The 57,671-nt window shown below is 52.5% G+C and carries 52 protein-coding genes and 1 pseudogene (1 of these 53 running past the window's edge); 19 read left to right on the top strand and 34 right to left on the bottom strand.

The features are described from left to right. The 3 genes from aegA to K7X24_RS12440 all read left to right on the top strand — a co-directional run. Window positions 1-1,413: the 3' portion of a formate-dependent uric acid utilization protein AegA gene (aegA, locus tag K7X24_RS12450; RefSeq protein WP_224555154.1), read on the top strand. Its footprint begins 612 nt before the window's first position; only the last 1,413 of its 2,025 coding nucleotides appear in the window; the start codon falls outside the window, past its left edge; its stop codon occupies window positions 1,411-1,413. Next, window positions 1,410-1,931: a 4Fe-4S dicluster domain-containing protein gene (locus K7X24_RS12445; RefSeq protein WP_224555153.1), complete on the top strand. Its 522-nt coding sequence runs from the start codon at window positions 1,410-1,412 to the stop codon at window positions 1,929-1,931. Before aegA ends, K7X24_RS12445 begins: the two co-directional genes overlap by 4 nt. A 189-nt stretch (window positions 1,932-2,120) precedes the next feature. After that, complete coding sequence (locus K7X24_RS12440; protein WP_095701054.1) at window positions 2,121-2,864, top strand: 4'-phosphopantetheinyl transferase family protein; 744 nt, start codon at window positions 2,121-2,123, stop codon at window positions 2,862-2,864. A gap of 55 nt (window positions 2,865-2,919) precedes the next feature. On the opposite strand, the gene K7X24_RS12435 is transcribed toward K7X24_RS12440, so the two are convergent. Beyond that, a complete protein-coding gene (locus K7X24_RS12435) occupies window positions 2,920-4,257 on the bottom strand; it encodes an NCS2 family permease (RefSeq protein ID WP_039487851.1) in 1,338 nt (445 codons plus the stop codon). Between the two features lie 256 nt (window positions 4,258-4,513). On the opposite strand from K7X24_RS12435, the gene yieH reads away from it, so the two are divergent. Further along, the gene (gene yieH, locus K7X24_RS12430) at window positions 4,514-5,179 is read left to right on the top strand and encodes a 6-phosphogluconate phosphatase (protein ID WP_125233294.1); all 666 of its coding nucleotides are present in this window, start codon (window positions 4,514-4,516) and stop codon (window positions 5,177-5,179) included. A gap of 184 nt (window positions 5,180-5,363) precedes the next feature. On the opposite strand, the gene K7X24_RS12425 is transcribed toward yieH, so the two are convergent. The 4 genes from K7X24_RS12425 to K7X24_RS12410 form a co-directional block, all read right to left on the bottom strand. Then, window positions 5,364-6,092, bottom strand: coding sequence for an amino acid ABC transporter permease (locus tag K7X24_RS12425; RefSeq protein WP_039475211.1), 729 nt, complete (start codon window positions 6,090-6,092; stop codon window positions 5,364-5,366). 1 nt (window position 6,093) lies between these two features. Then, window positions 6,094-6,837 carry an amino acid ABC transporter permease gene (locus K7X24_RS12420; RefSeq protein ID WP_180790245.1) on the bottom strand — a complete coding sequence of 248 codons (744 nt, stop codon included), beginning with the start codon at window positions 6,835-6,837 and terminating at the stop codon, window positions 6,094-6,096. A gap of 94 nt (window positions 6,838-6,931) precedes the next feature. Further along, window positions 6,932-7,768 carry an ABC transporter substrate-binding protein gene (locus tag K7X24_RS12415; protein WP_010681432.1) on the bottom strand — a complete coding sequence of 279 codons (837 nt, stop codon included), beginning with the start codon at window positions 7,766-7,768 and terminating at the stop codon, window positions 6,932-6,934. 127 nt (window positions 7,769-7,895) lie between these two features. Beyond that, window positions 7,896-9,080, bottom strand: a complete 1,185-nt coding sequence (locus K7X24_RS12410) for a benzoate/H(+) symporter BenE family transporter (RefSeq protein ID WP_224555152.1) — start codon at window positions 9,078-9,080, stop codon at window positions 7,896-7,898. A gap of 91 nt (window positions 9,081-9,171) precedes the next feature. Here K7X24_RS12410 and K7X24_RS12405 point away from each other — a divergent pair, with 91 nt between their 5' ends. Further along, window positions 9,172-9,738, top strand: a complete 567-nt coding sequence (locus K7X24_RS12405; protein ID WP_224555151.1) for a helix-turn-helix domain-containing protein — start codon at window positions 9,172-9,174, stop codon at window positions 9,736-9,738. Between the two features lie 44 nt (window positions 9,739-9,782). On the opposite strand, the gene phoU is transcribed toward K7X24_RS12405, so the two are convergent. From phoU to K7X24_RS12360, 9 genes and pseudogenes are all read right to left on the bottom strand, one after another. After that, on the bottom strand, window positions 9,783-10,511 hold the full coding sequence (gene phoU / locus K7X24_RS12400) for a phosphate signaling complex protein PhoU (protein ID WP_010308605.1): 729 nt from the start codon (window positions 10,509-10,511) through the stop codon (window positions 9,783-9,785). A 13-nt stretch (window positions 10,512-10,524) separates the two neighbouring features. Then, a complete protein-coding gene (gene pstB, locus K7X24_RS12395) occupies window positions 10,525-11,298 on the bottom strand; it encodes a phosphate ABC transporter ATP-binding protein PstB (RefSeq protein ID WP_010681437.1) in 774 nt (257 codons plus the stop codon). 86 nt (window positions 11,299-11,384) lie between these two features. Next, complete coding sequence (gene pstA, locus K7X24_RS12390; protein WP_039275952.1) at window positions 11,385-12,272, bottom strand: phosphate ABC transporter permease PstA; 888 nt, start codon at window positions 12,270-12,272, stop codon at window positions 11,385-11,387. Then, window positions 12,272-13,231, bottom strand: coding sequence for a phosphate ABC transporter permease PstC (gene pstC, locus K7X24_RS12385; protein WP_039487834.1), 960 nt, complete (start codon window positions 13,229-13,231; stop codon window positions 12,272-12,274). Before pstC ends, pstA begins: the two co-directional genes overlap by 1 nt. Window positions 13,232-13,393: 162 nt before the next feature. Then, window positions 13,394-14,434 carry a phosphate ABC transporter substrate-binding protein PstS gene (gene pstS, locus K7X24_RS12380; protein ID WP_224555150.1) on the bottom strand — a complete coding sequence of 347 codons (1,041 nt, stop codon included), beginning with the start codon at window positions 14,432-14,434 and terminating at the stop codon, window positions 13,394-13,396. Window positions 14,435-14,656: 222 nt separating this feature from the next. Beyond that, window positions 14,657-15,856, bottom strand: coding sequence for an NleE/OspZ family T3SS effector cysteine methyltransferase (locus K7X24_RS22090; protein ID WP_318013140.1), 1,200 nt, complete (start codon window positions 15,854-15,856; stop codon window positions 14,657-14,659). Window positions 15,857-16,043: 187 nt separating this feature from the next. Then, window positions 16,044-16,325, bottom strand: coding sequence for a DUF2314 domain-containing protein (locus K7X24_RS12370; protein ID WP_224555225.1), 282 nt, complete (start codon window positions 16,323-16,325; stop codon window positions 16,044-16,046). Window positions 16,326-16,335: 10 nt separating this feature from the next. After that, window positions 16,336-16,470, bottom strand: a pseudogene (locus tag K7X24_RS12365) (transposase); the annotation flags it as partial. Between the two features lie 74 nt (window positions 16,471-16,544). After that, a complete protein-coding gene (locus K7X24_RS12360) occupies window positions 16,545-17,888 on the bottom strand; it encodes a 2-hydroxycarboxylate transporter family protein (RefSeq protein WP_224555149.1) in 1,344 nt (447 codons plus the stop codon). 1,452 nt (window positions 17,889-19,340) lie between these two features. On the opposite strand from K7X24_RS12360, the gene dppA reads away from it, so the two are divergent. The 5 genes from dppA to dppF all read left to right on the top strand — a co-directional run bounded on the left by dppA (window position 19,341) and on the right by dppF (window position 25,095). Then, window positions 19,341-20,948: a dipeptide ABC transporter periplasmic-binding protein DppA gene (gene dppA / locus K7X24_RS12355; RefSeq protein ID WP_224555148.1), complete on the top strand. Its 1,608-nt coding sequence runs from the start codon at window positions 19,341-19,343 to the stop codon at window positions 20,946-20,948. Between the two features lie 210 nt (window positions 20,949-21,158). Next, a complete protein-coding gene (gene dppB / locus K7X24_RS12350; protein ID WP_010296852.1) occupies window positions 21,159-22,178 on the top strand; it encodes a dipeptide ABC transporter permease DppB in 1,020 nt (339 codons plus the stop codon). A 13-nt stretch (window positions 22,179-22,191) separates the two neighbouring features. Next, window positions 22,192-23,094, top strand: a complete 903-nt coding sequence (gene dppC, locus K7X24_RS12345; protein ID WP_103943207.1) for a dipeptide ABC transporter permease DppC — start codon at window positions 22,192-22,194, stop codon at window positions 23,092-23,094. 13 nt (window positions 23,095-23,107) lie between these two features. After that, a complete protein-coding gene (dppD, locus tag K7X24_RS12340; protein WP_095700998.1) occupies window positions 23,108-24,088 on the top strand; it encodes a dipeptide ABC transporter ATP-binding protein in 981 nt (326 codons plus the stop codon). After that, entirely contained in the window at window positions 24,085-25,095 is a 1,011-nt protein-coding gene (gene dppF / locus K7X24_RS12335; protein WP_224555147.1) for a dipeptide ABC transporter ATP-binding subunit DppF, read from the top strand. The genes dppD and dppF overlap by 4 nt, the downstream gene beginning before the upstream one ends. Before the next feature lie 59 nt (window positions 25,096-25,154). Here dppF and K7X24_RS12330 read toward each other — a convergent pair whose 3' ends face one another. The 8 genes from K7X24_RS12330 to ltnD all read right to left on the bottom strand — a co-directional run bounded on the left by K7X24_RS12330 (window position 25,155) and on the right by ltnD (window position 36,597). After that, window positions 25,155-26,960: an NEL-type E3 ubiquitin ligase domain-containing protein gene (locus K7X24_RS12330; RefSeq protein ID WP_224555146.1), complete on the bottom strand. Its 1,806-nt coding sequence runs from the start codon at window positions 26,958-26,960 to the stop codon at window positions 25,155-25,157. Between the two features lie 316 nt (window positions 26,961-27,276). Beyond that, window positions 27,277-28,947, bottom strand: coding sequence for a methyl-accepting chemotaxis protein (locus K7X24_RS12325; protein WP_224555145.1), 1,671 nt, complete (start codon window positions 28,945-28,947; stop codon window positions 27,277-27,279). Between the two features lie 477 nt (window positions 28,948-29,424). Continuing rightward, complete coding sequence (locus K7X24_RS12320) at window positions 29,425-31,104, bottom strand: methyl-accepting chemotaxis protein (protein WP_224555143.1); 1,680 nt, start codon at window positions 31,102-31,104, stop codon at window positions 29,425-29,427. Between the two features lie 301 nt (window positions 31,105-31,405). Beyond that, window positions 31,406-32,764, bottom strand: coding sequence for a GntP family transporter (locus tag K7X24_RS12315; protein WP_224555142.1), 1,359 nt, complete (start codon window positions 32,762-32,764; stop codon window positions 31,406-31,408). Between the two features lie 193 nt (window positions 32,765-32,957). Further along, entirely contained in the window at window positions 32,958-33,740 is a 783-nt protein-coding gene (gene otnI / locus K7X24_RS12310) for a 2-oxo-tetronate isomerase (protein ID WP_224555141.1), read from the bottom strand. An 18-nt stretch (window positions 33,741-33,758) separates the two neighbouring features. After that, window positions 33,759-34,415 carry a 3-oxo-tetronate 4-phosphate decarboxylase gene (gene otnC / locus K7X24_RS12305; protein WP_224555140.1) on the bottom strand — a complete coding sequence of 219 codons (657 nt, stop codon included), beginning with the start codon at window positions 34,413-34,415 and terminating at the stop codon, window positions 33,759-33,761. Next, the gene (gene otnK / locus K7X24_RS12300) at window positions 34,412-35,686 is read right to left on the bottom strand and encodes a 3-oxo-tetronate kinase (protein WP_224555139.1); all 1,275 of its coding nucleotides are present in this window, start codon (window positions 35,684-35,686) and stop codon (window positions 34,412-34,414) included. The genes otnC and otnK overlap by 4 nt, the downstream gene beginning before the upstream one ends. Beyond that, window positions 35,683-36,597 carry an L-threonate dehydrogenase gene (gene ltnD / locus K7X24_RS12295; RefSeq protein ID WP_224555138.1) on the bottom strand — a complete coding sequence of 305 codons (915 nt, stop codon included), beginning with the start codon at window positions 36,595-36,597 and terminating at the stop codon, window positions 35,683-35,685. Before ltnD ends, otnK begins: the two co-directional genes overlap by 4 nt. Window positions 36,598-36,934: 337 nt before the next feature. Here ltnD and ygbI point away from each other — a divergent pair, with 337 nt between their 5' ends. Both ygbI and K7X24_RS12285 read left to right on the top strand, forming a co-directional pair. Then, window positions 36,935-37,696, top strand: coding sequence for a DNA-binding transcriptional repressor YgbI (ygbI, locus tag K7X24_RS12290; protein ID WP_109225580.1), 762 nt, complete (start codon window positions 36,935-36,937; stop codon window positions 37,694-37,696). An 11-nt stretch (window positions 37,697-37,707) separates the two neighbouring features. Then, window positions 37,708-38,142 carry a hypothetical protein gene (locus K7X24_RS12285; protein ID WP_224555137.1) on the top strand — a complete coding sequence of 145 codons (435 nt, stop codon included), beginning with the start codon at window positions 37,708-37,710 and terminating at the stop codon, window positions 38,140-38,142. Between the two features lie 301 nt (window positions 38,143-38,443). Here the strand turns inward: K7X24_RS12285 and K7X24_RS12280 are convergent, their stop codons facing one another. The 6 genes from K7X24_RS12280 to K7X24_RS12255 form a co-directional block, all read right to left on the bottom strand. Next, the gene (locus tag K7X24_RS12280) at window positions 38,444-39,634 is read right to left on the bottom strand and encodes a PLP-dependent aminotransferase family protein (RefSeq protein ID WP_224555136.1); all 1,191 of its coding nucleotides are present in this window, start codon (window positions 39,632-39,634) and stop codon (window positions 38,444-38,446) included. 128 nt (window positions 39,635-39,762) lie between these two features. Further along, complete coding sequence (gene livF / locus K7X24_RS12275; RefSeq protein WP_039363470.1) at window positions 39,763-40,464, bottom strand: high-affinity branched-chain amino acid ABC transporter ATP-binding protein LivF; 702 nt, start codon at window positions 40,462-40,464, stop codon at window positions 39,763-39,765. Window positions 40,465-40,469: 5 nt separating this feature from the next. Further along, on the bottom strand, window positions 40,470-41,240 hold the full coding sequence (livG, locus tag K7X24_RS12270) for a high-affinity branched-chain amino acid ABC transporter ATP-binding protein LivG (protein WP_103862332.1): 771 nt from the start codon (window positions 41,238-41,240) through the stop codon (window positions 40,470-40,472). After that, complete coding sequence (locus K7X24_RS12265) at window positions 41,237-42,511, bottom strand: high-affinity branched-chain amino acid ABC transporter permease LivM (protein ID WP_224555134.1); 1,275 nt, start codon at window positions 42,509-42,511, stop codon at window positions 41,237-41,239. The genes livG and K7X24_RS12265 overlap by 4 nt, the downstream gene beginning before the upstream one ends. Beyond that, window positions 42,508-43,434: a high-affinity branched-chain amino acid ABC transporter permease LivH gene (gene livH / locus K7X24_RS12260; RefSeq protein ID WP_039275912.1), complete on the bottom strand. Its 927-nt coding sequence runs from the start codon at window positions 43,432-43,434 to the stop codon at window positions 42,508-42,510. The genes K7X24_RS12265 and livH overlap by 4 nt, the downstream gene beginning before the upstream one ends. Before the next feature lie 157 nt (window positions 43,435-43,591). Further along, on the bottom strand, window positions 43,592-44,704 hold the full coding sequence (locus K7X24_RS12255) for a branched-chain amino acid ABC transporter substrate-binding protein (RefSeq protein ID WP_039491946.1): 1,113 nt from the start codon (window positions 44,702-44,704) through the stop codon (window positions 43,592-43,594). 404 nt (window positions 44,705-45,108) lie between these two features. On the opposite strand from K7X24_RS12255, the gene panM reads away from it, so the two are divergent. Next, entirely contained in the window at window positions 45,109-45,555 is a 447-nt protein-coding gene (panM, locus tag K7X24_RS12250) for an aspartate 1-decarboxylase autocleavage activator PanM (RefSeq protein WP_224555132.1), read from the top strand. Window positions 45,556-45,638: 83 nt separating this feature from the next. On the opposite strand, the gene rpoH is transcribed toward panM, so the two are convergent. The 4 genes from rpoH to ftsY all read right to left on the bottom strand — a co-directional run bounded on the left by rpoH (window position 45,639) and on the right by ftsY (window position 49,963). After that, the gene (gene rpoH / locus K7X24_RS12245) at window positions 45,639-46,496 is read right to left on the bottom strand and encodes an RNA polymerase sigma factor RpoH (protein ID WP_010681389.1); all 858 of its coding nucleotides are present in this window, start codon (window positions 46,494-46,496) and stop codon (window positions 45,639-45,641) included. Between the two features lie 344 nt (window positions 46,497-46,840). Further along, complete coding sequence (gene ftsX, locus K7X24_RS12240) at window positions 46,841-47,809, bottom strand: permease-like cell division protein FtsX (protein WP_224555130.1); 969 nt, start codon at window positions 47,807-47,809, stop codon at window positions 46,841-46,843. Next, window positions 47,799-48,470 (bottom strand): cell division ATP-binding protein FtsE, encoded by a 672-nt coding sequence (ftsE, locus tag K7X24_RS12235; protein ID WP_010306560.1) that lies wholly within the window; start codon window positions 48,468-48,470, stop codon window positions 47,799-47,801. Before ftsE ends, ftsX begins: the two co-directional genes overlap by 11 nt. Before the next feature lie 5 nt (window positions 48,471-48,475). Continuing rightward, window positions 48,476-49,963 carry a signal recognition particle-docking protein FtsY gene (gene ftsY, locus K7X24_RS12230; RefSeq protein ID WP_224555129.1) on the bottom strand — a complete coding sequence of 496 codons (1,488 nt, stop codon included), beginning with the start codon at window positions 49,961-49,963 and terminating at the stop codon, window positions 48,476-48,478. 349 nt (window positions 49,964-50,312) lie between these two features. On the opposite strand from ftsY, the gene rsmD reads away from it, so the two are divergent. Next, window positions 50,313-50,888, top strand: coding sequence for a 16S rRNA (guanine(966)-N(2))-methyltransferase (gene rsmD, locus K7X24_RS12225; protein ID WP_010306568.1), 576 nt, complete (start codon window positions 50,313-50,315; stop codon window positions 50,886-50,888). A 29-nt stretch (window positions 50,889-50,917) separates the two neighbouring features. Beyond that, a complete protein-coding gene (locus K7X24_RS12220) occupies window positions 50,918-51,193 on the top strand; it encodes a DUF1145 family protein (RefSeq protein ID WP_161503027.1) in 276 nt (91 codons plus the stop codon). Between the two features lie 72 nt (window positions 51,194-51,265). Here the strand turns inward: K7X24_RS12220 and K7X24_RS12215 are convergent, their stop codons facing one another. Next, window positions 51,266-51,586, bottom strand: a complete 321-nt coding sequence (locus tag K7X24_RS12215) for a DUF1820 family protein (RefSeq protein WP_010306578.1) — start codon at window positions 51,584-51,586, stop codon at window positions 51,266-51,268. A gap of 191 nt (window positions 51,587-51,777) precedes the next feature. On the opposite strand from K7X24_RS12215, the gene K7X24_RS12210 reads away from it, so the two are divergent. Further along, window positions 51,778-52,407, top strand: coding sequence for a lysoplasmalogenase (locus tag K7X24_RS12210; protein WP_103943650.1), 630 nt, complete (start codon window positions 51,778-51,780; stop codon window positions 52,405-52,407). Between the two features lie 91 nt (window positions 52,408-52,498). Then, entirely contained in the window at window positions 52,499-54,853 is a 2,355-nt protein-coding gene (locus K7X24_RS12205) for a zinc/cadmium/mercury/lead-transporting ATPase (protein ID WP_224555127.1), read from the top strand. Window positions 54,854-54,983: 130 nt separating this feature from the next. Here K7X24_RS12205 and tusA read toward each other — a convergent pair whose 3' ends face one another. Then, window positions 54,984-55,229 carry a sulfurtransferase TusA gene (gene tusA, locus K7X24_RS12200; RefSeq protein ID WP_011095816.1) on the bottom strand — a complete coding sequence of 82 codons (246 nt, stop codon included), beginning with the start codon at window positions 55,227-55,229 and terminating at the stop codon, window positions 54,984-54,986. Between the two features lie 233 nt (window positions 55,230-55,462). Here tusA and K7X24_RS12195 point away from each other — a divergent pair, with 233 nt between their 5' ends. Together K7X24_RS12195 and K7X24_RS12190 are read left to right on the top strand one after the other, a co-directional pair. After that, window positions 55,463-56,140 carry a 7-cyano-7-deazaguanine/7-aminomethyl-7-deazaguanine transporter gene (locus K7X24_RS12195; protein WP_224555125.1) on the top strand — a complete coding sequence of 226 codons (678 nt, stop codon included), beginning with the start codon at window positions 55,463-55,465 and terminating at the stop codon, window positions 56,138-56,140. A gap of 436 nt (window positions 56,141-56,576) precedes the next feature. Further along, the gene (locus K7X24_RS12190; protein WP_039474775.1) at window positions 56,577-57,143 is read left to right on the top strand and encodes a DcrB family lipoprotein; all 567 of its coding nucleotides are present in this window, start codon (window positions 56,577-56,579) and stop codon (window positions 57,141-57,143) included. Window positions 57,144-57,671: the final 528 nt, after the last annotated feature.

The raw sequence follows: 57,671 nt of genomic DNA, 5'->3' as shown, positions 1-57,671 counted from the left end.
GATGAAATCTATCATGGTTTCTCCATGCAGCAGACGGAAGATCAGGCTGGCCGCTGCCTTTCTTGCGGCAAACGCGCGATCTGCGAGTGGACCTGCCCGCTGCATAACAATATTCCCGAATTGCTGAGTCTGGCCAAACAGGGGCGCATTCTTGAAGCCGTAGAACTGTCGCACCAAACCAGCAGCCTGCCGGAAATCTGTGGCCGAGTGTGCCCGCAGGATCGGTTATGTGAAGGAGCCTGTACGCTGGGCAAGGAGTATGGTGCGATTACCATCGGTAACGTTGAGCGTTACATTACCGATACCGCGATAAAAATGGGCTGGTCGCCCGATATGACGCATGTTGTTCCCAGTGGCAAACGCGCGGCAATCGTCGGTGCTGGTCCTGCTGGGCTAGCCTGTGCCGATGTGCTAGCCCGCAACGGTGTGCAGGCCGTGGTGTTCGATCGTCACCCGGAAATTGGTGGCTTGCTCACGTTCGGGATTCCGTCATTCAAGCTGGATAAAGACGTCCTGGTTCATCGGCGTGAAGTGTTCAGCGCCATGGGCATCGAATTCCAACTGAATACCGAAGTGGGGAAAGATATTTCTCTGGCTCAGTTGCTGGACGACTATGACACCGTTTTCCTCGGCGTAGGCACCTACCGCTCCATGAAAGCCAACATTGATAATGAAGAGGCTCCCGGCGTCTTCGATGCGCTTCCGTTCCTGATCGCCAATACCAAACACGTCATGGGGCTACCTGAATTAGACGATGAACCTTATATCTCGATGGCGGGCAAACGCGTCGTGGTGCTCGGCGGGGGGGATACCGCGATGGACTGCCTGCGCACGTCTGTTCGGCAGGGTGCAGTATCCGTCACCTGCGCGTATCGTCGTGATGAAGCCAATATGCCCGGCTCGAAAAAAGAGGTGAAAAACTCCCGCGAAGAAGGCGTGGAATTCCTGTTTAACGTTCAGCCACAAAAAATCTGCCTCAATGAGCAGGGCGAAGTATGCGGCATTAGTCTGGTTCGCACCGAACTGGGCGAGCCTGACGCCAGCGGCCGTCGTCGCCCACGCCCTATTCCTGATTCAGAATTCGTGCAGCCCGCGGACGCAGTAATAACCGCATTTGGCTTTCAGTCACACAACATGCCGTGGCTGGAAGACGCCGACGTCGGTCTGGATAACTGGGGATACATCACAGCCCCGCTTGATAGTCAGATACCTTGCCAGACCAACCATCCGCGTATTTTTGCCGGTGGTGATGCCGTTCGCGGTGCCGATCTGGTCGTGACCGCCATTGCTGACGGGCGCAAAGCCGCATTGGGAATGATTGCGACAATGGGGCTGACTGCCGCCACGGGAGCCATTCCCGCACACCCGCAGCGCCCCGAAATGAACGCAACCCGCGAGGAGCTCCGCTCATGAATCAATTTGTTATCGCCGAAGCAGAAAAATGTATCGGCTGCCGGACCTGTGAGATCGCCTGCGCGGTAGCCCATAGCGGTGGTCAAAGCGCACAACTGCGGCCTTCTCACTTCTTTCCCCGCCTGAAGGTCGTTAAAAGCGCCAGCGTCAGCGTCCCCGTTCTTTGCCGCCAGTGTGAGAACGCGCCCTGTGCCAGCGTATGTCCGAATGACGCGCTGGTGCGCGATCGGGATAGCATTCAGGTTATTCAGTCCCGCTGTATCGGCTGCAAAAGCTGCGTCGTCGCCTGTCCTTTCGGGGCTATCAATGTGGTGACAAAAGCATCGAATGACGAAGGGAAAACACACCTCACGCAAAGCGAGGTTCACAAATGTGATTTATGCGTGGATGTCGCCCAGAGCCCTTCCTGCGTCAGTGTGTGTCCAACATCGGCGCTGCGATTAGTAACAGCAGATGAGTTGCGCAAACAGACGCTGGAAAAACAGCGGCGTTCCGCACTGGGGTGGTCGAGCCATTAAAACAGACTGGAAGGTGGCGGACAGGGAAGGATCGCCACAAAACACGCAGTACAGGAAATTCGGTGTGCCTAATTAATAATTATCGCCGATTTATCCATCGATTTTTCTTTAGATCACATATTAGTCTGATAATATGCATCGGTAATGCCTGATAGGTTCCCATCTTTTATCACGATCACGGAGTGAACAATGACCTGCCATTTTGTCAGGTGGACAAGCACGGAAGCGCTTCCTGACTTACAAAGACTGCCCGATAGGCTTATCTCATCAACACAGGGTTTTTCAGCCAAACGCCGCGAGCGTTATCTGAAAAGTCGAGTGCTGCTGGCTGAGATGATGTTCTATTTTTTCGGCTATCCGCTGTTGCCTACGCTACTCGTGTCCCCTGAAGGACGCCCTTATTTTGCCGATCCCAATATGCCCAATTTCAGCATCGGCTATGCAGGCAATACTATCGCCATCCTCCTGAGCGAAGAAGGCAGCGTCGGTATGGATATCGAAATCGTTCATGTCAGGCCAACGAATCAGGTCGTCCCACAGATGCAGGCGCAGACACAGGCCGAACAGGCGTGGATCGACGCACAGCGCGATCCGCTGGAAGCAGCAACGCAGCTATGCACCATCCGCCAGTCATTGATGAAGATCCCTGGCGTGAACAGCCATCCTCCCAATAACCTGAAACTCCACCCCGCCTCTGGCAGGCTGCGTTCAACCTGCACCCCCGCCGTAGAAGTGATGAGTGATGTTGATGATTACCTTGCCTGGGCATGTGCCCATATCCCCACACTTAACCGCTTGATCATGTGGAAATACACGTCGGCAACGGGCATGAGAAAGTCGGGAGAAATACTACAGCAGCAGCGCCAGTCTTTACGCTATATGAAATTAACCAGCCATACGATAGAAAAAGCCACCTCTACCGCCTCACAGTAGCCAGCCGCCTTGTCGCAGGCTGAGGCTCCGGGAAAGCCCCGGAGCCACGAACACATTAATGCCCGTCGATAAACACAATTTTCAGCAGGAACAGCAGCGCAACCACGACCACGCACGGGCTGATTTCACGCCAGCGACCCGTCGCCAACTTCATCACACAGTAAGAAATGAAGCCCAGCGCGATCCCTTCAGTAATAGAGAAGCTGAACGGCATCATCACCGCGGTAATAAAGGCAGGTACGGCCTCCGTCAAGTCATCCCACTTCACGCGCGCCAGGCTGGACGTCATCAATACGCCCACGTAAATCAGTGCGCCAGCGGCCGCATAGGCAGGCACCATCCCCGCCAACGGCGACAGGAAGATCACCAGCAGGAACAGCAGACCCACAACTACGGCGGTCAGGCCGGTACGTCCGCCCACGGACACGCCAGAAGAGCTTTCAATATATGCAGTAACGGATGACGTTCCGATAAACGAACCAGCTACAGAGCTGATGCTATCGACATACAGCGCCTGCTTCATGCGCGGGAACTTACCGCGAGCATCAACCAGACCGGCTTTATCCGTCACGCCAATCAGCGTACCGGAGGAGTCAAACAGGTTAACCAGCATGAAGGAGAAAATAATGCCGGACATCCCGAGGTTCAGCGCCCCAGCCAGATCAACCTGACCCACCACCGACATGACGCTCGGCGGCATGGAGAACACGCCAGAATACGTCACATCGCCCAGCAGCAGGCCAATTGAGGTGGTCACCACGATGGAGATCAGTACCGCGGCGTGAATATTACGTGAGGCCAGCGCCACAATAATGAAAAAGCCCAGAGCACCCAGCAGCACGCTGTGTGACGTCAGGTTACCAATCGTCACCAGCGTTTCAGGGTTAGGAACGATAATGCCGGCGTTTTTCAGGCCCATCATGGCAATGAACAGGCCGATACCGCTGGCGATACCCAAACGCAGGCTGAGCGGAATATTGGCGATCATCCAATAGCGAATCTGGAAGATAGTCAGCAACAGGAAACCGATTGCGCCCCAGAAAATAGCACCCATCGCAACCTGCCATGGGAGACCCATCGCGCCAACGACGACAAAAGCGAAAAATGCATTCAGACCCATTGCCGGAGCCAGCGCCACAGGCAGGTTAGCCAGCAGCCCCATCAAAATGCTGCCGAATGCCGCAATCAGACAGGTGGTCACAAAGACCGCTTTGGTATCCATCCCCGCCACGCCCAGAATCTGCGGGTTAACAAAAACGATGTAGACCATCGTCAAAAACGTCGTGAAACCGGCAATCGTTTCCGTACGTGCTGTCGTGCCGTGTTGTTTAAGTTTAAACACGCGCTCCAGCAGGCCTTGCTCGGTAGCAAGACCGGGTTGTGATTTATTCATTAGTAACAATCCAAAGAAGGGAATAACTGTCGTCGGGTATCCTATAACAAAACGCTGCGTTTTTACGTTGATCCCACGTTTTTTTTCATCGAATAAGAAGAACCTATTAACGTCATGGCTATTACGCCGCACGCCCTCAGTTGAAACCCCTTAATTTTATGCAAGATCGCTCTGAAAATGGCTTTGTAGGTCGCAATATCGGGTCAATTGGTTAAAGTAGGAGCTTCATCTTTTATTTCATCGATAAGGATTGGTCATGCCCCGTATTGAATGCGTCTTCTTCGACTGTGATGGCACGCTGGTTGATAGCGAAGTTCTGTGTTGTCAGGCTTATGTGAATATCTTCATCCCGTATGGGGTGAACTTATCGCTGGAGGAGGTGATAAAAACCTACAAGGGCGTGAAGCTGTACGAGATTATTGCCCGCATCAGCCAGCAGCATGGCTTAACCGTGTCGGTAGAAGATGCAGAGCGTCATTTCCGGCAAGAGGTGAAACGTCTGTTCGATGAGTTCCTGCAACCTATCGAGGGCGCACGTGAGTTAGTGCAGTCTATTACTGTCCCAATGGCCGTGGTGTCCAACGGTCCGGTCAGCAAGATGCACCATTCGCTCGGCCTGACGCACATGCTCGATCTGTTTGGCGACCATCTCTACAGCGGCTACGATCTGAAAAAATGGAAGCCCGATCCGGCCGTGCTGTATCACGCTGCCGAGCAGTTACAGCTTCCCATCGAACACTGCATTCTGGTTGAAGATTCCGCCGCTGGTGTACAGGCAGGCATCGCCGCGGGCATTCCTGTATTCTATTACTGCGCCGATCCCCATAACCAGCCGATCCATCACCCACTGGTCACGATGTTCGATGACATGCGCGAACTGCCGCAAATCTGGCGCGAAAAAGGCTGGAACATCACTGCGTAGTAGCAGCCATTAAGACTTATGTCAGACCGTCGGCAAATCTATTTATGGAACGAAAACGGTGGTAATGGAATAGAAGAGTAAAGCGTTTGCGCCATGGATGGCGCAAGCCGAGCGTACACGGACGTATTCACAGCGTCTTTACGATCTATCCATTACCACCGCACGACACACGTAATCTTCATCCTCAGGCTGGCTTATTCCGCCACCACAGCAAACGGCGTTTCGGCTGCTTTTCCTGCTGGTTAAAACGGGCGTTAACCCCGTTCGCCAGCAGCTCCAGCGACAGACAAAACACAAAGTAGACCAGCGCGACAAACAGGAACACCTCCATCGGGTAGACCATGCTGCGGTTATTGACCTGCGTAGCAAGAAACGTCAGCTCGCCGACCCCGACAATGTAGGCCAGTGAGGTATCTTTAATCAGAGAAATCCATTGGTTGATGAAGGAAGGCACCATCATCCGCAGCGCTTGAGGAAGCACTATCTGCCATAACACCTGCCAGCGGCTTAGCCCCAGTGAGAGTCCAGCCTGCCACTGGCCGCGCCCGATGGCGACAATGCCGGCCTTCACGCCATGCGCCAGATACGCCGAGGCGATCAGTGCCAGCGCACAAACCACGGTAGTAATTTCAGGGATATCGACGCCAAAAACGATCGGCAACAGAAAATACGTCCAGAAAATTAGCATGATGACGGGAATAGCACGGAAGAACCCCAGCACCATCGCCAACAGTGCACTCCACCAGCCTCGGGACATCGCCAGCGCCACGCCTAAAATCGTACCCAATATGGCAGACGCTATCCCCGCCAGCAGGCTCATCACCAGCGTCAGCGCTGCGCCACCCAGCGGGCCATCCGGGAACGTTCCCCACATCAAATAGTCGATGTTATCGGTGATAACGGTAAAATCCATCTTAGTGTCTCTCCGCCAGACTGCGCTGCTGACGCCACATGCCCCAGCCTTCCATCACCGCAATAATCACGATGTACAACACCGTCGCCACGCCAAACGCCTGAAACGTACGCAGAGTTTCCGTCTCCACCTGACGCGACGCGTAGGACAATTCAGCGACACCAATCGCCATCGTCAACGACGAGTTCTTAACAATATTCATGTACTGCCCAAGCAGCGGCGGCAGAGCGATTTTTAGCGCCTGTGGCAATACCACATAACGCATGGATTGGAAGCCAGTTAACCCCAAAGCATGCGCGGCGTACTTCTGCCCGCGCGCGACGCCGCGAATACCGGCGCGGATCTCCTCCGCAATAAACGCGCTGGAGTAGAGCGTCAACCCAGCCAAGCCCGCCAGAAACTCAAAAGAAGGCCAGGCTAACGTCGTCCCCAGCAGCGAAATAACATGCGGGGTATTCAGCCATTGCATCATCTCTGAGGGAAAAAGCTGTCCGGCACCGAAATACCAGAAAAACAGCTGCACCAGCAGCGGTGTATTACGGAATAGCGAGCTATACGCCACAACAACGCCACGCAGCACATGAATCTGGCTGTCTCTGGCCGCCGCCAACAGAAAACCCAGCACCGTAGACAGAACGATCGTACTCAGGGAAAGACCCAGCGTGATCAGGAAACCGTGCCACAGCCAGATGAGGTATTGAGGAGCCAACAGCCACGACTCAAGCGATTGCAGCGCCGTATCCATGCGTTTTATCTCTCTTTGTCATTATTACGAGGTACAAATAGAAATGCCCTCTGCATGCAGAGGGCTGAGATCATAGCACTGAAGGCGTCAGCTATCAGGATTTAGGTTGTTGATCCAGCGGGGCAAAGGTGAAGTCGCCGCGCGGTTGGGATGATTTTGTGCTCGGCCCGAACCAGCGATCGTAAATCGTCTTCGCTTCACCCTGTTTTTCCAGATTAATCAGCGTGTCGTTAATTTTCGCCGTCAGACGCTCTTCGCCCTTCGGAATCCCGACGCCCTGATACTCTTTGGTAATACTGAACGGTGAGATTTCAAACTCAGCCTTCTGTGCATCAGGCACGTTAGCCAGCAGGCCGACCAGTTTGGCATCATCCTGCGTGATGGCCTGAACGTTGCCGTTACGCAGCGCGGCGAAGGCCAGCGGCGTATCATCGTAGGAAATCACTTTGGCTGTCGGGTAATGCTCACGCAGGGTAATCTCCTGCACGGTGCCTTTATCCGCGCCGATGCGCAGCGTTTTGATGTCTTCCGGCGTTTTCAGCACGCCTTTACGGGCGATGAATTTTTGTCCGGTAGCGAAATAAGGAATACTAAAGTTAACCTGCTTGGCACGCTCATCGGTAATGGTGAAGTTCGCGGCGATCAGATCGACTTTCTGCGAACTTAACAAAGGAATACGGTTAGCGGGATTAGTCGCACGCAGCTCAACCTTTACGCCCAACGCTTTACCAATCGCCTCGGCGATATCCACGTCATAACCCACCAGCTTTTTGCTTTGCGGATCGACATAGCCAAACGGCGGATTACTGTCGAAGACGGCAATTTTCACCACACCCGCCTTCTGAATGTCATCTAATTTATCTGCCTGTGCAGCACCAGAAACGGAAGCCAACCCGGCCAATAAAGTCACTGTCAAAATCTGCTTTTTCATTCCCTGCCCCTTAATTATTGGTGTATTAACAGCAGGCTATCAGCAGGGTGAAAACGCGGGAAATAACATAAATAGCTATAATATAACCTTATGTTACTTCGGAATTCTGGCAGATTATCCTGACGATTCAACGCACCTTGTCAGCGTATGCTGACAGAATAAACCAGGTCATCATCCCCCCAATCAATCCCCAAAACGCCGCACCGATTCCCCACAACGTCAGCCCTGAGGCGGTAATTAGGAAGGTGACTACCGCAGCATCGCGCTGTTTTTCATCCAGTAAAGCGCGATACAGGCTGCCAGAAATGGTGCTGAGCAGCGCCAAACCGGCGATAGAGTGAATCAGCGGCTGCGGTAGCGCCGTGAAAAGCTGCCCGATTGATCCGCCAAAAGCGCCCGCCAGCAGATAAAAGCCACCGGCAGCGACGGCAGCAAGATAGCGTTTCTTCGGATCGGGATGTACATCCGGCCCCATACAGATCGCGGCGGTAATCGCGGCGATACAGACGGAAAAACCACCGAACGGCGTCAAAACCAGCGCGATTAATGCGGTAATACTAATCAGCGGTGATATAGGAACCTGATAGCCAGCGGCTTTCAGCGTGGCAACGCCCGGCGCGTTCTGCGACGCCATCGTGACAATGAAAAATGGAATACCGACACCCAGCAGAGACGCCCATGAAAAATGCGGCGTAATAAACTCCGGTACGGCGAACACCAGCGGCGAATCAGAAACCACAATTTGTCCGCGAAATAAGGCTAGCAGCAGGCCAGCAAGCAGCGTCAGTACAATCGCAAAGCGCGGCAACAGCCGACGGCTGAGCAAATAGGTTATGCACATCGCAAAAGCCAGCCAGAAATCGTGTTGCAGGGAAAGAAAGGCATCCGCACCAAAGCGCAGCAAAATCCCCGCCAGCATCGCAGCAGAAATAGCCTGCGGAATAACATTCATCAGGCGGGCAAAGAGGCCAGTGATCCCACAGATAAAAATAAGCGCGGAGGCAAACAGGAACACGCCGATCGCCTCATTGATCGAGGTGCCCGGCAGGCTGGTGACCAGCAGCGCCGCCCCTGGCGTTGACCAGGCCGCCAGTATCGGCGCGCGGTAATACAGCGACAGGCTAATAGAGGCCAGCCCTTGGGCAATCCCCAGCATGCTTAACCAGCCGCCGATCTGCACCGCACTGGCACCCGCCGCTTCTGCTGCCTGAAAAATGATGGCGGCGGAGCTGGTGTAGCCCACCAGCACCGCAACGAAGCCAGCGATAAGGGTCGAAAAGGTGACATCTTTTAGCGCAAATGATGCAGGCATGGTATACCTTCATTCTTATCGTGCGTTATAACGCACAGAAAGCGTTAACATAGCAGTGTGCGCTATAACGCACAAGCAGGAGCCAGTACAGATGTCTGATGAGCTAACCCGCCGTATTGGCAATACGTTGAAAAAGTTAAGACAAGAGAAAAGCTGGAGCCTCACGCGTGCGGCAGAAGAAACGGGTGTGAGCAAAGCGATGCTGGGCCAGATCGAGCGGGGTGAATCCAGCCCGACGGTTGCCACGCTGTGGAAAATTGCGACCGGTATGAATGTCGCGTTCTCTAGCTTTATTGAACCGACGCTCGCGGATGAAGACGTGACCTATCGCTCAGGGGCGGGATCGTCATTCAGGGAAAACGAAGCAGGAATGCACGTTGCACCGCTCTTCCCTTTCGACGAAAAACTACGTTTTGATATGTTGGTTATTGAGCTGGCGGCGGGTGCCAGCAGCACCTCATCGGCGCATGAAAGCGGGGTGATCGAGCATATTATTGTGCTGGAGGGACAACTGGAAATGACTGTTGATGGACAGACGCATGTGTTGTCCGCTGGTGACGCCTTGCGCTTTGCCGCCGACAGGGAACACCGCTACCATAACCCTGCCGATACCACAGCGCGCTTCCACGATCTGATTCACTATCCTGATAAAAAATAACGCCCTGCAAGCAGGGCGTTGTCACGATAAGCGCAAGGACTGGATCACTCTTCCGCTTTATCTTTCTGCGCCAGCAGCTTTTCCAGCGCATCGCCACCCAGGTGACGGAAATCCTGACCTTTGACGAAATAGAAGATAAATTCGCAGATGTTCTGGCAACGGTCACCGATACGCTCGATGGAACGGGCGCAGAACAACGCCGTCAGTACGCTTGGGATGGTGCGAGGATCTTCCATCATGTGGGTCATCAGTTGACGCACAATCCCTTCGTACTCTTTATCCACTTTTTTGTCTTCGCGATAAATACGAATCGCTTCATCCAGATCCATACGGGCAAACGCATCCAGCACGTCATGCAGCATCTGCACGGTGTGGCGCCCTAATGACTCCAGACTCACCAGCAGCGGCTGATGCTGATGGGAGAACTTCTCCAGCGCAGTGCGACAGATTTTATCCGCTACGTCACCGATGCGTTCCAGTTCGGAGATGGTTTTGATGATCGCCATCACCAGACGCAGATCGCTGGCGGTAGGCTGCCTTTTCGCAATAATGCGCACGCAGGCTTCATCAATCGCCACTTCCATCATGTTAACTTTGGCGTCACCTTCAATCACCTGCTGAGCCAGCTCCGCATCCTGATTATGCATCGCGGTAATCGCGTCACTCAGCTGTTGCTCCACCAGCCCGCCCATGGTCAGGACCTGCGTGCGGATGTGTTCCAGTTCGGCGTTAAACTGACCGGAAATGTGTTTGTTCAGATTCAGATTATCCATGATGCTTTCCTAATCAACCGTAACGGCCGGTGATGTAATCTTCAGTCTGTTTCTGCCGTGGAGCAGTAAACAGGGTATCAGTATCGCTGAACTCAATCAGCTCACCCAAATACATAAACGCCGTATGATCTGAACAACGCGCTGCCTGCTGCATATTGTGCGTCACGATGACCACGGTGTAGTCTTTTTTCAGCTCGGAGATCAGTTCTTCAATGCGGCCAGTAGAAATCGGGTCAAGCGCAGAACAGGGTTCATCCAGCAGCAAGACATCTGGGCGAATCGCGATACCACGCGCAATACATAAACGCTGCTGTTGACCACCAGACAGGCTATAGCCGCTCTGGTGCAGCTTATCTTTCGTCTCTTGCCACAGCGCGGCTTTGGTCAGCGCCCACTGGACACGCTCATCCATATCGGCACGAGACAGCTTTTCAAACAGACGCACACCAAACGCGATGTTGTCGTAAATCGACATCGGGAACGGCGTCGGCTTCTGGAACACCATGCCGACCTTGGCGCGCAGCAGCGCGATATCTTGCTTATCCGTCAGGATGTTATTACCATCCAGCAGGATGTCGCCTTCGGCGCGCTGCTCAGGGTAGAGCTGATACATTTTATTCAGCGTACGCAGCAGCGTGGATTTACCACAGCCGGACGGGCCGATAAACGCGGTAACCTGATTCGCGGCAATATCCAGCGTAATGTTTTTCAACGCATGGAATTTTCCGTAATAGAAATTCAGATCGCGTACCTGGATTTTGTTGGATGTCTCAGTAGCCATACTCATCAAGACTTCTCTCTTTTTCCTGGCGCTGCCTGGCAGCACCTTGAATTTATTTAATGTTTCTCAGAAAACGACTATTTCTTAGCGAATTAGTGCTTCTTGGCAGAGAAAATAACGCGCGCCAGAATATTCAGCAGCAGCACACACATCGTAATCAGCAGTACGCCCGCCCAAGCCAGCTGTTGCCACTCCACAAACGGGCTCATGGCAAACTTAAATATGGTGACCGGCAGGTTAGCAATCGGATGCATCATATCCGTGCTCCAGAACTGATTCGACAGCGACGTAAACAGCAGCGGCGCGGTTTCCCCAGCAATACGCGCAATGGCCAACAATACCCCAGTGATGATGCCCGATACCGATGCCTTCAGCGTAATCGCAGAAATCATTTTCCATTTCGGCGTACCCAGTGCATAAGCCGCTTCACGCAGGCTATCTGGCACCAGTTTAAGCATGTTCTCGGTGGTACGAATCACAATCGGCACCTGCAACAGCGCCAGCGCAATCACCCCCGCCCAGCCGGAGAAGTGCTGCATTTTTGCCACCACCAGCGTGTAGACAAACAGACCCACCACAATCGACGGTGCTGACAGCAGAATGTCGTTGATGAAACGAATCACTTCGGCGATCCAGGATTTACGACCGTATTCCGCCAGATAGATACCCGCCATAATCCCCAGCGGCGTCCCCAGCAGCGTCGCCCACAGGATCAGCAATCCGCTCCCGACGATGGCATTCGCCAATCCACCACCCGCCGTATTAGGCGGCGGCGTCATTTCGGTAAACAACGCCAGAGACATGCCATCCACGCCTCGGGTCACGGTCGAAAACAGGATCCAGACCAGCCAGAACAGGCCGAATACCATCGTGGACATGGATAAGAACAGCGCAATACGGTTTTTCTGGCGGCGCCAGGCCTGCATTTTACGCCGCGAACGCTCCAGAGCAGCGTCTTGCTCTATGCCTAATGTAGCCATTAGCGCGCCCCCTCATTTTTAGCCAGACGCATCACCATCAGCTTTGAACATGCCAGAACAATAAAGGTAATCACAAACAGAATCAGCCCCAGTTCCATCAGTGCCGCCGTGTGCAAGCCGGATTCAGCTTCGGCGAACTCATTCGCCAGCGCAGAGGTAATACTGTTGCCTGGCATATACAGCGACGCGCTGTCGAGTTGGTAGGTGTTACCGATGATAAAGGTCACCGCCATGGTTTCCCCCAACGCGCGCCCTAATCCCAACATCACCCCACCGATCACGCCGTTTTTGGTGTAAGGCAGCACAATGCGCCAGATGACTTCCCACGTCGTACAGCCAATGCCGTAAGCGGACTCTTTCATCATCACCGGCGTTTGCTCAAACACGTCACGCATCACCGCCGCAATGTACGGGATAATCATGATGGCCAGAATGACGCCAGCCGCCAGAATACCGATCCCGAATGCCGGGCCGGAGAACAGCGAGCCAACAATAGGAATACCGGACAGGACGTTGCCTACCGGTTGTTGGAAGTATTTAGCAAACAGAGGAGCGAAAATGAACAGCCCCCACATGCCGTAAACAATACTCGGTATGGCTGCCAGCAATTCAATCGCCACGCCAAGCGGACGCTTCAACCAAGCGGGTGCCAGTTCTGTCAGAAATAGCGCAATCCCGAAGCTAATCGGAATCGCAATAATCAGTGCAATCAGTGAGGTAACGATGGTGCCGTAAATCGGAACCAGTGCACCAAACTGCTCTGCGGGCGCATCCCACTCTTTCGTCCACAAGAAGGCAAAACCGAACTTCTCGATGCTAGGCCAGGACGCCACAATCAGGGAAACAATGATGCCACCCAATAGCAGTAGCGTGACCAGCGCCGCCAGTTTTACCAGCGCGCTGAAGAGGATATCGCCATACTTTCCCGGGGCTTTGATAGTTGGCTTGTACTCCGCCATACGTCTCTCTTCTCGTTTTAACTACATTTGATAAGCTATTGAAGGCAGAGAGGTTACTATCACCTCTCCGCCCCGATACGACGTGTTATTCCACTACGTATTTTCCAGAACCTGACAACTTCATCACGCTCTGATTATCAACACGACGTGTCGATACAATAATTAGTACAGTGCTTTACCGCTGCTGTCTTTTACCTGGGTTTTCCAGGCAGCACGGATTTGCTCAACCACTTCTTTTGGCAGTGTGGCGTAATCCAGCGCTTCAGCTTGCTCGCCGCCTTTCTTGAACGCCCAGTCGAAGAATTTCAACACTTCAGCGCCCTGCTCAGGTTTTTCCTGTTTGGTGTGAACCAGGATGAACGTGGTTGAGGTGATCGGCCATGCATCAGCGCCTTTCTGGTTAGTCAGATCCTGAGCGAAAGACTTGCTCCAGTCGATCTCTTTAGCCGCGTTGCTGAAGCTAGCGCCAGTCGGGCTAACCGCTTTGCCATCGGCAGAAATCAGTTTGGTGTAAGCTAGGTTGTTCTGCTTGGCATACGCGTATTCTACGTAACCGATAGAACCAGGCAGACGTTGTACGAACGCCGCGATACCATCGTTACCTTTACCGCCCAGACCGGTTGGCCAGTTCACGGTAGAACCTGCGCCAATCTTCTCTTTCCACTCTGGGTTCACTTTTGCCAGATAGCTGGTGAACACGAAAGACGTACCAGAGCCGTCAGCACGACGAACCACAGCGATGTCCTGATTCGGCAGCTTGGCATTCGGGTTCAGTTTGGTGATCGCCGGGTCGTTCCATTTTTTGATGTTACCCAGGTAGATATCACCCAGCGTTTTACCATCCAGCGTTAAATCGCCAGATTTGATACCAGGAACGTTCACTGCCAGCACCACGCCACCGATAACGGTTGGGAACTGGAATAAACCATCCTGTGCTAATTTGTCGTCAGCCAGAGGGGCGTCAGAAGCACCGAAATCGACCGTTTTAGCGATAATCTGTTTTACACCGCCAGAAGAACCGATGCCTTGATAGTTAACTTTATTACCGGTTTCTTTTTGATAGGAGTCAGCCCATTTGGCATAAACAGGCGCAGGGAATGTCGCACCGGCACCGGTGAGGTTAGCAGCAGCTAAAGCAGAAAATGCCGTCAGAGAAAGGGTTGCCGCAACAACACTGGCAAGAGTGGTACGCATCGGTTTCATAATCCCTCCTGTGGGATACTCAAACGTGTCGACGTAACGTCGTTATCTATCAGAGTTATCAAATCAGAGTGTAGTTCGCAGGAGGAAAAATAGGACAATTTGGTGACAGTAAAATGTACTAAATATGACAGTTTTGTGACAGTCGAGAGATAGGCAAGTGCCATGGGTGAATAAGCTGAAACCTCAGAAATTTTCGTCATAAACTAATTTGAATTTTCCAATTTATTTTTTGGCGATAATTGGCCGATGCTTCCTAAGTTTTTCTGAGTATTCTAATTTCATATTCCAGAACAGTTCCTCATCTAAAAGCAGTGACTGTGGGAGGTCTAATATACTTTCAGTTTCTGAGAAATTCAGTCTATGATATTTCAATTTCTCGGTTAATATTTCTTTAGTGTTTTTTGTTAAACCGCTAAAAACAAATGATGCTTCACTTTTTGTCATTAACTTCAAATTATTATAAAAAACATCAGAACCATATATTTCAGGTGGCAATGCTTCACACATAACGGCGCTGTAATTATTATGAATTTTTCGGTGTAAAGGTAGTGTTATATCAGCTAAAATATTGCTTCCCATATTGAGATCTATATCCAGCGTGTCACATTGTAAATGTTCTCCAATATGGGTGCCTTCATCCAAAAATATCCTTTTGTGTAACTCTCCACACCCTATTACTATCCTTTTATGGCGAGGGTTGCATTGTGATTCATTTACAACACGCTCAGTATGCATCATTAATGAAGCAGTTGATTCCTGAGAAAAGGATGTATTTAGTTTGTGCATGTAATTATCTATTTCCTCTGGGAAATAACTTAATAGCGCACCCATTTCTCTAGCAACAACCAGTTCTGATTTTATAACTTTCATCTCATGCTGTTCACCTACCAAAGAATCCATTATTTCTCTCTTTTTATCATACAATTCAATAAACCGACTGGCATATCTTTCCCCCTGTTCACAATCCTTTCTGTATATGATAATAATATATATAAATTCATTTTTTTCTTTAGGGAAAATTTTACAGCCAATATTCGGGAATTCAATAACAGTATGTAATTCTGGCGAATACAAACTATCAACAGAAAACACCCCCATTGGACGTTTCCCTGAAATAACCGTCCCCCAACTCTTTTCTCGGGTATTAGCCTCATCAGGAGAAATCCCTGTAGAATTAATTTGGTACTCTGCGTAAATTTTTGTTACATCAGAAGCCATCGCTGCTTTTTTATTTATATACTCATCAATTTTAAAAATTGCGAATTCTCTAGTTTTTCCTGTTATATAATTCTGATCATACACATTTGGTTTTTCTGAAAAAAATGAATATTTTATGTCAGGATAAATACTCTTTATTATCTCTACTGTATTAGTATATGCTGGGAAAAAATTGTTTTTAACATTAATATTGGAAATTTTCATTTATCCTCCCCAGATTAATTTTGTATATTATCACAGCATACCTGTTCTTTTTTGAAAGAACAGACTATACACGATATACTTAACGGGTAAAAATTACACACTTCATGGCTACTAACCGTGGTCTTATTATCTTTTGTTACAGTACCGTTTATGATCTCTGCAATCTGAAAATAGAACAAAACCGCCTTTACGCACCATGCCCAAGGAAATAAAAAATAGTATCAGGCTTATAGCTATCGCCCTGATAATAAATTACCCAGTCGGTTACCCACGATATATCAATAGGATACACCCCGCCTTCCTGCATATCCTCAACGTAGAACGGATGATTGATTAATGTCCCCGTGACGACCGCGTCGTCGATTTTTTCGGGCACAAACCACATGTTTTCACGCTCTTCTCCATGAGGAAAACCAAACTTCACCATAAAGCGCCATGCACTTTCGACGGGCTTAGGTGATTTTTTTATTATCTACACCAGACCGTTTGCTGATGCTGGTGTAATCTGGGCAACGCAACGGCACATCCATCATCTGGAAAACCAAGTCGATAAACCCCTGCAACGCCCGCAAGGTAAGGTGAAAGACACTTTTGAGCATCAGCGCGGTAGCGATCGGACTGAACGGGGTCGTGCATACAGTAAGGTTTCCCCCGTGATTGGGGGAAACCGAGGTACTCAGGTGTAAAATCAGATAACCCAGCCCAGCAGCAATGTTGCCGCGATGACGGTAGACGCGCCGCCGATACGGGTGGCGATCTGTGCGAACGGCATCAGAGACATGCGGTTAGAGGCAGACAGTATCGCTACGTCACCCGTACCACCCAGCCCGCTGTGGCAGGTGGTTACGATGGAAGCCTCAATCGGGTACATATTCAGGTAAGGTGCAATCAGGAAGCTAACCAGCGCCATGGACAGCACCACAGAACCACAGACGATGACATAACCCACAGAGAATACCGCGACGACGCTCTCCAGCGGGATATACAGCATGCCCAGCCCGATCATCAGCGGCCACACCAGAGAACTGGATACGAACTTGTAAACGCTGTGCGCGCCAGTTTCCATAATCGCAGGAATCACGCGTCCGTATTTGCAGAAGACGGCGATCAGAATCATCAGAACTGGGCCTGGGATGTGTACCAGTTTCTCAAACAGGCCACCGACGATGAAGAAGGCGCAAATCATCAACAGTCCGCCGCCCATTAGGTGAAAATCGACCGGTTTTGGCGCTTCGTTGACGGCAAACATTGCATTGTCTTCATCGCTGCGAACCAGACGGCCTTCGCCGTTCAGATCCTTGCGACGCATACCCAGACGGGATAGCACGCCAGCACACAGAATCGCGAAGATGTTACCGACGACGGCTGCGGGTGCTAGTTGAGCGACATAGACATCTGGGCTTTGTCCCAGAATCGCAGAATAGGCTAAGGATAACGGCAGGATGCCTTCACCAATGCCGCCACCGATAATTGGCACGATGATGAAGAAGAAAGTGTGATAAACGCTGTAGCCGCACAGTTTACCAACCAGCAAACCGGTTGCCAGCGCGGTTGCGGTGCCGACAACCAGCGGGACGAACATGCGCACCATCCCCTGAATCAGGATTTTGCGGTTCATACCTAGAATACTGCCGACCACCAGACAGGCGATGACGAAATACAGGAAGTTCGCCTCTTTCATCAGCAGGTGGACGGTTTTCATGGTGTTGTCGTTGAACAGCTCAAAATACACCATAACGGAAGGCACCATCAGGCACAGAATGGCTGGGCCGCCGATATCTTTGAACACGGGAATGTTACTGCCAATGTGTGCCAGTAAAAAACCCATCGTCATGATGACGGCGAAACCGCCAATCATATTTTTAGGCAAATATCCTTCGTAGGCAGCGATAGCGACAATGGCGGCAATCGCCATAAAAAGCGCAACGGGAATGGAGCCGATTTTCTTTTTAAAAAAGCCCCCGATAAACGATTCTTGTGTTTCCAGAGCGAGATCGTTCTCACATAAAATATCAGTTTCAATTTTTTTCATTATATTCACCCTGCTAGGACAGTTGGTACAGAAAGAAATGACATACCTGCCATTACGATATTGATGATGCATCGCTATCGACGTGGCTTATTGACGTTTTTCTTATCGATATCTGTGTGCTTATCGAGCGTCTCTAATGCCAGTGGCGGTGGGATGTTTATTATCAAAAAGCAGAAAAATACGTTTTTTTGTTTTTTATCAATTGGTAGAAAAACTATAAAGAATGATGGATGTTATTTAACAATGAATCATGTTGGAGGGTAATCTAGCATGAGGGAATGTTAAAAATAATACGTTAATTACGTATTTGTGAACTTATCTACAACTCTATTTTAAATAACTTATATTATTTTTTTGTAATTAAAATAATTTATTGAGAGGGTGTGGGGAATTAAAACAGAAGGAGAGGTAAATCACAGAGTGAAAATACCACTTTATGAGAATAAGTAAATAGCGTGTTTTCATTTTATTAAAAATATTTATTTAACTAAAATAGCCAGGTAATTATTGAGCGATATCATTGTTTCGCTGGTTGACGACGCTGCCGTATCGCAGGACAAAATGCGTTCTCGACCCTATGTCAGTCGCCTTTGTATCTATGCTTTATCTAACGGATGTATCCAGCAACGGAGCTCTGGTAACGGCTATCCCACAGATAAACAACGATGTAGAGCGTGCTTGCTGCCCGTTAAAGGAGGGGGAAACAACGCTTTTTATGTCGCATAGAGTTTTTTTATGTAGCGTAGATAGTCATTTGTCTACTTATGGTGCCGTGGTAAATATCAGAATTTCTTATTATCTGTCAGAGTTTTCACCTGTTGTTAACGTTTTTAACAAAAAATAGTGCTCAAATCTTGGACATGTAAGACCAGATGACTATAGTTTTTTTAATGGTGATAATTTCTTTATGTCCGCAATGTATCAGTTTCTATCGCTGTTTTTTCATCAAAAGACAGAGAATATGCCTTCCTTGAGGTGATGAACTTGTATTTTCTCTTTTAAGAAAATGTAAGGAAATTTTGTAAATCCTTACAGCTTATATTGACGTCACCGCCATCTGTTGAGAAATTGAGGGCGTCATAGGGATATAAGGAGGAAAGCAGCGGCTTGTCTGAATGATTCTACGTCTTCATCCAGCATCCGTGAGCGGGTTGTGGCGCGTCAAGGTATACGTTGTAGTTATTATGACTCTATCCAACAGCGTGACGGCCATCGGTTTTGGTAACCACCTTTCCTCTCCCTCATTATTTGAATTTTGCCTTCGGGCGACAGGGTACAAGACCACAGTTCGTAAAAATACAGGTCTGGCCAACCATACCCAATTGATTTCGAGATGCAGGACGGAATATCAGCGCTGTTAACCACTGCGTTTTTAACGACAGTATTAACGTCTATGCAGCTTGGAGTATGGCGGGTATAGCACACAACATCATCCACAATGGAGCACAAGTAATGGAAAAATCCCTCGTTAGATCAAGGGTATTGAAGTTCGGCCTTGGCTTACTCGCCATGTCCGTCGCGGTAGGTGTTCAGGCAAAAACGCTGGTGTACTGCTCAGAAGGCTCCCCAGAAGGTTTTAACCCGCAGCTGTTCACCTCCGGTACAACGTTTGATGCCAGCTCTATTCCTATTTATAACCGCCTGGTGGAATTTAAAGACGGCACTACGGACACCGGTCCGGGTCTGGCTGAAAAATGGGATATTAGCGAAGACGGCAAAACCTATACTTTCCATTTGCGCAAAGGCGTGAAATGGCAAGACAGCAAGGACTTCAAACCTTCTCGTGAATTCAATGCCGATGACGTGATTTTCTCCTTCATGCGTCAGCAGGATGCCAACCATCCGTACCACAAAGTATCTGGAGGCAGCTATGAATACTATCAAGGTATGGGTATGCCGGAACTGGTCAGCAAAATCGAAAAAGTCGACGACTACACCGTCCGCTTTGTGCTGAACCGCCCTGAAGCGCCGTTCCTGGCAAACCTGGCGATGGACTTCGCTTCCATCCTGTCGGGGGAATATGCGGATCAGATGTTGAAAGCCGGTACGCCAGAGAAGGTTGACCTGAACCCAATTGGTACAGGTCCGTTCCAACTGCAACAGTACCAGAAAGATTCCCGTATTCTGTACAAAGCCTTTGAAGGCTTCTGGGGCACCAAGCCGGGTATTGACCGTCTGGTCTTCTCTATCACGCCAGATGCGTCTGTACGTTACGCCAAGCTGCAAAAAGACGAATGCCAGATCATGCCGTATCCAAACCCGGCCGATCTTGCCCGCATGAAAGAAGACAAAAACATCACGTTGCTGGAAAAGCCGGGCTTGAACGTCGGCTACCTGTCTTACAACGTTGAGAAAAAACCGCTGGATAACGTCAAGATTCGCCAGGCGCTGAACTATGCAGTGAACAAGTCTGCCATCATTGAGGCGGTCTATCAGGGTGCTGGTCAGGCCGCGACTAACCTGATCCCGCCGACTATGTGGGGCTACAACAACGACGTTAAAGACTACAGCTACGATCCTGAAAAAGCGAAAGCACTGCTGAAAGAAGCAGGTATGGCTGACGGTTTCGCTATCGACCTGTGGGCAATGCCAGTACAGCGTCCGTACAACCCGAATGCTCGTCGTATGGCGGAAATGATTCAGTCCGACTGGGCGAAAGTGGGCGTGAAAGCCAAGATCGTCACCTACGAGTGGGGCGAGTATCTGAAGCGCGCGAAAGACGGCGAGCACCAGACCGTGCTGATGGGCTGGACTGGCGACAATGGGGATCCAGATAACTTCTTTGCGACCCTGTTCAGCTGCGACGCGGCCAAAAATGGCTCCAACTACTCCAAGTGGTGTTACAAGCCGTTTGAAGATTTGATCCAACCGGCGCGCGCTGTTTCCGATCACGAAAAACGTATTGAACTGTACAAGCAGGCGCAGGTTGTGATGCACGATCAGGCTCCGGCGCTGATTGTTGCGCACTCCACCGTGTACGAGCCAGTGCGTAAAAACGTGAAAGGTTATGTGATTCAGTCGCGTGGCGTGCATAGCTTCAACAACGTGACGTTGGATTAAGTCAGCCACTCGTTTTTCACGGACATTAAAAACCCCGACCTTGCGGTTTCTCGTTAGAGGAGCCGTGGAGGCGGGGTTTCTTGCCCGTTAAATTTTATGGTGGGCCGTCGTACACGACGTTTAAAATCGTTCCTGACGATTTTTTATGCTGTGAGCAATGATAAGCCTGATGGCCAATGAGCCAACGGGCATGAATAGAGAGTTCGGGATATGTTGCAGTTCATACTCCGGCGTTTGGGGCTCGTTATCCCAACGTTTATTGGTATCACCCTATTGACCTTCGCATTCGTGCACATGATTCCGGGCGACCCGGTGATGATCATGGCGGGGGAACGAGGTATCTCCGCCGAGCGCCATGCGCAATTGCTGGCTGAAATGGGGCTGGACAAGCCGCTTTGGCAGCAATACCTCCACTATATTGGCGGTGTGATGCAGGGCGATCTCGGGATCTCCCTCAAGAGTCGTATCCCCGTGTGGGAAGAATTTGTGCCTCGCTTCAAAGCGACGCTGGAACTGGGTATCTGCGCGATGATGTTTGCTATCGCAGTGGGGATTCCGGTTGGCGTGTTGGCTGCGGTCAAACGTGGTTCCATTTTCGATCATACCTCTGTTGGCCTGGCGCTGACGGGCTACTCCATGCCTATCTTCTGGTGGGGCATGATGCTGATTATGCTGGTCTCCGTTCAGCTCAACCTGACGCCCGTTTCGGGGCGTATCAGCGACACGATTTTCCTCGATGACAGCATGCCGCTGACCGGTTTTATGCTGATCGATACCCTGTTCTGGGGTGAGGAAGGCGACTTTATCGATGCCGTTCAACACATGATCCTGCCTGCCATCGTGCTGGGCACCATTCCACTGGCGGTGATTGTGCGTATGACGCGCTCTGCCATGCTGGAAGTGCTGGGTGAGGATTACATTCGTACCGCTCGCGCTAAAGGGCTGAGCCGTCTGCGTGTGATTGTCGTGCACGCGTTGCGTAATGCGATGCTGCCGGTGGTAACGGTGATTGGTTTACAGGTCGGCACCATGCTGGCTGGGGCGATCCTGACGGAAACCATTTTCTCCTGGCCGGGGCTGGGACGGTGGTTGATCGATGCATTACAGCGTCGTGACTATCCGGTGGTTCAGGGCGGCGTACTGTTGGTGGCAACCATGATCATTCTGGTGAACCTGCTGGTCGATGTGCTCTACGGTGTGGTTAACCCACGCATCCGTCACAAGAAATAAGGGGAAGGCTAAGATGACACACGTCACTGAACCTGTTGTAAATAGCGCACCGAAGCCGATGACCCCGCTACAGGAATTCTGGCACTATTTTAAACGTAACAAAGGGGCGGTTGTTGGCATGGTGTATGTCGTGCTGATGCTGATTATCGCCATTGGTGCCAACGTACTGGCGCCGCATGCGCCCGCTGAGCAGTTCCGCGATGCGCTGCTTCGTCCGCCGGTCTGGCAAGAGGGCGGAAGCTGGCAGTTTATTCTGGGAACGGACGACGTCGGGCGTGATGTTCTGTCCCGTCTGATGTACGGTGCACGCCTGTCGCTGCTGGTCGGCTGTTTGGTCGTCGCGTTGTCGCTGGTGCTGGGGGTGATCTTCGGTCTGCTGGCCGGGTATTTCGGCGGTGTGGTCGATGCGCTCATCATGCGTGTTGTCGATATCATGCTGGCACTGCCGAGCCTGCTGCTGGCGCTGGTGCTGGTCGCCGTCTTCGGGCCTTCGATTGTGAATGCTTCGCTGGCGCTGACTTTCGTGGCGTTGCCGCACTATGTCCGTTTGACCCGTGCGGCGGTGCTGGTGGAAGTCAATCGCGACTACGTCACGGCTTCACGCGTGGCGGGAGCGAGTTCGGCACGCCAGATGTTCGTCAACATTCTTCCTAACTGCCTGGCACCGCTGATTGTGCAGGCTTCTCTCGGCTTTTCTAACGCCATTCTTGATATGGCTGCTTTGGGTTTCCTCGGTATGGGCGCACAGCCGCCAACGCCAGAGTGGGGCACCATGCTGTCGGACGTTTTGCAGTTTGCGCAAAGCGCCTGGTGGGTGGTGACGTTCCCCGGTCTGGCAATCTTACTGACGGTATTGGCGTTTAACCTGATGGGGGACGGCTTGCGTGATGCTCTCGACCCCAAACTCAAGCAGTAGTAGAGGTAGAGAGATGGCGTTGCTCAATGTAGATAAACTGTCGGTTCACTTTGGCGATGAGGATCTGCCGTTTCGTGCGGTCGATCGCATCAGCTATCAGGTGGAAGAAGGGCAGGTGGTCGGTATCGTCGGGGAATCTGGCTCCGGTAAATCCGTCAGCTCGCTGGCGATTATGGGGCTGATCGATTACCCCGGCAAAGTGATGGCCGACAAGCTGGAATTTAACCAGCGTGATTTAACGAAAATTTCTGAGAAAGAACGGCGTAATCTGGTGGGTTCTGAAGTCGCGATGATTTTCCAGGACCCGATGACCAGCCTGAACCCGTGTTACACCGTGGGCTACCAGATCATGGAAGCCATCAAGGTGCATCAGGGCGGTAATCGCAAAACCCGTCGTCAGCGAGCGATTGACCTGCTGACGTTGGTCGGGATTCCCGATCCGGGTTCGCGTCTTGACGTGTATCCGCACCAGCTTTCCGGCGGGATGAGCCAGCGCGTGATGATCGCGATGGCGATTGCCTGCCGGCCGAAACTGCTGATTGCCGATGAACCAACCACGGCGCTGGACGTGACCATTCAGGCGCAGATCATCGAACTGCTGCTCGAATTGCAGCAGCGTGAAAACATGGCGCTGATCCTGATTACGCACGATTTGGCGCTGGTGGCCGAAGCGGCACATCACATCATTGTGATGTATGCCGGGCAAGTGGTGGAATCAGGCAAAGCGGCGGATATTTTCCGCGCACCTCGTCATCCGTATACCCAGGCGCTGCTGCGTGCGCTACCGGAGTTTGCGGCGGATAAATCCCGACTGGCATCGCTGCCGGGTGTGGTACCGGGTAAATATGACCGCCCGAACGGCTGTCTGTTAAACCCGCGCTGCCCCTATGCGCAGGACCGCTGCCGTCAGGAAGAACCTGCACTGCGCGATATTCCTGGTCGTCAGGTGAAATGTCATACACCGCTCGATGATGCGGGGAGGCCAACCCTATGAGTGAACTGAACGCACCATCGCAGCCGTATTTGCTGCATGCGATTGATTTGAAAAAACACTATCCAGTGAAAAAGGGCTTTTTCGCGCCAGAGCGGATGGTGAAAGCGCTGGACGGTGTTTCCTTTACGCTGGAGCGCGGTAAAACGCTGGCGGTGGTCGGAGAATCTGGCTGTGGAAAATCCACGCTGGGTCGCCTGCTGACGATGATCGAAACTCCATCGGATGGCGAACTGTACTATCAGGGGCAGGATCTGCTGAAGCACGATCCGCAAGCGCAGAAACTGCGTCGGCAGAAGATCCAGATCGTTTTCCAGAATCCGTATGGATCGCTCAATCCACGTAAGAAAGTCGGTCAGATCCTGGAAGAACCGCTCCAGATCAACACTGAGCTGTCAAAAGCCGAACGCCGTGAAAAAGCGCTGGCGATGATGGCGAAAGTGGGGCTGAAAACGGAGCATTATGATCGCTATCCGCATATGTTCTCCGGCGGCCAGCGTCAGCGTATCGCTATCGCCCGTGGGTTGATGCTGGACCCGGACGTGGTGATTGCTGATGAGCCGGTTTCGGCGCTGGACGTGTCGGTTCGCGCACAGGTGCTGAACCTGATGATGGACTTGCAGCAGGATCTGGGGCTGTCTTACGTCTTCATCTCGCACGATTTGTCCGTTGTTGAACATATCGCTGATGAAGTGATGGTGATGTATCTGGGCCGCTGTGTCGAGAAGGGCAGTAAAGATGCCATTTTCAACAACCCGCGTCACCCGTATACGCAAGCGTTACTTTCCGCGACGCCACGCCTGAATCCAGATTTACGCCGCGAGCGCATCAAGCTGACGGGTGAGCTGCCTAGCCCACTGAATCCACCACCAGGCTGCGCGTTCAATGCCCGTTGTCAGCGCTGCTTCAGCACCTGCACCCAGTTCCAGCCGCAGCTTAAGACCTACGGTGAGCAGCAGGTTGCCTGCTTCGCTGTCGATCAGGATGAACAGGGTACTGTTATCGTCTAATGTTCCTTATCCCCCACGCGGCGTTGATAAGGCGTGGGGGAACGCGATGTGCTTCGGTGTTATCGCTGTTCTGGCGCTGTTTTTGGCTCCCAGGGTGAGGTGAAAAGTTTGTTGGGGAGTATTTTCTTGGTCATGGCTTCAAACGCGGTTTTTTCGGTCTCTTTGAGCACTCTTACACCGAGAGCGCGTATGGCGTCATTATCGTTTTCCAGCTTCAAAGGCTTCAGTTCGGTTTCAACCGACTCGTTAAACGCTTTCTCATAGTGTTCCGATTTTTTGTTATTTGTCTCTTCCCATTCATTAGGCGCTATACGCGCAACTGTTTCATGCCATGGGGCCCATTGCGAAAACCAGGACGGAAATTCGCTTTTTTCAGCGGTTTTGACTAGCGCTTCGGCCTGATGCCTGTCCTCCTCTGTGATATTTGAAACTCCAAAGAACTCCATTTCAGGGGTGATGGTGGTCAACTCAAGCTTATTTCTCAGGCTGTTCTGGTAGCCAAGGAACACTTCAATTTCATCTACATCGCGACCGGCATAAGCGCCTGCATCCAGTTGCTGAATTTTTTTTCTGGCAATATGTTCGAGTTGCTCAAGGCGAAAAACTTCCCGCCCGGTACCGAGCAGTTTGGGAAGGTCTTTATCATCCTCGCCAGATTCAATGCGGTGCGTTATTTCTGCATTTTTCATCTGATGGTAGGTAAAGATAACGCGGTCTTCACAGTTTGCAGTGGCATCGGTGGCAATAGAAAAGGTTTTTTCTCTCAGTTTGTTGTCATCGGCTAGCCGCGTCAGCCAACTGGAAATTTCATTTTTGAACGCAGGGTGATTTTTTGCAGTTTTTGTCCCATTGAGTCTGTCCAAAAAGGCGCTGAATGCGGGGGCATTTTGCTCATCGTTGAAGGCTGCCCACTTGCTCGATATCTCAGTGGTGTTCCAGGCGGCAACAGAGACGTCTAACGTCCTCTCAGCAAGCGGATTCCCTTCAGTATGCAGAGCCAGCCTCTGGGGCAAGGTGTCAGGAAGGGGGGTCAGGCGATTGTGGCTGACATCAAGTATGGTCATTCTCGGCGGTAGGGAGTCTGGCAGAGTAGTCAGTTGGTTATATCTGGCATCAAGTGTGATTATTCCCAGCGGCAGAGAGTCTGGCAGAGTGGTCAGTTGGTTATTGCTGACATAAAGTGTGATTATTCCCGATGGCAGGGAATCTGGCAGAGTGGCCAGTTGGTTATAGTTGGCGTTAAGTCTGGTTATTCCCGGCGGCAGGGAGTTTGGCAGAGTGGTCAGTTGGTTGTTGCTGACATCTAGTCTTTTTAGTTTCTGGGGCAAGGTGTCAGGCAGGGTAGTTAATTCTAAACTTTCCAAGTTCAATGAAGTTCCATTATCTTTCCAGCACGCCCGAATCCATTGTGCGGCAATGTCACGATTTTCAGCCTCTTCGTGGGGAGACGCGCATACCCACTCGTGTAGTGTTATGAGCTCCTGTGCGGCGTTGTGGTCATCTTCACTTAGCGCGAGTGCGACAGACGTGGGGGCATCATTACCACTGGGGACGATGGTGCAGACCGTCTCCCCTGTTCCGTCTAGGCGCTCAGTGACGAGCTTATTTTGGTATTCCGGAGAAAGTAGCGTCTTCAACTGCACAAAATTGAATAATCGATCCCGCGGTGAAACGTCGGTGGCAGGCTGGTAAAACTCACTCAGCAGTGCTTCAGCGTGAGTCTCATTTGACTGAGGGAACCATTCTTTCATCTTCGGCCACAATGAACAGTCGTTGGATTGATGCTGCTGGTCTCTGACGTTGTTTATGCGACTGCTGTTTATGGTTGCGTGAAAAGACACGGGGGAGGTATTGATGTAGGGCATACGTTTTCCTTTGTAAGATTCACCAGCGGCTTGCTGGCGCTGTTTTTAAATCAAAGGAATAGTTTGCTTAGCATCTTGTGGTGGGGATATCAAAAAGCGGAAGAGAGGGTGTCTGCCACGCGTCGGTGCATCATGCATAAAATTAATAGCTCAGCGCTGATCCTGCTATTTACACTCCAGCGGGTTAACATTGGGAAAAATATTGCGGTCGCGACCTATGAGCGCTCAAAAAGAAAACCCCATGTAAAAACACGGGGTTCATCATCAGTCTGAAACGGATGAATGATCGGCTGTCTTGATATCCCTTGATTAACTGTTAAAAGGTTTCCCAGTTTTGGTTGCTACTTCCTGAGCTGCTTTTATGGTTTGTCAGGGAGAGTGTCGCACTGGAGGGGGTTTTCAACGGTGGTGTAGTGCGCGATGACGATCCGCCCTCAACGGTGAAGGTTTTCATCAGCTCGACCAGATGAGCCGCTTGATCGCTCAGGCTATCGGCAGCGGAAGCGGATTGTTCAACAAGCGCGGCATTCTGCTGTGTCACCTTATCAAGCTGATTAACAGCATCATGAATCTGCGAGACGCCGGATTCTTGTTCCTGCGTGGTGACGCCAATTTCGTTAATCAGATCGGCAACGTTGCGTGCCTGACGCACCAGTTCTTCGATTGTCGTTCCTGCCTCGCTGACCAGTCTGGAACCTACCTCGACTTTCTCGACGCTGTGGCCGATCAGCTCTTTAATTTCTTTGGCTGCCGTTGCAGAACGCTGTGCCAGCGAGCGAACCTCGCCTGCCACCACGGCAAAGCCACGGCCTTGCTCACCTGCGCGAGCGGCTTCCACTGCGGCGTTAAGCGCCAGAATGTTTGTTTGGAAAGCGATGCCATCGATGACGCTAATGATGTCGCCAATTTTGTGCGAGCTGTCGGTAATTTCTTTCATAGTGATAACGATGTTGCCGACGGCTTCACCGCCTTTAGCGGCGGTATCGCTGGCAGCCTGCGCCAGTTGAGCGGCATTGCGCACCGTATCGGCATTCTGACGCACGGTCTGGCTCATTTCTTCCGTGGAGGCGGCCGTTTGTTGCAGATTAGCCGCCTGCTCTTCCGTGCGCTGGCTGAGGTCAGTACTGCCAGCGGCAATCTGGCTGGCGCCGGTTGCGATAGATTCGCTGCTCTCACGCACTTGTTCAACAATGCTGCTTAAGCTTTTGCGCATGTTATTCATAGCAAACAGCAAGCTGGTATTGTCACCTGACGCGAGTTCGACTGGTATCGCGAGATTACCTTGCGCGATTTCTTGTGTGACCTGTGTGGCATAGGCAGGTTCGCCGCCCAATTGCTTCTTGATATGGCGGGTAATAAGCCAGGCGATGCAGGCGCCGAGCAATGAGGCGATGACAGCCAGAATCAGTAATGAATTGCCATCATCGTAGGACTCTTCAACTGCACTGGCTGCTGTTTGCGTGGTGTAGTCTTTCTGCAACTGAATCATGGCGTTCAGATTGTTGAAAAGCTTGGTTTGTATGGGTTCGAGCTGGGTTTTGACCAACTCGATGGATTCGGCCTGTCTATTGCTGAGTGACAGTGCGACTGACTGGCGGCCTACTGTGGCAAATTCAGTGCGGTTTTGCTGAAGTTCGCCCAGAATATTGCGAACCTCCGGTGCCCGTAAATTTTCTTCCAACTGAGCGACAAGCTTCGTGTTTTTGGCGCTGGTGGTTTCAATCAGCTTTTGATTGTCTTCCAGAACCTTTTGCTCGGTCGCGATAAGCATACGCAACGTGGCTTTGATCGTGACGTTAAGATTATCTTTCAATTCTTGTAGCACGATGAGATTGGCAAGGTGGTGCCTGGCAAGTCTGTCGGTGGTATTACCGAGGCCAACCAGATGCATTCTGCCGAAGATTGCCACTAACAGGCCGATAATAATCACAATGGCAAAACCCGAACCGACCTGAGTACCCAGTTTCATTTTTCTTTTATTCTGCATATTATCCTCATGATTTATTTACACTATTTATTGTTATTAAGCGGATTTCCTTTTGCACGACGAGAGTGATGTATGACTGCGGTTTCTAAATCCTTCTGATGAATAACCAAGCAGTCCACTCTAGGATATCGGCATGAGCCGGGAAAACATTGATTTTAGTTGTCGACGTTGCCGCATGCTGATGAGGAAAAAAAGGAAACGCAGGGAATGGATGCTGCTGGCGGTGAAGGGATGTGAAAGTCGAGTGGGGGATGCGCGATCCATCCCCCGTGTATACTCGTCATACTCCAAGTTGCATGTGCGTTGGCAGCGTTCGTTACTCGGCTCATCCATGAGCCTCGCCCCGTTGGGGCCGCTGCAAGCAGCGTTCAAATCTGCTCCCGGCAGATTTGTCACCCGAATCACTTACTTGAGTAAGCTCATCGGGACTCGTTCTCTTGCCGCCTGCCTGAAACTCGAATTATTTAGAGTATAGAATTAGAACTGTTCCCAGTTTTGGCTATCGCTTCCCGTGCTGCTTTTAGGATTCGCGAGAGAGAGTTTGGCGCTGTCAGGCCGTTTCAACGGCGGTGCAATGTGCTGTGACGATCCGCCCTCAATGATGAAGATTTTCATCAGCTCTACCAAATGAGCAGCCTGATCGCTCAGGCTATCGGCAGCGGAGGCAGATTGCTCAACGAGCGCGGCGTTCTGCTGCGTGACCTGATCGAGCTGGTTAACGGCATCATGAATCTGCGAGACACCCGATTCTTGTTCCTGCGTGGTGACGCCAATTTCATTGATCAAGTCGGCAACGTGGCGCGCCTGACGCACCAGTTCTTCGATAGTGGTTCCCGCCTCGCCAACCAGCGTGGAACCCATTTCGACTTTTTCGACGCTGTGGCCGATCAGCTCCTTAATCTCTTTGGCGGCGGTTGCGGAGCGCTGTGCCAGTGAACGAACTTCGCCCGCTACCACGGCAAAACCACGGCCTTGCTCGCCCGCCCGTGCGGCTTCCACCGCGGCGTTGAGTGCCAGAATGTTGGTCTGGAAGGCGATACCATCGATGACGCTGATGATGTCGCCAATTTTGTGTGAACTGTCGGTAATCTCTTTCATGGTGACAACGATATTGCTGACGGCTTCACCGCCTTTAGCCGCGGTATGGCTGGCGGCTTGTGCCAACTGAGCGGCATTACGCACGGTGTCTGAGTTTTGGCGTACGGTTTGGCTCATCTCTTCCATTGAGGCGGCGGTTTGTTGCAGGTTGGCCGCCTGTTCTTCCGTGCGCTGGCTAAGGTCGGTGCTGCCAGCGGCGATCTGGCTGGCACCGGTAGCAATGGATTCACTGCTTTCACGCACCTGCTCAACAATGCTGCTCAGGCTTTTACGCATCCCGTTCATGGCGGCCAGCACACTGTGGTTATCACCGGGGCGCAGATTGACGGCTACTGCCAGATTTCCCTGCGCAACCGCCTGAGCGATCTGCGCGGCGTAGGCTACCTCGCCACCCAGCAACCCTTTGATGGTGCGGGTAATCAGTACGGAAACCAGAATACCAACAAGAACAGCAATCGCGGCGAAGAGGATCAGGGTGTTACCGTCTGAGCGTGCTTCCTGCATAGCGCTTGCCGTCATATCCAGTGTCCGTTTTTTCTGAAATTCCCGCATGCTATCCAGTGCAGCAAAAACGGGTGCCTGCGTAACCTGCATTTCATTGACCATGATCTGCACGGCACGCGCTCTTTCTTCAGGGTTTTCGGACAGGCCAAGCTCAACCGCTTTATTTACAGCATCCCGGTAAGCCGGACGTGCCTGTGTCAGGCTATCCAGCGAGTCACGTGTTTCCGGTTCAGACAAATGCTCATACAGCTTAGCCAAGGTCTCGGTATTGAGAGCAATTCGCTGATCGATCAGGCGCTTTTCTTCCTGAATGCGGTTCCTATCGTCTGTCAGCCCAATGTTACGCACTGAACGTGCTACGGCATCAAAACCGCTCTTAGCATCCTGTATCAGGATGAGGCTGGCCAGATTTTTTTCGGACAGTGATTCAATATCTTCACCCAGATCGAGTAGATGCACGCGCCCCAGAATGGCAACCATCAGACCGATGATGATGACAGAGGCGAAGCCAGTACCCAGCATCGTACCAAGCTTCATTTTTGCTATAAAATTCATAATGTTCCTTTATTATTTTTCATCGGTGATGCAGGTGCTGCCCTGTGGGTTGGGCATCTTCTATGACAGGTCAGGAATAGGGCGTACTTCTGATGACATCATGTATTGGTTGCAGGCTTGCTTAGCGGCGGCGAGGGAACCTACGGTTTCTTACCCCAGATATATTATAAAGGCAGCGTGTGGATAGTCAGGTGCGGAATATAAGAGTAAAACGGGCGTATTTTCTGGCATAAGGAGAAAAACCGCTGAATATCAGCGGTTTTCCCGTAGTGAAGCGTCGCAAGGGTGAACATAGTGACGTTTACATGGCCAGCCAAAGCGCCCAGGTGAAGAGGAACCCGGCCAACCCGAGGATAGTCGTCAGCACCGTCCAGGTGCGCAGGCCATCGGCGACGGACAGCCCCAGATATTTGGTGACGATCCAGAAACCGGAGTCATTGACGTGCGACAGACCCAGCCCGCCAAAGCAGGCAGAGAGCGTCACCAGCACCAGTTGCATCTGGTTCAGGCCGCTAACGGCCTCGCTCAGCAGGCCGCAGGTGGTGAGAATGGCGACGGTGGCTGAGCCTTGCGAGGCTCGCAGCGCCAGCGACAGAATAAAGGCGGCAGGTACCAGCGGCAGGTGAATGCTGGTCAGCGTATCCGCCAGCGCTTTACCGATGCCCGATTCCACCAACACTTTACCGAACACGCCACCGGCACCGGTCACCATAATGACCATCGCGGCGGCAGGCATGGCATCGCCCATCACACCGCTGGCTTTTTCCAGCGACCAGCCGCGACGCAGGGCAATCAGCCAGAATGCGAGTGCCAGTGCAATTAGCAGTGCCACGGCGGGAGAGCCGACCAGCGACATCACGTTACGTACCGGATGTCCGGCAGGCAGGATGGTCGCAGACACAGTGCCGAGCATAATGATGGCGATAGGAATCGCGATCAGCGCGGCGATCAGCCCAGCCGAAGGGGCTGACACGGGAGCGGTGTTCGGCGTAGCATCCTCCGACTTCGCCAATTGCAACTGTTCTAGTACTTCAACGGAAAGTGCGTACTTACGGCGGTTCATGGCTTTGGCAGCCCAGTAGCTGATAATGCCGACAGGAATCGACACCAACAGGCCAATAATGGTCAGCCAGCCGATATCTGCATTCAGCAGGCCAGCGGCGGCAACCGGGCCGGGGTGGGGCGGTAGCGCCACGTGTACGGTCAGCATCACGCCCGCGACGGGTAAACCGAATTTAATCGGAGAAACTTTAGCGACTTTCGCAAAGCCGTAAATAATCGGGGCGAGAATAATAAAGCCGACATCGAAAAAGACCGGAATACCTAAAATAAAGGCGGCGATGGTTAATGCTGCCACCATTAACCCCGGCCCCATTAATTGGGCAAAGCGGTGCGCTAAGGATTCCGCGCCGCCGGACACTTCAATCATTCTGCCCAGCATGGCACCGAGGCCGATAATAATCGCCACCGAACCGAGAATACCGCCCATGCCGGAGGTAATCACCTTCATCACTTCGCCAGTGGGAATACCGGTTGCCAAGGCAACGAGTAAACTGACAACCAGCAGGGCAACAAAGGGCTGAATTTTAAATTTAATGACCATCAGCAGCAGGAGTAATACCCCAGCGATAGCGATGCAGAGTAAGAGCGAGGTGGCCATGTTCTTATCCTCATTGATCCCGTCTTTTCAATTCAGAGGCTGAAAAGGTAGTGGGTTATTGTTTTATTTGAAGAAAAGGGTGACCTGATTCCCGCATCGGAATAATGCGGGAGCCTGACCTTTTCTCGATATTTTATAAATATGTCTCTGGTGTTTATTCTTTTATGGGAACAGCAATATTTTCCGCGATAACTTATTTCTTCAGATAGGGTTTAGCCCATCCCAATCCGTCTTCCGTTTTACCGCGTGGGTTATATTCACAGCCAACCCAGCCGGAATAATTCACGCGATCCAATTCGGCAAAGATGAACGGATAATTAATTTCCCCTTCATCGGGTTCATGTCGTGCAGGAACCGAAGCAATTTGAATATGTCCGATGCGGTCAGCCAAATCGTGAATAATTTGCGTCAGGTTGCCATCGACAATTTGCGCGTGGAAGAAATCCAGCTGGATATAAACGTTCGGCCTGTCGATCAGATTGGCTAATTCCAGCGCCTGATACTGACTGGCGAACAGGTAATTCGGTTTCACCTTCGCGCTCAGCGCCTCAATCATGATGTTGATGCCGTGCGGTGCAAACTTATCGGCGGCGTAGCGCAGGTTATCGATGAAGGTTTGCTGATAGGCAGCACGGTCTTCACCGGGCGGCACGACGCCCCCCATCACCAGCACCGAAGGGCAATTCAGTGCCAGCGCATATTCCAAGGCGTTATCGATATCCCGGCGTGCATCTTCAATACGGTCGGGCAGGGCAGAGACGCCCCATTCGCCCGCCGCAATATTGCCGGGCGCGGTATTGAACAACACCTGCTTAAGGCCATTTTCCCGCAGCTTTTCCGCCAGCAGCGGTGCCGGATATTCATAAGGAAACAGGTACTCGACCGAGGTGAAACCCGCATCGGCAGCGGCTTTAAAACGATCGAGAAACGGCACGTCAGTAAACAGCATAGAAAGATTGGCAGCAAACTTAGGCATGGTTAACTCCTCGGCTCATCAAGAGAGCTCGGTAATTTCGTCAGCGGTGAGGTAGCGAATTTTTCGATCACCGAGAATAAAAATCAGCTTGGCGGTTTCTTCCAACTCTTCCATGTTGTCCGCCGCTGCACGCAGATCCTTACCGGTGACGACGGGACCGTGATTAGCCAACAAGAACGCTTTATAGCGCGACGCCAGCTTCGCCAGATCTTCACCGAGTCGCGCATCGCCGGGGCGGTAATAAGGGACGACGGGCACTTTACCGACGCGCATCACCACATAGGGCGTGAACGGCTTGATGGCATCCTGCGTGTCCAACCCTTCCAGACAGGAGAGCGCCGTCAGATAGGTGCTGTGCAGGTGAACGATCGCTTTGCATTCGGGATCGTTACGGTAAATCGACAGGTGAAAACTGACTTCTTTCGACGGTTTATCCCCGGAGATCCACTCGCCACTCATGCTGACTTTGGACAGCCGTTCGGCATCCAGTTCGCCGAGGCAGGAGCCAGTCGGCGTTGCCAGCAGCGTGCCGTCATCCAATAACAGTGAGAGGTTGCCTGCCGAACCGGTGGCGTAGCCGCGCTGGAAAAAGGACGCGCCCAGCTTGACCATTTCCTCGCGTGCGCGTTGCTCGCGGTTCAGCGCAGCCTCAGTGCTGTGGTGTTTTTCGCTCATGCGGCAAACTCCTTTTGGGCGCGGGCAAAAAAGTCTTCATCACCGAAATTGCCGGATTTCAACGCGAGAGAGAGTGGGTGATTGGTGGAGCGCACCCACGGCACGCCGGGAGAAATTGACGGCCCGATATGGAACGCGCGGATGCCCAGCGTCTGTACCACGATGCTGGAGGTTTCACCGCCCGCGATGATGAAGCGCTGGAAACCGTTTTGCTGAAGCTGGCGGGCAACGGCGGCAAACAATTTCTCCACCGCCTGACTGCTGGCTTCCGCGCCCCAGCGCTGCTGAATTTGCGCCAGTTCATCGGGTGATGAGGTGGCGTACAGCAGCGGTGCGAGTGTGTCGTCACGGTGTGCCTTCACCCAGTCGGCCAGTTCCTGAACGTAGGCTTGCTGAGCGTCATTGCTCTCTAAGCAGCGTGCGACGTCAATCGCGCGACCTGCCGCCTGTTTCAGGTAGTGGGCGACCTGCTTGTTGGTCATCACCGAACAGGAACCGGACAGCACAACGCCTGCGCCGGACTGCGGCTTGCCTGCGTCGGTTGCGGAACCGGTTTGTGCCGCAGACTCTGCCCACTGGCGCGCCAGCCCAATCGCCAGGCCGGAGCCACCGGTGACCAGTTTCATGTCGCGCAGTGCCTCGCCCTGTGTCAGCAGGTGCTGTTCGTTCAACGTATCCAGCACCACATAGCGAACGCCTTGTTCTTTCAACTGCGTCAGACGCTGTTTGACGGCCTCTGCCCCCTGATCCATCACGGCATACGGCACCAAACCGCAGCGCCCGGCAGCCTGCTGCTCCATGACGCGCATCAGGTTGCTGTCCGTCATCGGTGTGACTGGATGATGGCGCATTCCGGATTCGGACAGCAGTTGATCCATCACGAACAGGTGACCCTGATAGACGGTTCTGCCGTTCACCGGCAGCGCCGGAGAGATGATGGTTTGCGTTTCGCCAAGCTGTTCCAACAGTGCATCGGTCACCGGACCAATGTTGCCTTTCGCGGTGCTGTCGAAGGTGGAACAATATTTAAAGTAGAACTGCTGGCAGCCCTGCTGTTGCAGCCACGCCAGCGCCTTGAGGGAATCCGCTACCGCCTGCTCCGCTGGGCAGGATCGCGACTTCAGGCTAATCACGACGGCCTGCGTCTCAACCTTAAAATCGGACGGCGGTACGCCGTTGAGCTGCACGGTCGGTAGCCCGTTGTTCACCAAAAAGCTGGCAATATCCGTGGCACCGGTAAAATCGTCGGCAATCACACCTAGCTTGATCATGGCGCCCCCTTCTTTTCTGGCAGCGTAATGCCGTTAAAAATCTTGATGACCGCGCTGTCGTCTTCTTTACCGAATCCGGCGTTGCTGGCGGCGGTAAACATGTTGAACGCGGTGGAGGCCAGCGGCAGTGGGAAATGGAGCGATTTAGCGGTGTCGGTGACCAGCCCCAGATCTTTGACGAAGATATCAACGGCAGATTTTGGCGTGTAGTCGCCATCCACCACGTGGCGCATGCGGTTTTCGAACATCCAGGAATTCCCGGCGGCGTTGGTCACCACGTCGTACATGATATCCAGCGGGATATCGGCGCGAGCGGCCAGCGCCATCGCTTCTGCACCAGCGGCGATATGTACGCCTGCCAACAACTGGTGGATGATTTTAACGGTCGCACCGAGCCCGATCTCTTCACCGATGCGGTAGACCTTGCCTGCGACGGCGTCGAGTACGGGTTTCAGTTTCTCAAAAGCCAGATCGGAGCCGGATGCCATCACCGTCATGTCACCAGCAGCGGCTTTTACCGCACCGCCGGATACGGGCGCATCCAGCATGATGAGCTGATGCTCAGCCAGACGCTGCTCGATATTTTTGGCATCCTGCGCGGAGATCGTGGAGGACACCATGACCACGGTGCCGGGCTTGAGTTTCGCTGCGACCTGCGGCTCACCGAACAGAATCCCATTCACCTGTGTGGCATTCACCACCAGCAGCACGACGGCATCCAGCTGGTCAGCGAAGGCATCAATACGCGTGTCAGCTTGCGCCGCACCCGCCTGACGTAAGCGTTCCAGCGCCTGCGGATTGATATCGACACCGTATGTCGTCAGGCCAGCGTTGATGCAGGACGCCGCAGCGCCAAAGCCCATGGAACCCAGACCGATAACGGCGACAGCATAATCAGAAGTCTTTTTCATCGTGGTTGCCTTGTTAAAATTAGTGATTTTTTGTTCTCTGGTGTTAAATATAAGGACTATCAGAACAAATTGTGGTGATTTTTATCACATAAATTAACATTGAGATCGTGATGATTCAGTGTAGCTGACCCCCGCTGAGAAGATGGTTTTCATTATTATCTTTATATATCAGTCGATTATTTCTATTTTTTCAGTGAGTGATGAGAAAGGTTGTTATGTCTGGCGTGGTTTGTAACGTGAATTTATGATAATTATCGTCATCAAACGGGGTGTTTCTCACAATATTTATCAACCCCATATTCATCAGACCAGCACAATCAAACAGGGAACGGACAGCGTGATTCCAGTAGAACGTCATCAACAGATTCTGGCGCTGATCGCCGAACGCGGCGCGGTAAGCATTAACGAACTGACCGAGCGGTTGGGCGTGTCGCATATGACGGTACGGCGCGATGTGCAAAAGTTGGAGCAGGACGGACTGCTGCTGAGCGTTTCCGGTGGCGTGCGTTCGCCTGAACGGCTGGCGATTGAGCCATCGCATCAGGATAAATCTGTGATGTTCAGCCAGCAGAAAGAGGCGATTGGCAAGCTGGCGGCGCAGCATATCCCGTTCAATAGCTGTATTTATCTGGATGCGGGCACCACGACGCTATCGCTGGCGCGTGAACTGGCCGAGCGTGACGATCTGCTGATTGTCACTAACGACTTTGCGATCGCGGCCTTTCTGATTGAGTCCAGCCAGTGTCGCATGATCCACACCGGCGGCACGCTGTGTCGGGAAAACCGATCCTGCATCGGCGAAGCGGTGGCGCAGGCGCTGCGCAACCTGTTTATCGACATCGCCTTTATCTCCGCCTCCTCATGGAGCCTGCGCGGACTGTCCACGCCGAATGAAGACAAAGTCGTGGTGAAACGCGCGGCGGTAGAAGCCAGCAGAAAACGCGTACTGCTGTGCGACACCTCAAAATACGGCCGCATCGCCACCCACCTCGCCACGCCGCTCAACGTATTCGACAGCATCATCACCGACGACGGCCTGCCCGCCGCTGCCCAAGAAGCGCTAGGTAAAATGGGGGTTGAGGTGCTGGTGGCGGGGTGAGGGGGTTGTTTATGCAAATGTTTTATAATACGAAAAGAAGAATAAGCATACTGTTAAGTATATCGATCCTAATTGCCTTGCCCCTTATCTATTATTGGCCTGCAATGGTTATTCTGACGGAAGGGAGTTCTCGCTACACGGAACAGGACACCCGACGATATGAAATGCTGACGGACGACATCATTAAAAATTGCCCGCGCATTTCTTCTCTCTATGATTTTGGCTATGCAACGATTGATGGCCCTGCGTTGGAAGTCAGCAATATTACGTTTCAAAACACCAATGACGCGACAAACATACACAGCTATCTAGCGTCGCTTGGTTTTACGCTGAGTGACACAGACACGATGGGTGAGTATTGGAAGTCTACGGATTCAGATAAAACGATACATATAGGAATCATCAACGATCCTAAAACCGTTATTGTTGATGTCATTCGAAAATAGCCCTGAGCGTGGTAGTCAGAGTGTTTAATATAACCTTATGGTTTCATACCGTTACTCTAGCCTTCATTACGATAGTGGCTGGTTATGAAACCGCTTTTGATTCGCGGCAATTTCATGCAGCATCAATCGGCTTTCGCCTGTTGTCGTCCATGTTTAGTGAAAACCTGTAAAAAAAATCCGGAAACGAAGAACATTTCGGGATTTTTATACAGTTATTGGATCGTTCAACCGATCCTTAACTGATCGGCATTACTGAAATATCAGCGGCTTTTTACATTAACAGGTTGCCCGCTATCAGTAATTACAGCGCCCGACGCAGGCGTGCCACCGCTTCATGCATTTGCTCATCCGTTGCGGTCGCAAATGACAGACGCAGCGTTGAGTAATCGATATTGTCTGGGAAGAAGAACTCGCCCGGCACGAACACAACGCCCTGCTCCAGCGTCTTCTTCAGCCATTCCGTCGTGTTGAAATCGTCCTGACGGAACTTCGCCCACAGGAACATCCCGCCCTTCGGCTGGTTGAAGGTGATCACATCACCCAGTTCCTTCTCGACCAGCTGTGCCAGCAGTTCGCCTTTGTGCTTATAGGCGTGGCGAATTTTTTCGATCTGCGTATCCAGGCGTCCCAGTCCCAGATAGCATTCCGCGACGGTCTGCGACAGCGAACTGGCATGCAGGTCGGCGGCCTGTTTGATAATCGCCACTTTATGCAGCAGCCAATCTGGCAGAATCGCCCAGCCAAGACGCAGCCCCGGAGCCAGCACTTTCGAGAAGGTAGAAGTATACAGCACGTATTCCGTGCTACCCAGTTGCTCCTGCGCCAGTTGGAACAGCGTCGGGTTGCGCTCTTCGGTGAAGCGTAACTCACCATAGGGATCGTCTTCGATAATGACAAAACCGTAGCGCTCCGCCAGTTGAATCAATTTCAGGCGACGTTCATAGCTCAGCGTCACGCCGCTCGGGTTACCGAAGTTCGGAACGATATAAACGCCTTTGATACGCTGTTTCTTCAACAGCTCTTCCAGCTCATCAACGACCATGCCGTCGGCATCGGATGACACCGACATCACCTGCGCCTGCGCCAGTTCCAGCGTTTGCAGTGCCGCCAGATAAGTCGGGCGTTCAACGACGAACACGTCGCCCGGATCGACCATCGCACGCATGATCAGGTCCAGCGCCTGCTGTGAACCGGCCGTCACGACAATATCGTCACCGCGCGTTTTTACGCCGCGTACGGCACACAGTTCGGCAATGCGATCGCGCAACACGCCGCTGCCTTCGGTTAAACCATACTGGAATGCCGTTTTCGGCTGTTCGGTAATCGCTAACTGCGTGGCCTGACTTAGCCCTTCGAAATCAAATAATGCATCTGACGGAATCCCACCAGCCAGCGAGATAATATTTTCCATCTTGCTGTGTTTCAGCAGTTCACGGATGGCAGAACTTTTTAACTGAGCGATGCGGTGCGCTAACAACCCTTCAATGGCCATCTCTTCTTAACCCTTCTACGAAACAGGCCGATAAACCGGCCCGATAACGATTCCCCCTGTCATCCTTCAAACAGCCTGCGCGTTGGCGTTCCGCCGCTCGAACGATTTAGGGTAGATCTGCTCTAAAATTATCCGCCCAGATAGGCCGAACGTACCGCTTCATTAGCTAACAATGCCGCACCGGTATCTTCCAACACGACATGGCCGTTTTCAAGTACATAACCCCGGTCTGCCAGTTTCAGCGCCTGATTGGCGTTTTGCTCTACCAGGAAGATGGTCATGCCCTCTTCGCGCAGTTGCTGGATCGTGTCGAAAATTTGCAGGATGATGATCGGTGCCAGACCCAGCGATGGCTCGTCCAGCAGCAGTAAACGCGGCTGACTCATCAGCGCACGGCCAATCGCCAGCATCTGCTGTTCACCGCCTGACATCGTGCCGGAACGCTGGGCGCGTCGTTCATACAGACGCGGGAACAGATCGTAGACGCGCGCAATGCGCTCCTGATACTGATCGCGCTCGGCAAAAAACCCACCCATCGCCAGATTCTCTTCTACCGTCATGCGAGAAAAGACGCGACGCCCTTCCGGCACAATCGCGATAGCTTCACGCATAATCTGCGCGGTCTGCCAGTTCGTGATGTCCTTGCCATCAAACGTGATGGTGCCTTCCGTCGCGCGCGGATCGCCGCACAGCGTGCCCAGCAGTGTGGTTTTACCGGCACCGTTCGCGCCGATCAGCGTAACAATCTCGCCCTGATTAATATGCAGGCTCACCTGATGCAGCGCCTGAATTTTTCCGTAGTGGGTCGAAACCTGATGTAATGACAGCATAAACGTTATCCTTCACCCAGATATGCACGGATGACATCCGGGTTGTTACGAATTTCAGCTGGAGTGCCTTGTGCCAGCGGCGTTCCCTGATTGACAACATAAATCCGGTCGGAAATTCCCATCACCAGTTTCATATCATGTTCAATCAACAAAACGGACACCTGATGGCTATCGCGCAGTTCCGCAATCAGCTGATTTAACTCGTCAGTTTCTTTCGGGTTCAGGCCGGCCGCAGGCTCATCCAGCATCAGCAGCTCAGGCCGCGTCACCATGCAGCGGGCGATTTCCAGACGGCGTTGCTGGCCGTAAGACAGATTCCCCGCCTGACGGTTCGCTAAATCCAGCAGGCCGATACGCTCCAGCCACACCGCGGCGCGCTCTTGCGCATCTGCTTCCGCACGACGAAAGCCCGGCGTTTTCAACAGCCCGGCAAATACGCCGCTTTTCAGGTGCTGATGCTGTGCCACCAGCAGGTTCTCGATCACCGTCATTTCACGGAACAGGCGAACGTGCTGGAATGTGCGCACCACGCCCATTCGGGCAATCGCCTGTCCGGGTAACCCTTCCAGATGACGATCGCGCAGCATGATAGTGCCGCCGCTTGGGCGATAAAAACCGGTCAGGCAGTTAAAGACCGTGGTTTTCCCCGCCCCGTTCGGGCCGATCAGCGAGACGATTTCGCCAGCATGAATGTCCATTTCAACATTGTTGACCGCCAGCAGGCCGCCAAAACGCATCATCAGACCTCTGACTGATAATAGTGGCTGCGTGCTCATGCTTGCTCTTCCTTCTTCGCGACTTTCAACTTCATCTCAGGACGCTTCATCGGCAGCAGGCCTTGCGGACGCCAAATCATCATCAGAACCATCAACGCACCCAGCAACAGCATGCTGTATTCATTCAGATCGCGCATCAGTTCGCGGGAGACGACCAGCAAGATTGCAGCAAGAATGACCGCAAACTGCGAGCCCATTCCACCCAGCACAACGATGGCTAGCACAAAGGCAGATTCAGCGAACGTGAATGATTCCGGGCTGACGAAGCCCTGACGCGCGGCAAACAGCGTACCGGCAAAACCGGCGAACGCGGCGCTGATGGTAAAGGCGGTCAGCTTGATGCGCGTTGGGCTCAGCCCCAGAGAACGACAGGCGATTTCATCATCACGCAGCGCTTCCCAGGCACGCCCTAACGGCATACGCAGCAGGCGGTTAATCACAAACAGAGTTAACACGACCAGCAGCAGCGCGACCAGATACAGGAAGATGACGCGATCGCTGGGGTCATATTGCAGACCGAAGAAGTTGTGGAACGTATCCCAACCGCCATCGCGCGCGCTGCGGCCAAATTCCAGACCAAAGAAGGTCGGTTTAGGGATCTGGCTGATGCCGTTCGGACCACCGGTAATTTCAGTGTTGTTCAGCAGCAGGATACGGACAATCTCGCCGAACCCGAGCGTCACAATCGCCAGATAGTCACCACGCAAACGCAGCACTGGGAACCCTAGCAGGAAGCCGGACAGCGCCGCCGCCATGCCCGCCAGCGGCAGACTTTCCCAGAAGCCCAAGCCGTAATAGTGATTCAGCAGCGCATAGGTGTACGCGCCAATGGCGTAAAACCCGCCGTAGCCCAATACCAGCAGACCGGATAAACCAACCACAACGTTCAAGCCCAGACCCAGCATCACGTAAATCAGCGTGAGCGTGGCGATATCTACCGAACCGCGCGATACCAGAAACGGCCAGGCGATAGCCGCGATAATCAACGCCGCAGCTAATATCTTCTGCCGTGGCGTACTGCCATCAAAACTCGGCAGCACCAAAGACGGTGCAGAGAATTTCTTGATGCTTTGCTGGAAGAACGGGCGAATCAACTGGAAGAAGAACACCACGATGCAGCCCGCGCCAATCCAATACCAGCGGACTTCATCGGCACCGCGCACCACCAACTTGGTGCCATCCAGCGCCAGTTGCATGCCCATTAAAAACGAGGCCAGCACCAGCAGCATGAACGCGGAAACCAACGCATTAAACAGGTTGAGCTGTTTCATACTTTCTCAACCTCCGGGCGACCCAGAATACCGGTTGGCATCACCAGCAGCACCACAATCAGCAGCGCAAACGACACCGCATCTTTGTATTCCGTGCTCAGGTAAGCGGACGTCAGCGCTTCGGCTACACCCAAAATCAGCCCACCGATCATCGCGCCAGGAATACTGCCAATTCCGCCCAGCACCGCTGCGGTAAAGGCTTTCATTCCGGCCATAAAGCCGATATAGGGGTTGATAACGCCGTAGAATTGTCCCAGCAGCACGCCCGCAACGGCGGCCATGAGTGCGCCAATGACGAAGGTCAGGGAGATCACGCGATCGGTGCTAATCCCTAACAGGCTAGCCATTTTCAGGTCTTCCGCACAGGCACGGCAGGCGCGACCCATACGGGAATAGCGAATAAATAACGTCAGTGCCAGCATGGCGAGGAACGTCACAATCCAGATGGTCAACTGCATGGTGCTAATCGTCGCGGCAAAGCCATTGCTTTCGCCTAGCACCCACTGGCCGGTCACCAGACTCGGCAGCGCAACATCACGCGAGCCCTGATTCAGGCTGACGTAGTTTTGCAGGAAAATTGACATCCCGATGGCAGAAATCAGCGCAATCAGACGCTTTGACGTTCGAACAGGTCGGTAAGCCACCCGTTCGATACTCCAGCCGTAGGCGCTGGAAATGACCACAGCGGCAATGAAAGCGGCACCAATCAGGAGCCAGCCAGCATCGATACCCATCATCATCAGGGCCGCAATCACAATAAAGGAGACGTAGCTACCGATCATATACACTTCGCCGTGTGCGAAGTTAATCATGCCGATAATGCCGTAAACCATGGTGTAGCCAATGGCGATCAGCGCATAGGTGCTGCCCAACGTCAGGCCGTTGAACATCTGCTGAAAAAAGTAAAGGAACTGCTCGGACATACCTTAAACCTTAAATGCTGCCCCCGCGCCTTGCGGCAACGGGGGCTTCGGTATTGAGGGATTAGTAGTGGTATACACTCAGCGAGCGAAGAATACTCTCCACGCCGAAGAGGCAGACAACGGCGTCTTCACCCATTACCCGCCTCCGGCATGATGATTATTTCACTGCGCTGGACGTACCGTCTTTGTGCCACTCAAATACGCCAAATTCAAACCCTTTCAGGTCGCCTTTTGCATCCCAGCTTAATGGTCCCATTACTGTATCCACAGGGTTCGCTTTCAGATCCGCGGCCAGTTTTTCCGGCGCATCGCTACCCGTACGCGTCATCGCCGTGGTCAGCGATTGCAGCGCGGCGTAGGTCGTCCAGACAAACGGACCGGTTGGATCCAATTTCTTGGCTTTCAGCGCATCGACAATCGGTTGGTTAGCAGGAACCTGATCGTAACGCTTCGGCAGCGTCACCAGCATACCTTCAGAGGCATCGCCTGCGATGTTAGACAGTGACGAGTTACCCACGCCTTCCGGGCCCATGAATTTGGTGGTCATGCCAGCCTGACGCGCCTGACGCAGAATCTGTCCCATTTCTGGGTAGTAGCCGCCGAAATAAACGAAATCGACGTTCTCTTTCTTCAGACGCGCAACCAGCGTGGAGAAATCTTTATCACCCGCCGTCACACCTTCAAACAGCACAACATTCGCACCGGCTTTTTTCAGGCTATCCTGAACAGAGCGGGCTAGGCCTTCACCATATTGCTGTTTGTCATGAACCACGGCGATGCGCTGCGGTTTGAGGGTTTCGACAATGTATTTTGCTGAGGTTGGCCCCTGATCGGAATCCAGCCCCGTCGTGCGCAGCACCATTTTGTAGCCGCGCGTGGTTAAGTCGGCGTTGGTTGCCGCAGGCGTAATCATGATCACGCCTTCTTCTTCATAGATATCAGACGCAGGCTGCGTTGAGGAGGAACACAGATGGCCAATCACATAACGGATACCGTCATTGATGACTTTGTTCGCGACGGCAACCGCCTGCTTAGGGTCGCACGCGTCATCATATTCAACGCCGACCAGCTTGTTACCGTTTACGCCGCCTTTTGCGTTAATGTCTTCAATGGCCTGACGTGCGCCAATGAACTCCATATCGCCATACTGTGCAACGGGGCCAGACATGGCACCCACAACGGCAACCTTAATATCGGCAGCGCTGACCGCGTGACTCAACGCCGCAGCCATACAACCCATCAGCAATACTTTACCTTTACTGAATTTCATTCTTTTTACCCCATCTGTCATTATGGATATTGCCGAAAACCTGACCGCCTTCTGCCATAACCTGCTATTTTCTTATAAGTAAGAAAGGCTTAGGTTATTATTAGTAATGATTTCTAATAAGGCTTTATTTTTCATATTATTAAACAGGAATATTATGCTGCAAATCAACTCACATTGTCAGAAACAAGCGGAACAAACAGCACAAAATGCCAGATGCAAAAACCAGCATTCAATTTATATATAGTCAGATATTCTGCTTTGTGCATTAATTGTTGATGGATTACTCGAAAAACAAAGAATGAGAAAAACATTTGCCCTATTAACCATAGCGCTCAAATTACACAACTGATCCACTACAAAACAACTACATTATTCTTCACTCATATGATGGAGTGCCGATAAAAATGAAACTAACCGTTGAATGCCTCACCCGATTCAGCCCCCAGGATAAAATTGATCTGGCGAAAATTTGGCCGCATCAGAACATTGATTTACTCGAAGAAGGGCTCATGCTCGATCGGCGATTATTTGCCGCCCGTTTTAACGATCGGTTGTTAGGCGGCGTGTTGGTCGAGCTTGAAGGAGAATATGCGGAACTGAGCGATCTGATGGTGCGGGAAGTCACGCGGCGGCGGGGCGTAGGGCAACTTTTGCTTGATGAAGTGCGACGTCAGCTTCCTGATGTTAAAGAGTGGTGGCTGGCCACGGCCGATCATGCCGCGATCAAAGAAGAAGTGCTGGCGCGGTTTATGGTGTCTTGCGGTTTCTCACCGGTGTCCGGCGGCTGGCGCTATATTCGTAGAAAAGAAACACCGTTGATTCTTGACCAACTCAATCCAGAGAAGCCATAACTCAAGCTCTGCGAATTGACATCAGACAAAAACAAAACGACCGGGAATTACCCGGTCGCTACAGAAAGAGACGATGAGAGCGATTAGGCTTCTATTGCCGCTCGCAGTTTTTTCATCGCATTCTTTTCTAACTGACGCACACGCTCTGCGGAAACGCCGTATTGATCGGCCAGCTCCTGCAAGGTAGATTTGTTGTCATCATCCAACCAGCGGGCGCGAATAATGTGCTGGCTGCGTTCATCCAGCCCTTCCAGCGCGTAGGTGAGCTTATCGGCCGCATGCGTTTCCCAGTTATCTTCTTCAATGCCATCAGCAAAGTCAGACGATTTATCCTGTAGGTAAAGCATCGGCGACATCGCCTTGCCGTCGTGCGAATCTTCTTCCGGCGTCGGATCGAACGTCATGTCCTGCGCCGCCATGCGGGATTCCATCTCGCGTACATCTTTGCTGGTCACGCCAAGTTCACGTGCCACCAGTTCGACTTCATCCTGATTAAACCAGCCGAGGCGCGTTTTAGACTTACGCAGGTTAAAGAACAGCTTACGCTGTGCTTTGGTGGTCGCCACTTTCACAATACGCCAGTTACGCAGCACGTATTCATGAATTTCTGCTTTGATCCAATGCACGGCGAAAGAAACCAGACGCACGCCAACTTCAGGGTTGAAGCGACGTACCGCTTTCATTAGGCCGATGTTCCCTTCCTGAATCAGGTCCGCCTGTGGCAAGCCGTAGCCGGAATAATTGCGGGCAACGTGAATAACAAACCGCAGGTGTGACAGAATCAAGTGCTTAGCAGCCTCCAGATCGCCCTGATAGTGCAGTCGTTCAGCCAGTGCCCGCTCTTCCTCCGCCGTCAGCATCGGATAGGCATTGGCGGCACGAATATACCCTTCCAGACTGCCTTGGGGAACTAAGGTGAAAGTTTGCATATCTTTGGTCATTCAACCCTCTCAGTTGTTCTACTCATCATATTGCAGTCGGCTATCTTAGCACTGCTTCACCGTATCGTTTTGCGCGAAAATGGCAAAATGCGGCACCTTACAGCTTATTTATTAAACCCCTAAAATCGGGTTTTTCAAATTCTAAAAGCTGTCTATTCAGACTGTGATTTCGCTCGCAAGTTCCTATCATTTTATTCACCTCATGCCAGAGATCAAACGGGTCGGTAACGCACGATAAACCAAAGGGGAAAACACAGCGGAAAGTATAAAGAAGAGATGTCGCTGAGGAGGTTTCCCCCTGCAATACTGTCTGAATTACAGGGGGGAATTATAGCAGAAAAAGCTTACTGTGGTGTAAAACGGCGTAAATGTTGCACCGTCGCCAGCCAGGCGGCCAGCCAGCCAATTATGCCAGCGATTAACAACAGCAGCAGGGACTCATCCCAGCTCAGCCCCTTGACGGCAAACGTCGTACCGAAAACAGCAGCAACCTGCGCCACCACCGCATCCAACTGCCAGACCAGCGCCTGTGATAAAATCAGCGACAGCACCGCGCCACCCACGCCCATTGCCGCTCCACCATTCAGGAACGGACGCAGAATAAAGCCGTCCGTCGCACCAATCAGCTTCATCACGTTGATGGTTTCGCGACGGCTGAAAATACTCAGACGCACGCTGTTGCCGATCACCAGAAAAACGGCAACGACCATCAGGATGCCAATCGTCGCGGAAATTTGCCCAACAAGATTAGTCAACGCCACCAGCCGCGCAAACCAGCTGTCATCCATCCGTACTTCATCCACGCCCTGCGTCGCAGCCACACGGTCGCGCAACGTCGTCAACGTGGTGGAGTCCTGAAAGCGCATTTTCGGCGTAATAATTGCCACAGCTGGCAACGGATTCTCTTCCAACATATCCAGCGCGCCGCCAAAACCCGACCAGTTGCGGAACTCGCCCATTGCTTCATTGCGCGACAGATAATTGACTTTATCGACGCCGTCTTCAGATTGAAGCTGCGTGATAACCGCCTGCGCCGCGTTGTCATCCAGTGATTTATCCAGATACACCGTCAGTTGCGGCGAGGGATACCACTGCGTGGCCGCCTGACTGACGTTTTTCCAGACCAGATAGCAGATGCTGGGCAACGCCAACGAAATAGCGATGACCATCACGGTCAGAAAGGTAGCCAGCGGCTGGCGCAGCATATCAGCCAGCGTATTGGTCCAGGCATAGCGCCACTGTTCTTGCCAGCCACCGCGCAGCGCTTTCGCTTTTGCGACAGGCTTTTTCGCATTACGGACGTTATTCGCCATTGTGGTTTCCCCCCACCATGCGGCCATCCGACAGCGTTAGCACACGGTAATTACGGCGGGCGATAAGCCCAGTATCATGCGTCGCCATCAGGACCGTGACGCCAACACGATTGAATTCTTCAAACAGGCGCAAAATGCCTTCTGACAGCGCTTCATCCAGGTTGCCGGTCGGTTCATCCGCCAGCAACACTGCAGGTTTGTTCACCACCGCGCGCGCAATGCCAACACGCTGCTGTTCACCGCCGGACAGCTGGATAGGATAGTTCTTCGCTTTATCCAGCAGGCCAACCTTGTCCAGCGCGGCGGATACCCGGCGGCGGATATCCTCACTGCTGGCACCCGCGATGATGAGCGGCATCGCGACGTTGTCATAGACCGTGCGCTCCATCAACAGATGGTGATCCTGAAAGATCATGCCGATCTGGCGTCGCAGGAACGGGACTTCGCGTTTTTTCAGGCGGCTGATATTGTGGCCGCCAAACAAAATCTGACCCGCGCTGGGACGTTCAATGCCACAAATCAGTTTCAGCAGGGTACTTTTCCCTGCGCCGGAATGGCCGGTCAGGAACGCCATTTCCGCTGGGCGCAGATGGAAATCCACCCCTTGCAATGCCTGACGCCCACCGAGGTAAGCTTTACTGACCTGTTCAAAACGAATCATCCGTTTTAATCCTCTCGGGCAAAAAGTGCCTCAATAAAATCGTCGGCCTTGAATGGCCGTAAATCTTCAATACCTTCACCTACCCCAATATAGCGGATAGGAATAGCGAACTGGTCGGCAATGGCGAAAATCACCCCGCCTTTCGCGGTACCGTCCAGCTTAGTTAAGGTAATTCCCGTCAGCCCAACCGCTTCATTAAACAGCTTGGCCTGACTCACCGCGTTCTGTCCGGTGCTCGCATCCAGCGTCAGCATCACTTCATGCGGCGCGTCTTCGTCTAGCTTTTTCATCACGCGCACAATCTTTTTCAGCTCTTCCATCAGGTGCGCTTTGTTCTGCAAGCGACCCGCGGTATCGGCGATCAGAACATCAACGCCGCGCGCTTTCGCTGCCTGAATCGCATCGAAAATCACCGATGCCGAATCCGCCCCCGTATGCTGCGCCACGACCGCCACGTTATTGCGCTGTCCCCAGACCTGAAGTTGCTCGACCGCCGCCGCACGGAAAGTATCACCCGCCGCCAGCATCACGGACTTGCCCTGTGCCTGGAACTGGCGTGCCATTTTCCCGATGGTGGTGGTTTTACCCACGCCATTAACGCCAACCATCAGAATGACATACGGCGTTTTGCCTTCGATATTCAGCGGGGCGTCCACCTTAGCAAGAATCTCCGCCATTTCTTCTTTCAGCTTCACAAAAAGCGTATCAGCATCTTTCAGTTGGCGGCGGCTAGCGTGCTCCGTCAGGCTACCGATGATCTTACGGGTCGTCTCAACCCCGACATCGGCAATCAGCAGTTGTTCTTCCAGTTCGTCAAACAGATCGTCGTCGATTTTCTTACCGCGAAACAATCCGATAAATCCGGAACCGAGGTTCTGGCGCGTTTTTACCAGACTGCGTTTCAGGCGAGCGAAGAAACCTTCTTTCGTCGGACGTTCCTGCTCTTGCGCCACAGCCGGAACATCATCTGGCTGTGCCTGCTCTGGTTCTTCGTATTCTTGCTCTTCCTGCTGCGCAACGTCTGGCTCAGCATCAGCCACCGTCGCACTTTCGGCGATCTCGGTGTGCACGATCGGATCGGCGATATCCCGATCGAAACTGTCATGTTCGATCGCGTCACGATCGTCTGGTTCAGAAATAGTCGGGGCAGATGCAGCTGGTTCAGAAATAATGGATTCAGAAGCGTTAACTTCTGGGGCGGCGGTGGTTGATGCGTCTGCCGCGGCGGTAACCTCACGCTCGGCGACCGGTTGGGTCAATGCTTCCGCTTCAACCTTTAGCTTTTCTTCAACGAGAGGCGCTTCTGCCAGTGGCTTCTCTACCAGTTCCGGCGCATGTTCAACGGTCTGGTGAGCCGATGCTGCAGCATCCGACTCTGCTGCTGAAGGTTGTTCTTCGACAACCGGCTGCTCTTGCGGTTGCTCTTGTTGTTTTTCTTCCTGTTTCCCTAATCCCAGCCAGGAAAAAAAACCGCGCTTCTTTTCTTTTGACATGTGCGATCGCGCTCCACGCTGCTCACCGCAGCGAATCAATCAATGAAAATCATATTTAAACAACAAGTTTAACACTTTCCTGCCGACAGCAACACGCGGCCAACGGGGGCAATGGCAGACAATTCTCCGCGCTGCCGACAATCTTCGTAACGAAAGGCAATGTCCGTAACGAAGTGTGTCAAACACCGTACGTGATCGAAAGGCCGCAGACAGCACAAAATTTTGGGTTAAGCGCCTTAACGTCCATCTTAACATTCCCTCTACACGTAACCGCCGCTAGAATAGCGCCAGAAATTTCCTGCCCGCATCCACACCATGATGATGCGGCACAACAATAACCCTGTGAGCTATGGCTAAAAAAAATGCATCGTCAGCCGCCGGACAAATCCGAATCATCGGTGGTCAATGGCGCGGCAGAAAACTTCCGGTTCCTGATAGCCCCGGTTTACGTCCCACCACCGATCGCGTGCGGGAAACGCTGTTTAACTGGCTGGCTCCCGTCATTCAACAGGCGCGCTGTCTGGACTGTTTTGCTGGCAGCGGTGCGCTCGGGCTAGAAGCCCTTTCTCGTTATGCTGCGCACGCCACATTATTGGAGATGGAGCGTGCAGTCGCGCAGCAGTTAACGCAAAATCTGGCGCTGCTTCGGGCGGAAAACGCCGAGGTGGTCAATACTGATGCCCTGAGCTGGCTGGCGAAGCCGGGCACGCCGTTTGACGTTGTGTTTCTCGATCCACCGTTTCGCAAAGAACTGCTGAACAACACGCTTGCTCTGCTGGAACAACAGGGCTGGCTGGCACCCGACGCGTGGATTTACGTAGAAACAGAGGCGGAAAATGCGCAGCTGACTATCCCGGAAAATTGGCAACTGCACCGTGAAAAAATTGCGGGCCAGGTCGCCTACCGTTTATATATCCGTCAGTGATCTTCGCAGCGACGTAAGGGTAAGAGATGATTTTGATTAACCTTGGCAGATTATTGATGCTGGGCGTGTGGGGATTTTTGTTGCTTAACCTGATTCAGCCGTTTCCCAAGCCGTTGAATATCTTCATGACCGTGGCGATGGTGTTTATGATCCTGATGCATGGTTTTCAACTGCTGCTGTTAAAATCCAGCCAGCCGAAAGACAGTCCCGCGCTGAGCCGCGCGCTTCAGGCACGCATTTTCCTTTTTGGCGTGTTTGAGCTGCTGGCGTGGCAGAAAAAGCAGCCTAAGCCACCGAAGCCGTAATCGCTACTTCTGCTGGGGCACAAAGCGAATAAAGCGCGTGCCCTTTAGCTCAAAGGACACGCGCCGAGAAAATCAGGGTTTCTTGCCGGGAAGATAAGGGAACGCGGCAACGTTATCGCCTAAATCAGAAATGCGAGCGCTGCCCTTTTCCGTCACGGCATCAATGCGAATGATCGCCTGTAGAGGGATGAAACTGCGGCTAACGCCAGAGAATTCCGTTTTCAGTTTCTCGGTTGACGGGTCAACCAACACCGTAGACTGGCTATCAAACACGAAGTCGGCGATTTCAATAAAACCGAACAGGCTGCTCTGCACCAACTCACGCACGTAAAGTTGGTAATTCTTACCGTTATTTATAAATTGAATACGATAAAGCGCGGATTCATTACTCATTCAACACAATGCTCCCTTCAAGACTTCGCGGCGCCCATCTACAATAAAAACAGGCGATAACATAACATGAAGCTCACAGAAGTCGCATCCGTCTCACCCCGTGTTGTTTAACTTCCCCACAATCCCCTACACTGAACAAAGAACGGTTTATTTTTATTCTGACACAAACAAAAACACAAAAAGGACACGCTATGCTTTGGTCATTTATTGCTGTGCTTTTTTCTGGTTGGTTGTATGTGGACGCCAGCTACCGTGGGCCAACGTGGCAGCGTTGGTTATTCAAACCCGTCACGATGCTACTGCTGCTGGCGCTAGCCTGGCAGATGCCGCTGCTTGGTGTGCCGGGCTATCTGATTGTGCTGGGGCTGCTGGCCACGCTGGTCGCAGACACTCTGCTGTTGCTGCCGACTCAGCGTCTGCTTTACGCATTTGGCGCCTATTTCCTCTCGCATTTGCTGTACACCATTAGCTTTTTTACCGGACAGATTTCACTCACGTTCTTTTGGCCGCTGGCACTAACGCTCGTTATTCTGGCTGCGATCCTGATCGCCGTTATCTGGGGGCGATTGGACGCACAGCGCTGGCCCGCTTGCGCCTTTATCATCATGACGACGCTGATGGTCTGGATTGCAGGCGAGCGCTATTTTGCGCTGGGGACAAACGCGAATTTCTCCCTGCTGACAGGTACCGTACTGCTGTTTATCGCCCATGCAGTCTGGCTGATTCACCATTACCGTTTTCCGTTCCGCGCCCATCAGGCGATTGTGGCAGCGGGCTATTTTGGCGGCCATTTCCTGATCGTTCGCTCCCTCTATTTCTGACGTTCGCGGCGCTCACGAAAATCTGGCTAAGCATTAAGCAGCGGTGTAAAGTTCCTGATGAGTATGTAAGTCACTAACAACGGAGGAAGAGATGCACTCTCATCAGCATAACCACAGCGCTGAGAAATCAGCCTGCTGCAATAACAGCGTTCACCACGCGCCACGCCGCGCCAAAAGTTGCTGCAACGAACACACGCAGCATTCAAACCACGCAGACCACAGCTGCTGTTCAACCAAACACACGTCTGATGCCGTAGTACAGAGCGCGTGTGGCACAGAGCAACAGTCGTCAGACAGCGGCGGTAGCGCGGATTCAGACGACCCCGACAGCGGAGACAGCGACAGGCCCCGATCCCACCAGCGTTTTAGCTGGAAAATCAGCGGGATGGATTGTCCCAGCTGCGCACGTAAAATCGAAAATGCAGTAAAAAATCTCACCGGAATTGAACAGGCCAAAGTACTGTTCGCCACCGAAAAATTGGTTGTTGATGCCAACACCGATATCCGACTTCAGGTTCAACATGCCGTTCAGCAAGCGGGCTTCGCCTTGCAGGACACCGCACTCCCCCTCGCCCCACCCGACACCTCGACCGCACGTCGTTTTGTACATGAATATGGTTTCTTAATACTTTTCACTCTGCTGGCTGCTGCGAGCTGGGGACTTTCCCTGCTAAGCGAGCGCGGCGGGCAGATCGCGTTTATCGCGACCACGATTGTCGGGCTGATCCCGATCCTGAAAAAAACGGTGCAGCTCATTCGCACGGGTACGCCCTTCGCGATTGAAACGCTGATGAGCGTGGCTTCCATTGGAGCGCTCTTGATTGGCGCCACCACCGAAGCCACCGTCATCCTGCTGCTGTTTATGCTAGGCGAACATCTGGAATCTTACGCGGCAAACCGCGCACGACGGGGCGTAACGGCGCTGATGGCACTGCTTCCCGAAGATGCCACGGTCGTCAGCAATGGGCAGCGACGCCTCGTTCCCGTCGCCAGTCTGGTTCCCGGTGACGTGATTGAAGTCGCCCCCGGTGGACGACTCCCCGCCGATGCGGAGCTCTTGAACAGCGACGCTAGCTTTGATGAAAGCGCGCTGACCGGTGAATCGGTTCCCGTTGAACGTACGCCCGGTGAAAAAATTGCCGCAGGCAGCCTGTGCGTCGATCGGGTTGTGCAGTTGCGGGTGGTGTCACAGCCGGGCAACAGCGCTATTGACCGCATTCTGCAACTAATAGAAGAAGCGGAAGAGCGCCGTGCGCCGATAGAGCGCTTCCTCGATAAGTTCAGCCGTTACTACACGCCCGCCATCATGCTGCTGTCGCTGCTGGTGATTCTGGTACCGCCGTTGCTGCTTGCGCAGCCGTGGCAAGAGTGGATTTATCGCGGCCTGACGCTGCTGTTAATTGGCTGCCCGTGTGCGCTGGTGATCTCAACGCCTGCGGCGATTACGTCGGGGCTAGCCGCCGCAACGCGTCGTGGAGCGCTGATTAAAGGTGGCGCGGCGCTGGAGTCGCTGGGCAGCATCAAGACTATCGCGTTCGATAAAACGGGCACGCTGACGGAAGGCAAGCCGCAGGTGACGGACGTATTGCCCGCTGCGGGCGTTAGCGCAACGGCGCTGCTAACCCGCACCGCTGCGGTGGAATCCGGTTCGCACCATCCGCTTGCCAAAGCGATCGTCCAGCATGCGCGATCCAGCAGCACGTTCCTGCCAATGGCAGAAAACCGCAAAGCGCTGGCGGGAGTCGGCGTGGAAGGCACGATAGGCGGCAAGCGGATTCAGGTCAGCGCACCGACTCGTGTCGCGCCCGATCTGCTTGATGCAAGCTGGTTGCAACGGATTGATGCGCTGGAGAACGAAGGGAAAACCGTCGTGGTGGTGCAAGAAGACGACAACCTGCTCGGCGTGCTGGCACTGAGCGATACGCTACGCCACGATGCGCGTGAGGCGCTGGATGCCTTGCAGCAGTTAGGGATTCGTGGCGTCATGCTCACCGGCGATAATCCCCGCGCAGCAGCAGCGATTGCGGCAACATTAGGGATCGATTACCGGGCCAGCCTGCTCCCTGCTGACAAGGTCACGGCAGTCAGCGAATTGAGCAAGCAGCATCCCGTAGCGATGGTGGGCGACGGCATCAACGACGCACCGGCAATGAAAGCGGCAACGATCGGGATTGCGATGGGAAGCGGTACCGACGTGGCGCTGGAGACGGCCGATGCCGCCTTAACGCACAGTCGCCTGACTGGGCTGGCCGCCATGATTAGCCTGTCGCGGGCAACGCAGCGCAATATCCGTCAGAACATGACTATCGCGCTGGGGCTGAAAGCGGTATTTCTGGTTACCAGCATTATGGGTATTACCGGACTGTGGCTCGCCGTGCTGGCAGATTCCGGCGCAACCGCGCTGGTCACCGCCAACGCGCTACGGCTGTTGAGAAAACAGGACTGATATTACCGTTGCTGGCTGTTGGTTGAGGGATCGAGATACACGGAGCGACCACGGGGTGAGGCCTCCCTACGGGAACCTCATCCCCGTGTTTCTCCTAATAACAAACCTCAGCAGTATAACGCACTGCGTATTATTGGCCTTTGCGCAGCAGATACCGGTAGGGAACCTGCTCGGTCTCTTGCGCCAGAAGCTCATGCTCCATGTACACGCAAAAACCGGGAATATCGCGGGTGGTGGCTGGATCGTCGGCAATAATCAGCAGCGTTTGCCCGGTTTCCATCTGGCGTACCGTCTTACGCACCATCATCACAGGCTCAGGGCAGCGCAGCCCCTGTGCATCAAGGGTTTTATCCGGGTTGGTAAAGGGATCGGTCATCAACGTTCTCAGTGCTGGAATCAAAAAACCGCCTTAGTTTACGCTGAGGATTTCCCGACGCAAGCGACGACAACGTTTGCGCAGAAAACAACCATCTTTTCCTGGAAAAACACATGGTCGTAGCGAAATAATTGCATTAGCAAAGCAATTGCGTATTATGCCGCCGCGTTGCAGCATAAATCTGCACGTTATCCCTTGGGTTCCCTAACCCCAATAACCAAAAAGGTCACATTATGTATCGTTTTACTCCCCAGCAGCGGCTTACGGCGCTGATCTGGCTATCGTTGTTCCATGTCCTGATCATTACGTCGAGTAATTATCTGGTTCAGCTCCCGGTATTGATTTTCGGTTTTCATACCACCTGGGGCGCGTTTACCTTTCCGTTTATTTTTCTGGCAACTGACCTGACGGTACGGGTTTTCGGTGCGCCGCTGGCGCGTCGTATCATTCTGACCGTGATGGTGCCTGCGCTGGTGATTTCCTATCTGGTGTCGTGCCTGTTTTATCAGGGATCGTGGCAATCATTCGAGGCGTTAAGTCAGGTGAATATTGTCGTGGCGCGTATCGCCTGCGCCAGCTTCATGGCTTATGTTCTCGGCCAGATTCTGGATGTTCACGTCTTCAACCGCCTGCGCCAGAAGCGTGCGTGGTGGGTCGCTCCGGCTGTGTCGACCGTGTTTGGTAATTTCAGCGATACGCTGGCCTTTTTCTTCATTGCGTTTTACCGCAGCACCGATGCCTTCATGGCGGCAAACTGGGTTGAAATCGCGATGGTGGATTATGCCTTCAAATTGCTGATCAGCCTGGCGTTCTTCCTGCCGATGTACGGCGTCATGCTGAACATGGTGCTTAAACGTCTAGGTGAGCAGAAAGGCGCAGCCGACTACCGTTCCGTCAGCAGCCACCGTTAATGGCAATCGGGCGGCGATTTACACCGCCTTTTCTCCCTAATATACCCGTCATACTTCAAGCTGCTCGTGCGTTGGCTGCCTTTACTCACCCCAGTCACTTACCTGAATAAGCTCTTGGGGATTCCCGCAGTTGCCGCCTTCACGCAACTCGAATTATTTAGGGTATACACTCATCGTTTTGTAAAAATAACGCAGGTACTAACAACGGTTTGCAACAACAAAATGCTTGTTTTTGCTATCTGAATAGGGTGCCATACTGTTATTACCTGTTTATACCCGTCATATTTCAAGTTGCATGTGCGTTGGCTGCGTTCACTCACCCGAATCACTTACCTGAGTAAGTTCATCGGGATTCCTTCCCTTGCCGCCTGCCTGAAACTCGAATTATTTAGGGTATAGAAAGATTATCTGTTTCAAAACGAGAGAAAGGGATCCCATGTCGAATGTAATCAAATACCTCGGTGTCGGCTTGCTTGTCGGCCTGCTTGCTGCCTGTGATGGCAAAACGGATGACGCTGCAAAATCGGGCGCGCAAGATAAACCTGCCGCAGAAGCCAGCGCAGGTCAGAATATTGAATTAATGAATGGCAAGGTGGCATTTACCCTGCCAGCCGATATGCGCGATCAAAGCGGTAAAGTCGGTACGCAGGCGAACAACATGCACGTTTACGCCAATGATAATGGACAGAAAGCCGTCATCGTGATTCTGGGTGACAACACCACAGAAGAGTTGACCGTGCTGGCACAACGTCTGGAAGACCAGCAACGCACGCGTGATGCCAATCTTCAGGTCGTCACCAACAAAACCATCGACGTTGACGGCAAGAAACTGCAACAGCTCGACAGCATTATCACCAGCAGCGGACAGCAGGCTTATTCCTCTGTCGTGCTGGGCAAAGTGGAAAACCAACTGCTGACCTTGCAGATCACGCTGCCAGCCAGCAATCAGCAACAGGCACAGAGCGAAGCAGAAGGCATCATCCACACGCTGAAGCTGAAATAATCCAGCCCCTTCACCCGTCTCTTTATAAACAAATCCCCAGTTCATTGGGGATTTTTGCTCCTGCCAGCTTAGCTTTTAACCTGAGAAACACAGTCTCATCCTGCATATCCCAACGTGGGGAAAAGATCAGACCTCTTTCTATGCACCCCCTACTTATAAATGAAACTATTTCAATACTAATCAATTGATTGGATTGTTTTTAGTCTTTTCTTCGTACTATTGAGTTTCCATTCCACCTGCTATCTTTTGCTCGTCATTTTTTATCAAGGGACTCATGTCAAGGATGTCACAGGGAACGTTTTCATTATTCTGCCTATTGCCCCAACTCCATCATACGTTTGCCCACAGCGACGTGAATCCCTCTTTTAAGCGTAATTCTCATCCAACTTAGGTTTGCCTGGGTATTTCATTTTTCATCAGGGGAGCGGCGGAACGCATCGGCGTGTGCGGTAGCCGTGGCAGCAGGACAAGAATAACAATAAGGAGAAAGCAGGTGGCAAACAGTACAGGATTACAGTTCACCGTAAA

The sequence above is a fragment of the Pectobacterium versatile genome, assembly GCF_020166435.1.
Taxonomy (GTDB): Bacteria; Pseudomonadota; Gammaproteobacteria; order Enterobacterales; family Enterobacteriaceae; genus Pectobacterium; species Pectobacterium versatile.
This window is presented reverse-complemented; position numbering and strand designations above follow the sequence as displayed.

What these genes read in the sequence shown, in the direction of transcription:
- K7X24_RS12445 (WP_224555153.1), top strand. Translation starts at nt 1,410, where the DNA reads ATGAATCAATTTGTTATCGCCGAAGCAGAAAAATGTATCGGCTGCCGG.
- K7X24_RS12440 (WP_095701054.1), top strand. Translation starts at nt 2,121, where the DNA reads ATGACCTGCCATTTTGTCAGGTGGACAAGCACGGAAGCGCTTCCTGAC.
- K7X24_RS12435 (WP_039487851.1), bottom strand. Translation starts at nt 4,257, where the DNA reads ATGAATAAATCACAACCCGGTCTTGCTACCGAGCAAGGCCTGCTGGAG.
- yieH (WP_125233294.1), top strand. Translation starts at nt 4,514, where the DNA reads ATGCCCCGTATTGAATGCGTCTTCTTCGACTGTGATGGCACGCTGGTT.
- K7X24_RS12425 (WP_039475211.1), bottom strand. Translation starts at nt 6,092, where the DNA reads ATGGATTTTACCGTTATCACCGATAACATCGACTATTTGATGTGGGGA.
- K7X24_RS12420 (WP_180790245.1), bottom strand. Translation starts at nt 6,837, where the DNA reads ATGGATACGGCGCTGCAATCGCTTGAGTCGTGGCTGTTGGCTCCTCAA.
- K7X24_RS12415 (WP_010681432.1), bottom strand. Translation starts at nt 7,768, where the DNA reads ATGAAAAAGCAGATTTTGACAGTGACTTTATTGGCCGGGTTGGCTTCC.
- K7X24_RS12410 (WP_224555152.1), bottom strand. Translation starts at nt 9,080, where the DNA reads ATGCCTGCATCATTTGCGCTAAAAGATGTCACCTTTTCGACCCTTATC.
- K7X24_RS12405 (WP_224555151.1), top strand. Translation starts at nt 9,172, where the DNA reads ATGTCTGATGAGCTAACCCGCCGTATTGGCAATACGTTGAAAAAGTTA.
- phoU (WP_010308605.1), bottom strand. Translation starts at nt 10,511, where the DNA reads ATGGATAATCTGAATCTGAACAAACACATTTCCGGTCAGTTTAACGCC.
- pstB (WP_010681437.1), bottom strand. Translation starts at nt 11,298, where the DNA reads ATGAGTATGGCTACTGAGACATCCAACAAAATCCAGGTACGCGATCTG.
- pstA (WP_039275952.1), bottom strand. Translation starts at nt 12,272, where the DNA reads ATGGCTACATTAGGCATAGAGCAAGACGCTGCTCTGGAGCGTTCGCGG.
- pstC (WP_039487834.1), bottom strand. Translation starts at nt 13,231, where the DNA reads ATGGCGGAGTACAAGCCAACTATCAAAGCCCCGGGAAAGTATGGCGAT.
- pstS (WP_224555150.1), bottom strand. Translation starts at nt 14,434, where the DNA reads ATGAAACCGATGCGTACCACTCTTGCCAGTGTTGTTGCGGCAACCCTT.
- K7X24_RS22090 (WP_318013140.1), bottom strand. Translation starts at nt 15,856, where the DNA reads ATGAAAATTTCCAATATTAATGTTAAAAACAATTTTTTCCCAGCATAT.
- K7X24_RS12360 (WP_224555149.1), bottom strand. Translation starts at nt 17,888, where the DNA reads ATGAAAAAAATTGAAACTGATATTTTATGTGAGAACGATCTCGCTCTG.
- dppA (WP_224555148.1), top strand. Translation starts at nt 19,341, where the DNA reads ATGGAAAAATCCCTCGTTAGATCAAGGGTATTGAAGTTCGGCCTTGGC.
- dppB (WP_010296852.1), top strand. Translation starts at nt 21,159, where the DNA reads ATGTTGCAGTTCATACTCCGGCGTTTGGGGCTCGTTATCCCAACGTTT.
- dppC (WP_103943207.1), top strand. Translation starts at nt 22,192, where the DNA reads ATGACACACGTCACTGAACCTGTTGTAAATAGCGCACCGAAGCCGATG.
- dppD (WP_095700998.1), top strand. Translation starts at nt 23,108, where the DNA reads ATGGCGTTGCTCAATGTAGATAAACTGTCGGTTCACTTTGGCGATGAG.
- dppF (WP_224555147.1), top strand. Translation starts at nt 24,085, where the DNA reads ATGAGTGAACTGAACGCACCATCGCAGCCGTATTTGCTGCATGCGATT.
- K7X24_RS12330 (WP_224555146.1), bottom strand. Translation starts at nt 26,960, where the DNA reads ATGCCCTACATCAATACCTCCCCCGTGTCTTTTCACGCAACCATAAAC.
- K7X24_RS12325 (WP_224555145.1), bottom strand. Translation starts at nt 28,947, where the DNA reads ATGCAGAATAAAAGAAAAATGAAACTGGGTACTCAGGTCGGTTCGGGT.
- K7X24_RS12320 (WP_224555143.1), bottom strand. Translation starts at nt 31,104, where the DNA reads ATGAATTTTATAGCAAAAATGAAGCTTGGTACGATGCTGGGTACTGGC.
- K7X24_RS12315 (WP_224555142.1), bottom strand. Translation starts at nt 32,764, where the DNA reads ATGGCCACCTCGCTCTTACTCTGCATCGCTATCGCTGGGGTATTACTC.
- otnI (WP_224555141.1), bottom strand. Translation starts at nt 33,740, where the DNA reads ATGCCTAAGTTTGCTGCCAATCTTTCTATGCTGTTTACTGACGTGCCG.
- otnC (WP_224555140.1), bottom strand. Translation starts at nt 34,415, where the DNA reads ATGAGCGAAAAACACCACAGCACTGAGGCTGCGCTGAACCGCGAGCAA.
- otnK (WP_224555139.1), bottom strand. Translation starts at nt 35,686, where the DNA reads ATGATCAAGCTAGGTGTGATTGCCGACGATTTTACCGGTGCCACGGAT.
- ltnD (WP_224555138.1), bottom strand. Translation starts at nt 36,597, where the DNA reads ATGAAAAAGACTTCTGATTATGCTGTCGCCGTTATCGGTCTGGGTTCC.
- K7X24_RS12285 (WP_224555137.1), top strand. Translation starts at nt 37,708, where the DNA reads ATGCAAATGTTTTATAATACGAAAAGAAGAATAAGCATACTGTTAAGT.
- K7X24_RS12280 (WP_224555136.1), bottom strand. Translation starts at nt 39,634, where the DNA reads ATGGCCATTGAAGGGTTGTTAGCGCACCGCATCGCTCAGTTAAAAAGT.
- livF (WP_039363470.1), bottom strand. Translation starts at nt 40,464, where the DNA reads ATGCTGTCATTACATCAGGTTTCGACCCACTACGGAAAAATTCAGGCG.
- livG (WP_103862332.1), bottom strand. Translation starts at nt 41,240, where the DNA reads ATGAGCACGCAGCCACTATTATCAGTCAGAGGTCTGATGATGCGTTTT.
- K7X24_RS12265 (WP_224555134.1), bottom strand. Translation starts at nt 42,511, where the DNA reads ATGAAACAGCTCAACCTGTTTAATGCGTTGGTTTCCGCGTTCATGCTG.
- livH (WP_039275912.1), bottom strand. Translation starts at nt 43,434, where the DNA reads ATGTCCGAGCAGTTCCTTTACTTTTTTCAGCAGATGTTCAACGGCCTG.
- K7X24_RS12255 (WP_039491946.1), bottom strand. Translation starts at nt 44,704, where the DNA reads ATGAAATTCAGTAAAGGTAAAGTATTGCTGATGGGTTGTATGGCTGCG.
- panM (WP_224555132.1), top strand. Translation starts at nt 45,109, where the DNA reads ATGAAACTAACCGTTGAATGCCTCACCCGATTCAGCCCCCAGGATAAA.
- rpoH (WP_010681389.1), bottom strand. Translation starts at nt 46,496, where the DNA reads ATGACCAAAGATATGCAAACTTTCACCTTAGTTCCCCAAGGCAGTCTG.
- ftsX (WP_224555130.1), bottom strand. Translation starts at nt 47,809, where the DNA reads ATGGCGAATAACGTCCGTAATGCGAAAAAGCCTGTCGCAAAAGCGAAA.
- ftsE (WP_010306560.1), bottom strand. Translation starts at nt 48,470, where the DNA reads ATGATTCGTTTTGAACAGGTCAGTAAAGCTTACCTCGGTGGGCGTCAG.
- ftsY (WP_224555129.1), bottom strand. Translation starts at nt 49,963, where the DNA reads ATGTCAAAAGAAAAGAAGCGCGGTTTTTTTTCCTGGCTGGGATTAGGG.
- rsmD (WP_010306568.1), top strand. Translation starts at nt 50,313, where the DNA reads ATGGCTAAAAAAAATGCATCGTCAGCCGCCGGACAAATCCGAATCATC.
- K7X24_RS12215 (WP_010306578.1), bottom strand. Translation starts at nt 51,586, where the DNA reads ATGAGTAATGAATCCGCGCTTTATCGTATTCAATTTATAAATAACGGT.
- K7X24_RS12210 (WP_103943650.1), top strand. Translation starts at nt 51,778, where the DNA reads ATGCTTTGGTCATTTATTGCTGTGCTTTTTTCTGGTTGGTTGTATGTG.
- K7X24_RS12205 (WP_224555127.1), top strand. Translation starts at nt 52,499, where the DNA reads ATGCACTCTCATCAGCATAACCACAGCGCTGAGAAATCAGCCTGCTGC.
- tusA (WP_011095816.1), bottom strand. Translation starts at nt 55,229, where the DNA reads ATGACCGATCCCTTTACCAACCCGGATAAAACCCTTGATGCACAGGGG.
- K7X24_RS12195 (WP_224555125.1), top strand. Translation starts at nt 55,463, where the DNA reads ATGTATCGTTTTACTCCCCAGCAGCGGCTTACGGCGCTGATCTGGCTA.
- K7X24_RS12190 (WP_039474775.1), top strand. Translation starts at nt 56,577, where the DNA reads ATGTCGAATGTAATCAAATACCTCGGTGTCGGCTTGCTTGTCGGCCTG.